The 56810-nt window shown below is 74.2% G+C and carries 53 protein-coding genes and 1 rRNA gene (1 of these 54 running past the window's edge); 22 read left to right on the top strand and 32 right to left on the bottom strand.

Translation table 11 applies throughout. The annotated features are described in order from the left end of the window. Positions 1–195, top strand: the 3' portion of a protein-coding gene (locus FXF65_RS41405) for an MFS transporter (RefSeq protein ID WP_148355957.1). The gene continues 1050 nt to the left of window position 1, outside the view; only the last 195 of its 1245 coding nucleotides appear in the window; its start codon lies off the left edge, out of view; its stop codon occupies positions 193–195. Between the two features lie 6 nt (positions 196–201). On the opposite strand, the gene kynU is transcribed toward FXF65_RS41405, so the two are convergent. From kynU to FXF65_RS41360, 9 genes are all read right to left on the bottom strand, one after another. Beyond that, positions 202–1461 (bottom strand): kynureninase, encoded by a 1260-nt coding sequence (kynU, locus tag FXF65_RS41400; protein WP_148355956.1) that lies wholly within the window; start codon positions 1459–1461, stop codon positions 202–204. Beyond that, positions 1458–2507 carry an amidohydrolase family protein gene (locus FXF65_RS41395; protein WP_246199451.1) on the bottom strand — a complete coding sequence of 350 codons (1050 nt, stop codon included), beginning with the start codon at positions 2505–2507 and terminating at the stop codon, positions 1458–1460. The genes kynU and FXF65_RS41395 overlap by 4 nt, the downstream gene beginning before the upstream one ends. Before the next feature lie 4 nt (positions 2508–2511). Beyond that, entirely contained in the window at positions 2512–3084 is a 573-nt protein-coding gene (locus FXF65_RS41390; protein WP_148355955.1) for a 3-hydroxyanthranilate 3,4-dioxygenase, read from the bottom strand. Next, positions 3081–3536: a RidA family protein gene (locus tag FXF65_RS41385; RefSeq protein ID WP_246199449.1), complete on the bottom strand. Its 456-nt coding sequence runs from the start codon at positions 3534–3536 to the stop codon at positions 3081–3083. Before FXF65_RS41385 ends, FXF65_RS41390 begins: the two co-directional genes overlap by 4 nt. Continuing rightward, positions 3533–4276 (bottom strand): 2-keto-4-pentenoate hydratase, encoded by a 744-nt coding sequence (locus FXF65_RS41380; protein WP_148355954.1) that lies wholly within the window; start codon positions 4274–4276, stop codon positions 3533–3535. Before FXF65_RS41380 ends, FXF65_RS41385 begins: the two co-directional genes overlap by 4 nt. Before the next feature lie 73 nt (positions 4277–4349). Further along, the gene (locus FXF65_RS41375) at positions 4350–5138 is read right to left on the bottom strand and encodes a 2-keto-4-pentenoate hydratase (protein ID WP_148355953.1); all 789 of its coding nucleotides are present in this window, start codon (positions 5136–5138) and stop codon (positions 4350–4352) included. 11 nt (positions 5139–5149) lie between these two features. Beyond that, positions 5150–6589 carry a 2-hydroxymuconic semialdehyde dehydrogenase gene (locus tag FXF65_RS41370; RefSeq protein WP_148355952.1) on the bottom strand — a complete coding sequence of 480 codons (1440 nt, stop codon included), beginning with the start codon at positions 6587–6589 and terminating at the stop codon, positions 5150–5152. Between the two features lie 142 nt (positions 6590–6731). Next, a complete protein-coding gene (locus tag FXF65_RS41365) occupies positions 6732–7595 on the bottom strand; it encodes an alpha/beta hydrolase (protein WP_187412802.1) in 864 nt (287 codons plus the stop codon). A 51-nt stretch (positions 7596–7646) separates the two neighbouring features. Next, positions 7647–9233 (bottom strand): ABC-F family ATP-binding cassette domain-containing protein, encoded by a 1587-nt coding sequence (locus FXF65_RS41360; protein WP_148355951.1) that lies wholly within the window; start codon positions 9231–9233, stop codon positions 7647–7649. Between the two features lie 74 nt (positions 9234–9307). Between FXF65_RS41360 and FXF65_RS41355 the strand changes: the two genes are divergently transcribed. Next, on the top strand, positions 9308–9961 hold the full coding sequence (locus FXF65_RS41355) for a TetR/AcrR family transcriptional regulator (RefSeq protein ID WP_148355950.1): 654 nt from the start codon (positions 9308–9310) through the stop codon (positions 9959–9961). 32 nt (positions 9962–9993) lie between these two features. Here the strand turns inward: FXF65_RS41355 and FXF65_RS41350 are convergent, their stop codons facing one another. The 3 genes from FXF65_RS41350 to FXF65_RS41340 are packed head-to-tail and all read right to left on the bottom strand — an operon-like array spanning position 9994 to position 12325. Further along, complete coding sequence (locus FXF65_RS41350) at positions 9994–10461, bottom strand: NUDIX hydrolase (protein WP_148355949.1); 468 nt, start codon at positions 10459–10461, stop codon at positions 9994–9996. Next, complete coding sequence (locus FXF65_RS41345; RefSeq protein WP_148355948.1) at positions 10458–11096, bottom strand: response regulator transcription factor; 639 nt, start codon at positions 11094–11096, stop codon at positions 10458–10460. The genes FXF65_RS41350 and FXF65_RS41345 overlap by 4 nt, the downstream gene beginning before the upstream one ends. Beyond that, the gene (locus tag FXF65_RS41340; RefSeq protein WP_222869021.1) at positions 11084–12325 is read right to left on the bottom strand and encodes a sensor histidine kinase; all 1242 of its coding nucleotides are present in this window, start codon (positions 12323–12325) and stop codon (positions 11084–11086) included. The genes FXF65_RS41345 and FXF65_RS41340 overlap by 13 nt, the downstream gene beginning before the upstream one ends. Before the next feature lie 172 nt (positions 12326–12497). Between FXF65_RS41340 and FXF65_RS41335 the strand changes: the two genes are divergently transcribed. From FXF65_RS41335 to FXF65_RS41290, 11 genes are all read left to right on the top strand, one after another. After that, positions 12498–13247, top strand: coding sequence for an ABC transporter ATP-binding protein (locus tag FXF65_RS41335; RefSeq protein WP_148355947.1), 750 nt, complete (start codon positions 12498–12500; stop codon positions 13245–13247). Further along, positions 13244–15679 (top strand): FtsX-like permease family protein, encoded by a 2436-nt coding sequence (locus FXF65_RS41330; RefSeq protein WP_148355946.1) that lies wholly within the window; start codon positions 13244–13246, stop codon positions 15677–15679. Before FXF65_RS41335 ends, FXF65_RS41330 begins: the two co-directional genes overlap by 4 nt. A 26-nt stretch (positions 15680–15705) precedes the next feature. Next, positions 15706–15876 (top strand): hypothetical protein, encoded by a 171-nt coding sequence (locus FXF65_RS44300; RefSeq protein WP_187412801.1) that lies wholly within the window; start codon positions 15706–15708, stop codon positions 15874–15876. Between the two features lie 85 nt (positions 15877–15961). Then, positions 15962–16834, top strand: a complete 873-nt coding sequence (locus FXF65_RS41325) for a DUF4253 domain-containing protein (RefSeq protein ID WP_148355945.1) — start codon at positions 15962–15964, stop codon at positions 16832–16834. 235 nt (positions 16835–17069) lie between these two features. Next, entirely contained in the window at positions 17070–17903 is an 834-nt protein-coding gene (locus tag FXF65_RS41320) for an STAS domain-containing protein (RefSeq protein WP_148355944.1), read from the top strand. Further along, the gene (locus FXF65_RS41315; RefSeq protein ID WP_148355943.1) at positions 17903–18322 is read left to right on the top strand and encodes an STAS domain-containing protein; all 420 of its coding nucleotides are present in this window, start codon (positions 17903–17905) and stop codon (positions 18320–18322) included. Before FXF65_RS41320 ends, FXF65_RS41315 begins: the two co-directional genes overlap by 1 nt. Beyond that, positions 18319–18729 carry an ATP-binding protein gene (locus FXF65_RS41310; protein ID WP_378233246.1) on the top strand — a complete coding sequence of 137 codons (411 nt, stop codon included), beginning with the start codon at positions 18319–18321 and terminating at the stop codon, positions 18727–18729. Before FXF65_RS41315 ends, FXF65_RS41310 begins: the two co-directional genes overlap by 4 nt. Then, the gene (locus FXF65_RS41305) at positions 18717–19799 is read left to right on the top strand and encodes an anti-sigma regulatory factor (protein WP_148355942.1); all 1083 of its coding nucleotides are present in this window, start codon (positions 18717–18719) and stop codon (positions 19797–19799) included. The genes FXF65_RS41310 and FXF65_RS41305 overlap by 13 nt, the downstream gene beginning before the upstream one ends. After that, a complete protein-coding gene (locus tag FXF65_RS41300) occupies positions 19796–21541 on the top strand; it encodes an ATP-binding response regulator (RefSeq protein WP_148355941.1) in 1746 nt (581 codons plus the stop codon). Before FXF65_RS41305 ends, FXF65_RS41300 begins: the two co-directional genes overlap by 4 nt. Beyond that, on the top strand, positions 21538–23103 hold the full coding sequence (locus tag FXF65_RS41295) for a fused response regulator/phosphatase (RefSeq protein ID WP_148355940.1): 1566 nt from the start codon (positions 21538–21540) through the stop codon (positions 23101–23103). Before FXF65_RS41300 ends, FXF65_RS41295 begins: the two co-directional genes overlap by 4 nt. Before the next feature lie 84 nt (positions 23104–23187). Beyond that, positions 23188–24333, top strand: coding sequence for a VldE C-terminal domain-containing protein (locus tag FXF65_RS41290; protein ID WP_148355939.1), 1146 nt, complete (start codon positions 23188–23190; stop codon positions 24331–24333). Between the two features lie 26 nt (positions 24334–24359). On the opposite strand, the gene FXF65_RS41285 is transcribed toward FXF65_RS41290, so the two are convergent. The 7 genes from FXF65_RS41285 to FXF65_RS41255 form a co-directional block, all read right to left on the bottom strand. Beyond that, positions 24360–26363 carry an ATP-binding SpoIIE family protein phosphatase gene (locus FXF65_RS41285; RefSeq protein WP_148355938.1) on the bottom strand — a complete coding sequence of 668 codons (2004 nt, stop codon included), beginning with the start codon at positions 26361–26363 and terminating at the stop codon, positions 24360–24362. Between the two features lie 161 nt (positions 26364–26524). After that, entirely contained in the window at positions 26525–27385 is an 861-nt protein-coding gene (locus FXF65_RS41280) for a spermidine synthase (RefSeq protein WP_148355937.1), read from the bottom strand. A gap of 36 nt (positions 27386–27421) precedes the next feature. After that, the gene (locus FXF65_RS41275; protein WP_148355936.1) at positions 27422–28441 is read right to left on the bottom strand and encodes an ABC transporter ATP-binding protein; all 1020 of its coding nucleotides are present in this window, start codon (positions 28439–28441) and stop codon (positions 27422–27424) included. Then, a complete protein-coding gene (locus tag FXF65_RS41270) occupies positions 28425–29465 on the bottom strand; it encodes an ABC transporter ATP-binding protein (RefSeq protein ID WP_148355935.1) in 1041 nt (346 codons plus the stop codon). The genes FXF65_RS41275 and FXF65_RS41270 overlap by 17 nt, the downstream gene beginning before the upstream one ends. Before the next feature lie 5 nt (positions 29466–29470). Beyond that, entirely contained in the window at positions 29471–30391 is a 921-nt protein-coding gene (locus FXF65_RS41265; RefSeq protein ID WP_148355934.1) for an ABC transporter permease, read from the bottom strand. Continuing rightward, the gene (locus FXF65_RS41260) at positions 30384–31310 is read right to left on the bottom strand and encodes an ABC transporter permease (protein WP_148355933.1); all 927 of its coding nucleotides are present in this window, start codon (positions 31308–31310) and stop codon (positions 30384–30386) included. Before FXF65_RS41260 ends, FXF65_RS41265 begins: the two co-directional genes overlap by 8 nt. Before the next feature lie 6 nt (positions 31311–31316). Beyond that, positions 31317–32936 carry a peptide ABC transporter substrate-binding protein gene (locus FXF65_RS41255; protein ID WP_148355932.1) on the bottom strand — a complete coding sequence of 540 codons (1620 nt, stop codon included), beginning with the start codon at positions 32934–32936 and terminating at the stop codon, positions 31317–31319. A 204-nt stretch (positions 32937–33140) separates the two neighbouring features. On the opposite strand from FXF65_RS41255, the gene FXF65_RS41250 reads away from it, so the two are divergent. Further along, positions 33141–34478 carry a M20/M25/M40 family metallo-hydrolase gene (locus FXF65_RS41250; protein ID WP_246199448.1) on the top strand — a complete coding sequence of 446 codons (1338 nt, stop codon included), beginning with the start codon at positions 33141–33143 and terminating at the stop codon, positions 34476–34478. 1 nt (position 34479) lies between these two features. Here FXF65_RS41250 and FXF65_RS41245 read toward each other — a convergent pair whose 3' ends face one another. The 3 genes from FXF65_RS41245 to FXF65_RS41235 form a co-directional block, all read right to left on the bottom strand. Further along, positions 34480–35256: an ABC transporter permease gene (locus FXF65_RS41245; RefSeq protein ID WP_148355931.1), complete on the bottom strand. Its 777-nt coding sequence runs from the start codon at positions 35254–35256 to the stop codon at positions 34480–34482. After that, positions 35253–36248 carry an ATP-binding cassette domain-containing protein gene (locus FXF65_RS41240; RefSeq protein ID WP_148355930.1) on the bottom strand — a complete coding sequence of 332 codons (996 nt, stop codon included), beginning with the start codon at positions 36246–36248 and terminating at the stop codon, positions 35253–35255. The genes FXF65_RS41245 and FXF65_RS41240 overlap by 4 nt, the downstream gene beginning before the upstream one ends. Positions 36249–36405: 157 nt before the next feature. Then, the gene (locus FXF65_RS41235) at positions 36406–37050 is read right to left on the bottom strand and encodes a PadR family transcriptional regulator (RefSeq protein ID WP_148355929.1); all 645 of its coding nucleotides are present in this window, start codon (positions 37048–37050) and stop codon (positions 36406–36408) included. Positions 37051–37152: 102 nt separating this feature from the next. Here FXF65_RS41235 and FXF65_RS41230 point away from each other — a divergent pair, with 102 nt between their 5' ends. From FXF65_RS41230 to FXF65_RS41220, 3 genes are all read left to right on the top strand, one after another. Continuing rightward, entirely contained in the window at positions 37153–38031 is an 879-nt protein-coding gene (locus FXF65_RS41230; RefSeq protein WP_148355928.1) for a hypothetical protein, read from the top strand. 106 nt (positions 38032–38137) lie between these two features. Continuing rightward, positions 38138–39175, top strand: coding sequence for an MBL fold metallo-hydrolase (locus FXF65_RS41225; protein ID WP_148355927.1), 1038 nt, complete (start codon positions 38138–38140; stop codon positions 39173–39175). Between the two features lie 124 nt (positions 39176–39299). Beyond that, complete coding sequence (locus FXF65_RS41220) at positions 39300–40046, top strand: DUF899 domain-containing protein (RefSeq protein ID WP_148355926.1); 747 nt, start codon at positions 39300–39302, stop codon at positions 40044–40046. Positions 40047–40194: 148 nt separating this feature from the next. Here the strand turns inward: FXF65_RS41220 and FXF65_RS41215 are convergent, their stop codons facing one another. Further along, positions 40195–41784, bottom strand: a complete 1590-nt coding sequence (locus FXF65_RS41215) for a substrate-binding domain-containing protein (protein ID WP_148355925.1) — start codon at positions 41782–41784, stop codon at positions 40195–40197. Positions 41785–42044: 260 nt separating this feature from the next. On the opposite strand from FXF65_RS41215, the gene FXF65_RS41210 reads away from it, so the two are divergent. Next, a complete protein-coding gene (locus FXF65_RS41210; protein WP_148355924.1) occupies positions 42045–42683 on the top strand; it encodes a pyridoxamine 5'-phosphate oxidase family protein in 639 nt (212 codons plus the stop codon). 106 nt (positions 42684–42789) lie between these two features. On the opposite strand, the gene FXF65_RS41205 is transcribed toward FXF65_RS41210, so the two are convergent. Continuing rightward, positions 42790–42987, bottom strand: coding sequence for a DUF5302 domain-containing protein (locus tag FXF65_RS41205; protein ID WP_148355923.1), 198 nt, complete (start codon positions 42985–42987; stop codon positions 42790–42792). Positions 42988–43135: 148 nt separating this feature from the next. Here FXF65_RS41205 and FXF65_RS41200 point away from each other — a divergent pair, with 148 nt between their 5' ends. Together FXF65_RS41200 and FXF65_RS41195 are read left to right on the top strand one after the other, a co-directional pair. Continuing rightward, positions 43136–44539, top strand: coding sequence for a cytochrome P450 family protein (locus tag FXF65_RS41200; protein ID WP_222869020.1), 1404 nt, complete (start codon positions 43136–43138; stop codon positions 44537–44539). Positions 44540–44629: 90 nt separating this feature from the next. Continuing rightward, positions 44630–45037 (top strand): DUF2795 domain-containing protein, encoded by a 408-nt coding sequence (locus FXF65_RS41195; protein WP_148355922.1) that lies wholly within the window; start codon positions 44630–44632, stop codon positions 45035–45037. On the opposite strand, the gene FXF65_RS41190 is transcribed toward FXF65_RS41195, so the two are convergent. From FXF65_RS41190 to FXF65_RS41160, 7 genes are all read right to left on the bottom strand, one after another. Then, a complete protein-coding gene (locus FXF65_RS41190; protein WP_148355921.1) occupies positions 45031–47037 on the bottom strand; it encodes an aconitate hydratase in 2007 nt (668 codons plus the stop codon). The genes FXF65_RS41195 and FXF65_RS41190 overlap by 7 nt on opposite strands. Continuing rightward, positions 47034–48617: an FAD-dependent monooxygenase gene (locus FXF65_RS41185; protein WP_148355920.1), complete on the bottom strand. Its 1584-nt coding sequence runs from the start codon at positions 48615–48617 to the stop codon at positions 47034–47036. Before FXF65_RS41185 ends, FXF65_RS41190 begins: the two co-directional genes overlap by 4 nt. A 133-nt stretch (positions 48618–48750) precedes the next feature. After that, a complete protein-coding gene (locus FXF65_RS41180) occupies positions 48751–50352 on the bottom strand; it encodes an acyl--CoA ligase family protein (RefSeq protein ID WP_148355919.1) in 1602 nt (533 codons plus the stop codon). A gap of 119 nt (positions 50353–50471) precedes the next feature. Beyond that, a complete protein-coding gene (locus tag FXF65_RS41175) occupies positions 50472–51326 on the bottom strand; it encodes a hypothetical protein (RefSeq protein ID WP_148355918.1) in 855 nt (284 codons plus the stop codon). 101 nt (positions 51327–51427) lie between these two features. After that, positions 51428–52735 (bottom strand): UDP-N-acetylglucosamine 1-carboxyvinyltransferase, encoded by a 1308-nt coding sequence (gene murA, locus FXF65_RS41170; RefSeq protein WP_148355917.1) that lies wholly within the window; start codon positions 52733–52735, stop codon positions 51428–51430. 51 nt (positions 52736–52786) lie between these two features. Beyond that, entirely contained in the window at positions 52787–53761 is a 975-nt protein-coding gene (locus FXF65_RS41165; RefSeq protein WP_148355916.1) for a hypothetical protein, read from the bottom strand. A 281-nt stretch (positions 53762–54042) separates the two neighbouring features. Beyond that, positions 54043–54633: a TetR/AcrR family transcriptional regulator gene (locus FXF65_RS41160; RefSeq protein ID WP_148355915.1), complete on the bottom strand. Its 591-nt coding sequence runs from the start codon at positions 54631–54633 to the stop codon at positions 54043–54045. Positions 54634–54698: 65 nt separating this feature from the next. Here FXF65_RS41160 and FXF65_RS41155 point away from each other — a divergent pair, with 65 nt between their 5' ends. Further along, complete coding sequence (locus FXF65_RS41155) at positions 54699–55925, top strand: MFS transporter (protein ID WP_148355914.1); 1227 nt, start codon at positions 54699–54701, stop codon at positions 55923–55925. Between the two features lie 229 nt (positions 55926–56154). Then, on the top strand, positions 56155–56649 hold the full coding sequence (locus FXF65_RS41150) for a tetratricopeptide repeat protein (RefSeq protein WP_148355913.1): 495 nt from the start codon (positions 56155–56157) through the stop codon (positions 56647–56649). A gap of 58 nt (positions 56650–56707) precedes the next feature. Here FXF65_RS41150 and rrf read toward each other — a convergent pair. Then, positions 56708–56810 (bottom strand): 5S ribosomal RNA (gene rrf / locus FXF65_RS41145); the annotation flags it as partial.

Raw genomic sequence — 56810 nt, 5'->3', positions numbered from 1 at the left:
ACCGCGCCCGCCGTCACCGGCTGGACGGCGGGCACCCTCTCCTACCCGGCCGCCTTCGCCATGATCACCTGCATCGTCGCGGTGATGACGGTCTCGGCGGGCGCGCTCCGCGCCCGTCCGTCCGGCGGGGCCGCCGCGCCGGACGCCCGGCCCGAACCGAGCGAGAGCCCCGCGCTGACCACGCGGGAATGCTGACCGCGCCTACCGCTTGAGGAGGTCGGCGAGGGCCTCGGCGGCGCGGTGGCAGTCGTGGAACGTGCAGTACAGCGGGACGGGCGCCAGGCGCACGATGTCGGGTTCGCGGGCGTCCGCGATCACGCCGTGCGCCTCCGCGAGCCGCCGCGTCAGTCCGCCCGCGTCCGGGACCCGCAGCGAGAGCTGGGCGCCGCGCGCGGCCGGGTCGGACGGGGTGACGATCTCGACTCCGGCGACGGGCGCGAGGCGGGACGCCAGGTAGCCGGTGAGGCGCTCGCTCTTGGCGCGCAGCGCGTCCATCCCGACCCGGTCGAAGATCTCCAGCGACGCCAGCACCGGGGCGAGCGCCAGGATCGGCGGGTTGGAGAGCTGCCAGGCGTCGGCGGACGCGGGCGGCGCGATGTCCGGGTCCATGCGGAACCGGACGGACGGGTCCGTCCCCCACCAGCCCGAGAGCTTCGGCACGGACGCGTCCCGGACGTGCCGCTCATGGACGAAGCATCCGGCAACCGCGCCCGGCCCGCCGTTCAGGTACTTGTAGGTGCACCAGGCGGCGAAGTCGACGTCCCAGTCGTGCAGGCGCAGCGGCACGTTCCCGGCCGCGTGCGCGAGGTCCCAGCCGACCACGGCCCCGGCGGCGCGGCCCGCCTTGGTGATCGCCGGGATGTCCATGAGCTGGCCGGTCAGGTAGTTGACGCCGCCGAGCAGGACGAGCGCGACCGTGCCGCCCTCGCGTTCGAGGTAGGCGAGGACGTCCTCCGTCCGCAGGACGTCCTCGCCGGGGCGGGGACGCAGCCGGACGACCGTCCCGGCCGGGTCGAGCCCGTGGTGGACGGCCTGGCTCGCGACCGCGTACGAGTCGGACGGGAACGCCGCGTCCTCGATCACGATCCGGGTCCGTGACCCGGCGGGCCGGTAGAAGCTCGCCATCAGCAGGTGCAGGTTCACCGTCAGCGAGTTCATCGCGACGACCTCGTGCGGCAGCGCGCCGACGAGCCGGGCGGCGGGCTCGCGGAGCGGCTCGTGATAGGCCACCCACGGGCGCCGTCCCCGCGTGTGCGCCTCGACGGCGAGCCGCGCCCAGTCGTCCAGCTCCTCGCGGAGCAGGTCGGCGGCGCGGCGCGGCTGGAGGCCGAGGGAGTTCCCGGCGAAGTACGCCGCCTCCGCGTGCGGGCCGCCCGGCGCGGGCGGGACGTGGAACTCGCCGCGCAGCGTCGGCAGCGGGTCGGCCGCGTCGAGCCGCCGCGCCTCCTCTTCGAGACTCACTGCACCGATCCTTCGGTCGTCACGAGGGCGTGGGCCGGGGCGAAGAACGCGTCGGCGTTGCCGCCGAGCAGGAGGGCGCGTTCGGCGTCGTCCAGGCCGGGGCAGGCGCGGATCGTCGCGCCCGGGTCCTGCTCGCCGAGCGGGAACGGGTAGTCGGTGCCGAGCATGACGCGCTCGGGGCCCATGACGTCCACGAGCAGGCGGAGGGCGCGCGGGTCGAACACGGCGGAGTCGACGGAGAACCGGTCCACGTACTCCGACGGCGGGCGCGGCGAGTCCGCGCGGACGAGGTCGCGCCGCCGCCAGGCGTTGTCGGCGCGTCCGAGCAGGAACGCGAAGCTGCCGCCGCCGTGGCAGAAGCACAGCCGCAGCGACTCCGGGATCCGCTCGAACGCGCCGGACAGCATCAGCCCGAGGATGCTGAGCTGCGTCTCGGCGGGCATCCCGCACAGCCACGGCAGCATGTGGCCGCGCATCCGGGACGCGCCGAGCATGTCCCACGGGTGGGCGAGGACGGGCAGCCCGAGCCCCGCGCAGTGCGCGAGGAACGCGACGATCCCGTCGTCGTCGAGGTTGCGCTCGCCGACGTGGTTTCCGATGTGGACGCCGCGGTGCCCGTCCGCCGCCGCCCGCGTCGCGACCTCGCAGGCGAGCGCCGGGTCCTGGAGCGGGACCTGGCAGAGCGGCAGCAGCCGGTCGGGGTCGGCGGCGCAGAACGCGAGGATGCGGTCGTTGACGAGGTCGCACCAGTCGGCGGCGCGGGACGGCTCCGCCGCGTACCCGAACATCAGCGGCGTGGACGACACGGCCTGCGCGTCGACGCCCGCCGCGTCCATGTCGGCGATGCGGCGCGCCGGGTCCCAGAGCGCCTCGCCGACGGGGCGGTACTCGTCGTCGCCGCTCATCATCATCCCGGCGCCGCCGCCGTCGACGCGCAGCCACGGCTCGTCCGCCCCGGCCAGCACGCGCGCCTCGTCCCGGCCGATGGGCGGGAAGACGTGCGCGTGGACGTCGAAGACCCGCCCGCCGGTCACGCCGTCGGTCACGCCGTCAGTCACGGGGCGCCGTCGCCGGGACCATCGCCTGCGGCCACTGCTTCCCCGGGTGGACGGCCCCGCAGTTCGGGCACTTGCGGTCGCCGTCGTAGAAGCCCTGGAACACGGGCGGCAGGTCGTCCACGATCGAGCGGACCTGGAGTTCGGCGCGGTGGACGAGGTGGTGGCACTCGGTGCAGTACCACTCGAACGCCTCGGTCATGCCCTCCGGGCGCGGGACCTCCACGACGAGGCCGATGGAGCCGATCTCGGGACGCTGCGGGGAGTGCCGGACGTGCGGCGGCAGCAGGAACACGTCGCCCTCGTTGATCTGGAGGTCGACGGGCGGGCGGCCGACGTCCTCCATGACGCGGAGGACCATGTTGCCCTTGAGCTGGTAGAAGAACTCCTCCTTCGGGTCGTCGTGGAAGTCGGTCCGCTGGTTCGGGCCGCCGACCACCATGACGATCAGCCCGGCGTCGTCGAACACCTGGACGTTGCCGACCGGCGGCTTCAGCAGGTCGCGGTGCTCGTCGATCCAGGACTCGAAGTTGAACGGCCGTCCGAAGGACAACTGCGGCAGGGTCATGATCCGGCCTCCTTACCAGGGCGGTCAGCGGGGACGTGCGCGACGCACGCGATCTCGATCAGCAGGTGCGGGTGCGGGAGCTGGTGGACGGCGACCGTCGTGCGGGCCGGGCCCGTCTCGTCGAAGTACTCGCCGTAGACCTCGTTGTATCCGCCGAAGTCGTTCATGCTCACCAGGTAGGTCGTCACGTTGACGACGTCGGACAGCCCGCCGCCCGCCGCCTCCAGCAGGTCGCGGACGTTCTCGATGACGGCGCGGGTCTGCGCCCGGATGTCGAGGTCGGTGACGCCCATCGGGTCGGCGGACGCTCCGGCGAACGTGCCGTCCGGGCGGCGGGAGCTGGTGCCGGACACGTACAGGAAGTCTCCGGCGCGCTTGACGTGCGGGAACCGTCCGCGCGGGCGGGCCTTGCCGTCGACGAGGATCGCGTCGCCGGTCACATTGCCGGTCACGTGGTCACCTCCACGGAGCCGAGCCCGGCGCCGGTGACGCGGACGTGCGCGTCCTTCGGCAGCGGGACGGCCGCCGTGGCCGCCCCCGCGAGGACGACCCAACCGGGTTCGAGCGCGATGCCCGCGCCGAGCGCGAGCCGCGCCGCCGCGCGCAGCGACCGCGCCGGGTCCCCGAGGATCGCCGCCGACGACCCCGCCTGCACCACGCGTCCGTCGATCTCCAGGAGCAGCCCGACGTTCGACACGTCGCGCGGCGGGTGCCAGGCGCCGAACCCGAACCGGGCGGCGGACGCGTTGTCCGCGATCACGTCCGGGAGGGTGAACTTGAAGTCGCGGTAGCGGGAGTCGAGAACCTCGAAGCCGACCGCGACCCCGGCGACGGCCGACTCGACCTCGGCGGGCGAGCGGACCTCGCGTCCGATCAGGTAGGCGATCTCCGGCTCGACGCGCGGGTGGATGAGCCGGGACACGTCCACGGACGACTCGGCGACCATCGCGTCGGTGAGGAGGCCCCAGATGACGTCGTCCACGCCCATCTGCGCCATCTTCGCGCGGCTGGTGAAGCCCATCTTCACCCCGGCGAGCCGCTCCCCCGCGCCGCGGCGCCGCTCGATCCCGGCCCGCTGCACCGCATACGCGCCCGGGACGTCGAGCGGTGCGGTGTCGGTGAGCTTCGGGATGGCGGTGAGGTCGCGAGCGGCCTCGTCCAGCCGGGCGGCGAGCCCTTCGACGTCCACCATCAGCCCCTGCCTTTCTGGGGGACGACCCCCAGGCCCCCGAAGAAGAGGCCCGACGATCCTCGCTTCGCTGCGGTCATCGGGCCTCCTTGCCGAAAGCGACGCGGACGTCGCCGAGGCCGTCGACGCGGGCCTCGAAGACGTCGCCTGGCGCGGCCGGGACGACCGGGCCGAGCGCGCCGGTCAGCACCGTGTCGCCCGCGCGCAGCGGGCGCCCGACGCGGACGAGGGTGTCCGCGAGCCACAGCGCCGCGTTCAGCGGGTGGCCGAGGCAGGCCGCGCCGTTGCCGGTGGAGACCTGCTCGCCGCGCCGCTCCATGACCATCCCGCACAGGCGCAGGTCGACGTCCTTGAGGAGCACGGGACGGTTGCCCAGCACGTACATCCCGGACGAGGCGTTGTCGGCGACGGTGTCGGCGAGCGTGATGTCCCAGTCGCGGACGCGGCTGCCGACCACCTCGATGGCGGGCAGCGCGAACGCGGTCGCGCGGATCAGGTCGGCGGCGGTGTGCCGCTCGTGCGTCAGGTCGTGCTCCAGGACGAGCGCGACCTCCGCCTCGGCGCGCGGCTGGAGCACCGCGCCCACGGGGATCTCCGCGCCGTCCGGGACGGCCATGTCGGCGAACAGCATCCCGAAGTCGGGGCTGTCCACGCCGAGCTGCTCCTGCACGGCCCTGGACGTCAGGCCGATCTTGCGTCCGGCGAGGCGGCGGCCCTCGGCCAGCCAGCGCTCGGTCAGCCGGTCCTGGACGGCGTACGCCTCGTCCGCCGTCGCGATCAGGTCGCGGACGGGCGCGCACGGGATGCCGCCGGAGTGGGCGCCGAGGATGCGCTCGGCGGCGGCGTCGATGTTCGTCGTGGTCACGGGGCTCGCTCTCAGATCTGGACGCACACGTTGACGGGCTCGGAGAAGAAGTCCAGGGAGTATTCCCCGCCCTCGCGTCCGATGCCGGACGCCTTCACACCGCCGAACGGGGTGCGCAGGTCGCGGAGGTTCCAGCAGTTCACCCAGACGATCCCGGTCTCGACGCGCGGCGCGACCCGGTGGGCGCGGGACAGGTTCTGCGTCCACACCGTGGCGGCGAGGCCGTAGGGGCTGTCGTTGGCGAGCCGGAGCGCCTCGTCCTCGGTGTCGAACGGCGCGACGTGGCAGACCGGTCCGAAGATCTCCTCGCGGACGGCGCGGGCCGTCTCCGGCAGGCCGGTGAGGACGGTCGGCTCGACGTGGAAGCCGCCGTCGCGGGCGTCGCCGAACTCCGGAACGCCGCCGCCCGCGACGACCGTCGCGCCCTCCTCGCGGGCGAGGGCGTAGTAGGACAGGACCTTGTCGCGGTGCTCGGCGGAGATCATCGGGCCGTAGCCGTCGAGCGCGCGGGCGCGGCCCGCGAGCCGGGCGACGAACTCCTCGAAGACCGGGCGCTCGACGTAGACGCGCTCGGTGCAGAGGCAGATCTGGCCGGAGTGGGTGAAGCAGGAGCGGACCGTCCCGTCCACGGCGGCGTCGAGGTCGGCGTCGGCGAAGACCAGCGCCGGGTTCTTGCCGCCCAGCTCGAACGAGACGGGCGTGACGTGGTCGGCGGCGTTCCGCATGATCGCGGCGCCGGTGGCGGACTCGCCGGTGAACGCGATCGCGTCCACGCCCTGGTGGCCGGTGAGGAACTCGCCCGCCGCGCCCGCGCCGTGCCCGTGGACGACGTTGAACACCCCGTCCGGGAGCCCCGCGTCGGCGATCACGTGGGCGAGCAGCGTCGCGGTGGACGGCGTCTCCTCCGACGGCTTGTGCACGACGGCGTTCCCGCAGGCGAGCGCCGGGGCGATCTTCCAGGTGGACAGCAGCAGCGGCAGGTTCCACGGCGAGACGACCGCGACGACGCCGAGCGGGCGGCGCACCGTGTAGTTGAGCGCCTGGCCCGTCCCGACGCTCCAGCCGGGGACCGGAGTCGTGTACGACCGCTCGGGACGCCCGTAGAGCAGGTCGGCGTAGGCGCGGAAGTTGCCCGCGGCGCGCGGGACGTCGACCGTCTCCGCGAACTCGCGGGGCCTGCCCGTGTCCGCGACCTCGGCGTCGACGAATTCCGCGAAGCGGGCGTCGATCCCGTCCGCGACGCGGCGCAGCGCGGCGGCCCGCTCCGGCTCTCCGCCCGGCGCGCCCCACGTCCCGGTGAGCGCGGCCCGCGCGGCGGTGACGGCGTCGTCGACGACCTCGCGCGTCGCCTCGGGGACGGTGCCGAGCTCCGTCCCGTCGACGGGCGAGACCAGCGGGAACGCCGGTCCGTCCGACCGGAGCACCCCGCCGACGTAGTGCTCAGCCTTCATCCGTCCTCCCGGGGAGCCGTCGTGCGATGACCTGATCCTCCGCCGCGGAAGCTATGCCTGGCAAATACCAATCGGCCGTGGAGATATGACGGGATTGCGATAGTAAGGCGGCGTGCGCGATCGACCTGCTCAACGGCGCGGGTCAGACAGAGCGGACCAGGTCGACGAGGGCGCCGCCGAGCGCGGAGCGCGCGTCGCCGACGTCGAGCACGACGTCGAAGTGGTCGCGGTCCGGGACGATCATCAGGTCGCCCGCGTCCCACCGCGCGTGGAATCTCCTGGACTGGTCGAGGAACCCGGCGCCGTCGTGCTCGGCGGCGGCGAACACGGCCGGGCAGCGGCGGCCCGCGGGCAGCAGGGCGGGGCTCAGCACGGCGGCCCGCGCCTCGTCCAGTCCGACGTGCTCGTTCACGTAGACGCGGGTGATCGGCCGGATGTCGAACAGGCCGGAGATCGGCAGCGCCGCCTTGACGACGTCGCCGGGCAGGCCGAGCGGCTCCTGCCAGCCGCCGACCATCGTCATGCCGGTGAGGTGGCCGCCCGCCGAGCTGCCGCCGACGACGATCCGGGCGGGGTCGAGCCCGTGCTCGCGGCCGTGCCGGTAGACCCAGGCGACCGCCGCCCGCACCTGCCGGACGATCTCCTCCAGCGTCGCCTTGGGCGCGAGCGTGTAGTCGGGTACGACGGTCGCGATGCCCTGCTCGTGGAGCGCCCGCGCCATGAAGGTCGAGTCGGCGCGCGACAGCGCCATCCAGTAGCCGCCGTGCAGGAACATGAACACGGGCCGGGGTTCGTCGCCGCCGGTTCCCCAGACGTCGAGGCGTTCGCCGCTCGCGTCGTCGTAGACGATCCCGGGGGTGCCGGGGAGGCCGTCGACGGCCCGCGCCGACCGGTCGCGGTACTGCTCCATGTGCCGCGCGAACAGCTCCTCGCCCGCCTTGCGCCGCACGTTGTAGGCGACGTCCAGTTCCTCGTCGGTCAGTTCGCTGCCCGGCCACCCGCCCATGTCGAACTCCCTCCGGCCTCGGGCACAGCCTCCCGCCCCGGAGTGGTTTGATCAACCGTCGGCGGTCCAGACGGGCGCGTCCGACTCGCGGACGCCGCCGTCCGCGCCGAAGACGAGGTAGCGGTCGAAGTCGGCGGCGAACCACCGGTCGTGGGTGACGGCGAGGACCGTCCCCGAGTAGGACGCCAGCCCCTCCTGGAGGGCCTCGGCGCTGGCCAGGTCGAGGTTGTCGGTGGGCTCGTCCAGCAGCAGGAGCGTCGCGCCGGACAGTTCGAGCAGCAGGATCTGGAGCCTCGCCTGCTGCCCGCCGGACAGCGTCTCGAACGGCCGGGCGCCCGCCGGGGCCAGCTCGTAGCGGGCGAGCGCGGCCATGGCGTCGTTGCGGGTCAGCGCGTTCTCCGCCATGACGATCTCGGCGGGTGCGCGGCCGTGCAGGTCGGGCCGCGCGTGCGTCTGGACGAAGTGCCCCGGCACGACCCGCGCGCCCAGCCGGAACGCGCCGCCGTGCGGGACGCCCTCACCGGCGAGCAGGCGCAGGAACGTCGACTTCCCTGAGCCGTTCGACCCCAGCACCGCGACGCGCTCCCCGTACCAGACCTCGGTGTCGAACGGGCGTGTCAGGCCCGTCAGCCCCAGGGACTCGCAGATGAGGGCGCGCTTGCCGGTGCGGCCGCCGCGCAGGCGCATCCGGACGTTCTGCTCCTTCGGCGCGCTCTGCGGCGGCCCCGCCTCCTCGAACCGCCGCAACCGCGTCCGCGCCGCCTGGTAGGACGAGGCGACCGCGTCGTTGTTCGTCGCGCGCTGGCGCAGCGTGTGGACGAGCCCTTTCAGGCGGGCGTGCTCGTCGTCCCAGCGGCGGCGCAGCTCGTGGAGGCGCTCGGTCCGGTCGCGGCGGGCCTGCGCGTATCCGGCGAAGCCGCCGCCGTGCACCCAGACGTCACGGGACTCGACGGTGACGATGCGGTCGGCCGCGTCCGCGAGGAGTTGCCGGTCGTGCGACACCAGCAGGACGGTCTTGCCCGTGGCCCGGATCTTCTCCGCGAGCCATTCCTTGGCGGGGACGTCCAGGTAGTTGTCGGGCTCGTCCAGGAGGAGGACCTCGTCCGGGCCGCGTAGGAGCGCCTCCAGGACGAGCCGCTTCTGCTCGCCGCCCGAGAGGGTCGTGACGCCCCGGCGCTTCGCTTCGTCGTAAGGGAGGCCGAGCGCGGCCGTCGTGCAGGCGTCCCAGACGACCTCGCTGTCGTAGCCCCCCGCATCGGTGTAGTCGGTGATGGCCTGCGCGTAGGCGAGCTGCGTCGGCGCGGTGTCGTCGAGCACCTCCTCCGCCTCGCGCAGGGCGTCGGCCGCCTTCCGCACGCGGCCGGGCGCGACCGACAGCAGCAGGTCGTGGACGGTCCTGCCGTCCCGGATGCCGCCGATGAACTGGCGCATGACGCCGAGGCCGCCGGAGCTCGTCACGACGCCGTCCGACGGCCGGACGTCGCCCGCGACCAGTCGCAGGAGGGTCGTCTTGCCCGCGCCGTTCGGACCGACCAGCGCGGCCTTGGCCCCGGCGCCGACGCGGAACGAGACGTCGTCCAGCAGGATCCGGCCGTCCGGCAGCGCGTAGGTCAGGCGGCTCACCTCGATGTGCCCCACACAACTCCCTTGAACACTGTCCAGGAAACCAGATCGTTGATCCGGTACCCGCTCAATGTACTAGCGTGGGGCGCATGACGGACAGCGTGTGGCTGCGGGAGGACCGGCCGCGCCGGGAGGCGCCGCCCCTCACCCGCGAGCGGATCGTCGCCGAGGCGGTGGCGCTGCTCGACGCGGAGGGCGCCGGACGGCTGACGATGCGCCGCCTCGCCGAGCGCCTCGGCACCGGGTCCACCACCCTGTACTGGCACGTCACGACGAAGGACGACGTGCTGGAGCTGGCCTTGGACGCGATCTTCGGGGACGTGCCGGCGCCGTCCCCCGGCCCGGACTGGCGCGCCGACGTGATCGCGCTCGTGACGGGCTGGCGGGACGCCATGCTGCGGCATCCGTGGTCGGCGGCCGTCCTCGGCGGGCGTCCGCTGCTCGGCCCCAACGTGCTCGCGCGCACCGACTTCCTCTACGCCGCGCTGGAGCGGGCGAGGCCGGGCGGGCCGTCCCCGGCCGTGGCCGCGTACGCGGTGGCGAACTACACGATCGGCTCGGCGCTGATGCAGGTCGGAGCCCAGGGCGGCGGGCCGGACGCGCGCCGCGCCACCGACGAGCACCTCGCCCGCGAGCGCGACCGGTACCCGTCCCTCGCCGCCCACGGCCACCTGCCGGACGGCGGCTGGGACGCCGCCTTCGCCGAGGGCCTCGGCTACGTCCTGGACGGCATGACCCGCTAGCGGACCAGGCAGTGCTAGTGGACCAGACTCTGTTAGCGGACCAGGCCGGGCAGGTCGCCCGCGTGGTCGCGCAGGTAGGCGCCGAGCAGCTCCGGGATCAGGTCGATGGACGCCAGCGCCGCCGCCGTGCACGGGACGAGGTCGGGGTCGTAGCGCCCGTTGGCGGGGTCGGCGAACTCGGGGCCATGCCTTCGGGACAGGTCCATCGACGTCAGGCGGCACACGTAGAACGTGTTGAGCCGGTGCACTTCGGGCGACTGCTCGGCGCACGCGAACACCTGCCGGACGGGACCGGCGGTCGCGCCGAGCTCCTCGTCCAGCTCGCGGCGGAGCGCGGCCTCCGGCGAGGCGTCGGTCGGCTCGATCTTGCCGCCGGGGGTCGTCCAGTAGACGGGGCGGCCGGGGCGGGTCCGGCGCAGCAGGACGAGGGCGTCGCCGTCCAGCAGCAGCGCGCGGACGGCCCGCCGCACCCGCGGGGTCACCGGTTCGGGCTGGGTCACGAGTTCAGGTAGGCCAGGACGGCGAGGACCCGGCGGTGCCCGCTGTCGGTCGGCGGCAGCCCGAGCTTGGCGAACACGGCGCCGATGTGCTTGCTGACCGACCGCTCCGTGATGACCAGCGTGGCGGCGATCGTGGCGTTGTCGAACCCCTGCGCCATCAGGCCGAGCACCTCGCGCTCGCGCGGCGTCAGCGCCTGGAGGGGGTCGCGGCGGGTCGTCATGAGCTGCGAGACGACCTCAGGGTCGAGCGCGGTGCCGCCCGCCGCGACGCGGGACAGCGCGTCCAGGAACTCGTCGACCCGGCTCACCCGGTCTTTCAGCAGGTAGCCGACGCCCTCCGCGCCGCCCGCGAGCAGCTCGGCGGCGTAGGTCTCCTCGACGTACTGGGAGAGCACGAGGACGGGTAGGCCCGGCAGCCGCTTGCGGGCCTCGACGGCGGCGCGCAGCCCCTCGTCGCGGAACCCGGGCGGCAGCCGGACGTCGAGGACGGCCGCGTCCGGCCGGTGCTCCAGCAGCGCGGGCAGCACGTCGGGCCCGGCGCCGGCGACCGCGACGACCTCGTGGCCGTCGGAGGTGAGCAGCATGACGAGGCCCTCGCGGAGGAGCACGTTGTCCTCGGCGATCACGATCCGCACGGCAGCCCCACGTCGAGCGTCGTCCCTCCACCGTCGGGGCTGTCGATGCGGGTCGTCCCGTCGAGCGCGGCGACCCGGCGGCGGATGCCGGCGAGGCCGCTGCCCCGGGCGGGATCGGCCCCGCCCTTGCCATCATCCCGCACGCCGACGGTGAGGCGGCCCGGTTCGCGGCGGACCGTGACCCAGCCGTGCCGGGCGCCGCTGTGCCGCGCGATGTTGGTGAGGGCCTCCGCGACGACGAAGTACGCGGCGGCCTCGACGGCGGCGGGCGCGCGCGCCGCCGCGTCGCCGTCGCCGAGGTCCAGGTCGATGGGGATCGGCTGGCCCGCGGCGAGCGCGCGGAGCGCCCCGCCGAGGCCCCGGTCGGACAGGATCGGCGGGTAGATCCCGCGGATCACCGTGCGGAGCTGGGTCAGCGCCTCCTCGACGCCCTCCCTGGCCTCCAGGAACAGGGTGCGGGCCGCGTCCGGGTCGGCGTCGAAGCGGCGGTCGGCGAGGCCGAGCCGCAGCGCGGCGGCGACGAGCTGGGCCTGCGTCCCGTCGTGCAGGTCGCGCTCGATGCGGCGCAGCTCGGCGCCGTGCGCCTCCAGCGCCTCGGCGCGGGTCTCGGTCAGCTCCTCGACCCGCTCGGCGAGGCTGCGGTGGGTGGGGCCGAGCAGCGCCTCGGCCAGCCGCGCCTGCCAGCGGGCGAGCCTCGGCACCAGCCACAGCAGGAGCAGCACGTCGAGGGCGGCCTGCAGGAACGGCATCGTCAGCGCCCGCGACCAGCTGTCCAGCGTGACGAACGCGGACGTCGACCCGTCGGGCGCGGCCCACCACCACAGCGGCAGCGACAGCGAGTACGGGATCTGCGGCCACAGCCCCACCGCGAGCACGGCCGCGACCAAGCCGGTGAAGCCGTGCACGGCCATCCAGGCGATGTCGCGCCAGGTGTCCGGGGAGCGGACGAGCCGTACCGCCTCGCCGAGCCCGTCGCCGCGCGGCGGCCGGTAGGGGGCCGGGATCTCGCGGCCGAGCACCCGCCCGGCCCGGCGGCGCTCGGCGTTCGCGAGCGCCCGCAGCGGCCGCACCACCGCCGGGAGCCACGGCAGCAGGACGACCATCAGCACCAGTCCGGCCAGCAGCGGGGCGAGCCCCGCCATCGCGGGCAGCGCCGTGCGCAGCGCGCCGACCAACTGCCGGGTCGCGCCCGCGCTGCGCCTTACCGCCCTGCCCACACCGCTGTTCATGTCACCTCCCCGCCACCGTATGCGGCGCCGCCGCGCCGCGCACCCGGGTCGGCACCCGTGCCGGTGGTGTAGCCCGCTACACCACCGATTCGGGAGCGCGCGCCCATGTGCCGCACCCCCTCCGAAACCTAGGTTCGACCAGGTGAGAGGCGGCATTCCACGGAGGGAACCCATGACGACCTTGACGGCCGAGACCACCCCGGCGACCGGGACGGCCGCCGCGGCGGTGGCGCTCGAAGCGGTCACCAAGGACTACGGCGATGTGCGGGCGCTGGACGGCGTCACCTGGACGTTCCCGCGCGGCGCGGTCACCGCCGTGATGGGCCCCTCCGGGTCGGGCAAGAGCACGTTCCTGCACTGCGCGTCGGGGCTGGACCGTCCGAGCGGGGGCACGGTCCGGATCGGCGGCGTCGACCTCGGACGGCTCGGCGAGGCGAAGCTGACCCGGCTGCGGCGCGAGCGGATCGGGTTCGTGTTCCAGGCGTTCAACCTCGTCCCGTCCATGGACGTGGCGGCGAACATCACGCTGCCGCTCCACCTCGGCGGCACCGCGCCCGACCCGGCCTGGCTGGACGAGGTCGTCCGCCGGGTCGGGCTCGCGGACCGGCTGCGGCACCGCCCGTCCGAGCTGTCGGGCGGGCAGCAGCAGCGCGCCGCGCTCGCCCGCGCGCTGATCACCCGCCCGGAGGTCGTGTTCGCGGACGAGCCGACCGGCGCGCTCGACCCCCGCACCGCGCGGGACGTCCTGCGCCTGCTGCGCGAGGCCGCCGACCTGACCGGGCAGACGGTCGTGCTGGTCACCCACGACCCGGTGGCCGCCGCGTGGGCCGACTCCGTCGTGTTCCTCAGCCGCGGCCGCATCGTCGACGAGCTGGTCGCCCCGACGGTCTCCGCCGTCATGAGCCGCTGGGAGACGCTGTGAGGATCAGGGGAGCCCTCGCCGGGATCTTCGTCGCGCTGGCGTTCGCGGCGACGCTCGTCGGGGCGTGCGGGGTGCTGCTGGAGTCGGCGCTGCGCGCGCACGCCCCGGTCGAGCGGTATGGCGCGGCGGCCGCGGTCGTGACGGGGCCGGACGAGGTCGAGCAGTGGATGAAGCAGCTCGGGTCGGAGCCGGAGCGGCAGAGCCGCCCGCTGACCGACCGCGCGCCGGTGCCGGTCGCGGCGGCGGCGAAGCTGCGGGCGGTGCCGGGCGTCCGGGACGTGGTCGCGGACGTGTCGTTCCCCGTCCTGCTCGGCTCGGGGCGGGCGGTCACCGGCCATGGCTGGGAGTCGGCCCCGCTCCGCCCGTACCGGCTGGCCACGGGCCACGCGCCGCAGGCGCCGGACGAGGTCGTGCTGAGCAAGTCGTCCGGTGTCCGGCCGGGCGTGACCGTCCAGGTCCAGGTGAACGGGGCGCCGCGGCCGTTCCGGGTGGCTGGCCTCGTCGCGGACGGCCCGGGCGCCGCGTTCTTCTCGACGGCGACGGCCGCGTCCCTTTACGGGCGTCCAGGCCACGCCGACGCGCTCGCCGTGATCGCCGACCAGAAGGTGAAGGACGGCGCGCTCCGCGCGGCGGCGCCCGGCCTGACCGTCGCGACGGGCGCGGCGCGCGGCGACGCCGAGGACCGGGCGGTCGCGGCGGCGCGTCCCGACATCGTGGAGATCGCCGGGTCGCTCGGCGGCATCGCGATCATGACGGCGCTGGTCGTGGTCGGCGGGCTGATCGTGCTGTCGGTGCGGGAGCGGGCGCGCGAGCTGGCGCTGCTCCGCGCGGTCGGCGCGACGCCCTGGCAGGTGCGGGCGCGGATCGTCCGGGAGATCGCGCGGATCGGCGCGCCCGCCGCGCTCGCGGGCGGCGTCCTGTCGCTCGGGCTCGGCGCGGCGATGCACGCCGCGATGGTCCGCAAGGGCGTCCTGCCGGACGGCTTCGGCCTGTCGCTGAGCCCGCTGCCCGCGCTCGCCGGGTTCGCGGTGACGCTGCTCGCCGCCGTCGCGGCCGCGTTCCTCGCCTCGCTCCGGGTGTCGCGGATCCGGCCGGTGCGGGCGCTCGGCGAGACGGCCGCCGAGTCCGCGCGGCTGCCCCGCTGGCGGTTGGTCACCGGCGTCGGGTTCCTCGTCCTCGGGGTGAACGCGCTGGGGTTCTCGGCGACCACGACCGGTCCGGCCGCGAGCGCGTCGGTCGGCGGGCTGGTCATGGCCCTCATCGTCGCGACGGCGCTGCTCGGCCCGCTGGTCGCGCGGGCCGGGAACCGGGTGCTCGGCCGCGCCGCGCGCGCCGTCTCGCCGGTGGCCGGACGGCTCGCGCAGCACTCCGCCGGGGCCGCCGCGCTGCGCGCGGGATCGATCATCACGCCGGTCGCGCTGGCGGTGGCGTTCGCGGGCGTCCAGCTGTTCGCCCAGTCCACGGTCGCGCACGCGACGCGGGTGCAGGCCGAGGCCGGGGACCGCGCCGACCGGATCATCGTCTCGGCGGGCCCGGGGCTCCCCCGGGACGTCGCCGACGCCGCGCGCCGCGTCCCCGGCGTGACCGCCGCGACGCCCGTCAAGCGGACAAGCGTGATCATGTCGGTCAAGGAGCTCGGGGACCGGAACCTCCGCTCGCTGAACGCGCTCGGCGTCGGCCCGGACGCCGCCGCCACCATGGACCCCGACGTCTCGTCCGGTCGCCTCGCCGACCTTCGCGGCGACGCCGCGGTGGCGCTCAGCCGCGACGTGGCGAGCGGCCTGCGCGTCGGGTCGAAGGCGCGGCTGTGGCTCGGCGACGGGACGAGGATCGACGCCCGCGTCGTCGCCGTCTACGACCGGGGGCTCGGCTTCGGCGACGTGCTGCTCCCCCGCGACCTGGTCGCGGCGCACTCGTCCGTCCCGCTGGACGACCACGTCCTCGTCCGCGGGAACGCCGACCTGAGCGCCGTCACCGCCGCCTACGCCGGGACCCGCGTGGTCTCCCCCGGCGACTTCCGGGCGGGCCTGTCGCAGGAGATCAAGCTCCAGGGCTTCATCAGCTACATCGTCGTCGCCGCGATCGCCGGGTTCATCCTCATCGGCGTCGTCACGACGCTGGCGCTGGCGACGGCGGCCAGGCGCCGCGAGTTCGCCCTGCTGCGGCTGGTCGGCGCGACCCGCCGCCAGGTGCTGCGCATGCTCCGCCTGGAGGCGGCGATCGTGCTCGGCACCGGCGTCGCGGCCGGGACGCTCATCGCCGCCGTCACGCTCCTGGTGTTCGCGACGGCCGTCACGGGGCTGCCGCTGCCCTCCGTCCCGCCGCTGACCGGCGCGGCGATCCTCGGCGGCGTGGCCGGTACCGGCGCCGCCGCGATCATGCTCCCGGCGCGGGCCCTGCTGCGCCGCCGCACGTCCCCGAACCTCAGCTGAGAATCCATCGCAGAAAGGCATGAGCCATGAGCAACTCCACCCGCTGGACCGTGATCGGCATCCTCATCGCCGTCAACGCCGTCGCGAACGTGATCCTCGGCAACACGTGGTTCGCGATCGTCGTCAGCTCCGTCACGGGCGTCGGCGTCGTCGCCGTGCTGATCGACTACCTGGCCCGGGGCAGGCGGGAACCCTGAGACCGGCCGCGAGAGCGGGCCCCGCGCCGTTACCATCTCCAGAGCCAAGATCCTGTTGGCCTGCTCTGTACCGGAACGGCGTGAAATGGATGATGTGGAGGTCCGGCCCCTGCCGGGCGACCTGGCGCGGCTGTTCGACCCGCGGCCCGCGGGCCCGGGCGACGCCCCCGGCGACGGCCCGCGCGGCGGGTCCGCCGAGCGGACGCTGGCCGCGCCGCTGCCCGAGGGGGACCTGGTCTGGCCGGACCCCGGCTACCCGCAGCGGCGGCTGCTGATGCGCCCCGCGTTCTGGCTGAGCGAGGAGCCCGTCCACGGCGAGCTGTGGTGCAGGCTCCGCGCCGAGCACGCCGGGTCGGGCCTCTGGCCGCTGCTGATGGACGAGACCGACCAGCCCTGGGCGTCCGGCCAGATCGCGCCCGAGCCGCTGGACGAGATCGAGAACTACCTCCCGCACGCGTTCATGTCCGAGGTGTGGGCCGACTGGGCGGAGCAGGCGTCCGCGGAGGACCTCGACGACCTCGCCCCCTACGGGCGGCACTGCCCGGGGCTCGCCCCGGCGGGCGTCCCGCTGGACGACCCCGACGCCATGGCCGACCGGTACGCCCGCGCCCTCGCCGGGCGCGGGCTGTCGCTCGGCCTCGCCGCCGTCGAGCGGGGCGCGGACGCGATCGCCGCCGTCGGCTGGCAGGGCGCCCTCAACCACAACGAGTGGACGGCGCCGCTCGCCGCCGTCCTGCGCGGCTGGGAGGACAGGTTCGGCGCCCGGGTCGTCGCGCTCGGCTTCAACACGCTGGAGCTGAGCGTCGCGGCGCCGCCGGTCACCGTCCGGCACGCGGTGCACGTCGCGGCCGAGCACTGGACGTTCTGCCCCGACATCCTCTTCCAGGGCCCGGGCACCCTCGCCGGGTACGCCGAGGAGATCCGCGGCAAGACCAACTGGTCGTTCTGGTGGGACTGACCGACCTCCCCAAAAACTGGTCATAAGGCGTAAACGTCCAGGTCATTCGCGGTGGTGCGGGGCTTTTCCACGGTTACGGTGGGTCGGGACGAGCACCGGGTGGCGCGCGTGGCACGGACGCCCCGGAGCGGGCACCCGGCGACCCGCCGCGGGCGCCGCCCCGTCGCGCGACCCCCGGCAGCACGGACGACGCGGACCGGCGGCGGGGACGGGGGGCATCGATGGGACCGCGGGCATGACCGGCGGCGCGGACGACACTCCGATCGCGGAGCTGCTGCGCTCCTGGCGCGAGCCGGTCCTCGGCCGGTGGATCGAGCTGGTCGGCGAGACCGTCCACGGGCGGCTCTCCGAGGCGGAGGTCCGGTCGGAGCTGACGGAGCTGTACGGGCTCGTCGAACGCGCGCTGGAGGGCGACACCGCCGCCGGGGACGAGCTGCGGGCCGCGCTCGCGGAGATCTCCCGGGGCCGGGCCCGGCACGGGTTCAGCCCGACCGAGACGGCGGTCGGCGTGTTCGCGCTGAAGCAGTCGCTGTACGAGCAGATCCGGATGACCCGCGACCAGCGGGCCTACTCCGAGCTGATCGACTTCTCGTCCTACGTCGACGAGCTGGGCCTCGCGACGTTCGAGACGTACGCGGCGGCGCGCGAGCAGGTGATCGCCGACCAGGCCGACCAGCTGCTGGAGCTGTCGACGCCCGTGGTGCGGCTGTGGGACCGCGTCCTCGGCGTCCCGCTCGTCGGCACCCTCGACTCCGCCCGCGCGCAGATCGCGATGGAGACGCTGCTCCAGGCGCTGGTCACCACCGGCGCCCGGTACGCGGTGATCGACATCACCGGGGTGCCCGCCGTGGACACCGAGGTCGCGCAGCACCTGATGAAGACGGTGATGGCGGCCCGGCTGATGGGCACGCACTGCGTCGTGTCCGGGATCCGCCCGCAGATCGCGCAGACGATCGTGGCGCTCGGCATCGAGTTCGGCGACATCGTGACGAAGGCGACCCTCGCGGACGCGCTGGCATACGTGCTGGAACGTTCCGGCCTGCGCGTCGTCGGCGAGCCGGAGGGCTGATGGACCGGGTGCCGATTCTCAAGATCGGGGACGTCCTGCTCGTGTCGATCCAGACCGACCTCCAGGACCAGACGGTCCTGGCGCTGCAGGAGGACCTCTCCGAGCGGATCGTCGCCACCGGCGCGCACGGCGTGATCATCGACATCACGGCGGTGGACGTCGTCGACTCGTTCATCGGCCGGATGTTCGCGACGATCGCGTCCATGTCCCGGCTGATGGACGCCGAGACGGTGGTGGTGGGGATGCGCCCGGCGGTGGCGATCACGCTGGTGGAGCTCGGGCTGTCGCTCGGCGGCGTGCGCACCGCGCTGGACCTGGAGGAGGGCATGCGGCTGCTCGGCGCCGGGCTGCCGCACGCGGGCCCGGCGGGCTCCGCGCGGCCCGCCCGCCCCGGGCCCGCCCTGGCGGACGGGCCGTGACGACGCCGTCCGGCGAGGAGATGCCCATCGCGTCGAGCGACGACGTCGTCCGCGTCCGGCAGGTGGTGCGGGCCGCCGCGGCGGCGGCCGGGCTGTCGCTGGTCGACCAGACCAAGCTGGTCACGGCGGCCAGCGAGCTGGCGCGCAACACCTACGCGCACGGCGGGGGCGGCGCCATGCGGGTGGAACGGGCGACCGGCGAGGACGGCAGGAAGGGCGTCCGGCTCGTCTTCACCGACGAGGGCCCCGGCATCGCGGACGTGGACCGGGCGCTCAGCGAGGGCTGGTCGAGCGGCACGGGCCTCGGCCTCGGCCTGCCCGGCGCCCGGCAGCTCTGCGACGAGTTCGGGCTGCGGAGCGAGGCGGGCGGCGGCACCACGGTGACGGTGGCCAAATGGACCCGCTGAGCGGCCCCGGCTGGACGACCAGCCCGCCCGCGGGCGACTCGCTGCTGGTCCGGGTGGAGGAGCGCAGCGCCGCGGCGGGCGTCCGGCGGCGGATCACCGCGCTCGCCGAGCGGCTCGGGTTCGCCGGGGAGCGGCTCGAGCGGGTGCGGATCGCGGCGACGGAGGCGGCGACGAACCTCGCCGAGCACGCGCGGCAGGGCGAGATGCTGCTGCGCATCGTCCGGAACGGCGGGGCGGCCGCGCTGGAGTTCGTGTGCGTCGACCGGGGGCCGGGCATCGCCGACGTCCCGGTGTCGCGGGCGGACGGTTTCTCGACGCGCGGCACCCTCGGGGTCGGGCTGGGGTCGATCGAGCGGCTCGCCGACCACAGCGGGCTGTATTCGCGTCCGGACGCGGGCACGGTGCTGTTCGCGCGGTTCCAGCCGCCCGGCGAGTCGCCCGGCGGGTCGCTCGGCGCGGCGGCCGGGGCGCCGTTCGCGGGGCTGAACCTGCCGATCGACGGCGAGGAGGAGTGCGGCGACGCCTACACCGCCCGCGTCGTGGACGGCGTCCTCTACGCCCTGCTCTGCGACGGCCTCGGGCACGGCCCGCTCGCCGCGCGGGCGGCGCGGGCGGCGGTCCGCGCCGCGCACGACACGTCCGCCCTGGAGCGTCCGGCGGACGTGCTGCGGCGGGTCCACCGGGAGATGGCGGAGACGCGGGGCGGCGCGGTCGCGGTCGCCGCCGTCGACCCGGCCGCCGGACGGGTCGGGTTCGCCGGGATCGGGAACGTCGCCGCGTGGATCGTCGGGCCGGACAGGCGGCAGGGGATGGTCTCCGTGCCCGGGATCGCGGGCGGGCGCGGCGCGCGCGGCGGGCGGATCCGCGAGCACGGCTACGCGCTGCCGCCGGGGGCGGCGGTGGTGCTGCACTCCGACGGCCTCACCGGCCGCTGGCGGCTCGCCGACCATCCGGGCCTGCTCGGCTGCGACCCGCTGCTGATCGCCGCGACGCTGCTGCGCGACGCCGGGGTGCGGCACGACGACCGGTCCGTGCTCGCCGTCGCGACGTCCGGCGGGGGCGCGCCGTGAGCGGACCCGACGCGACCGCCGAGCTGCTCCGCATCGAGATCACCGACGAGGCGGGCGTGTTCGCCGTCCGGCGCGCGGGCCGGACGGTCGCCGCCGAGGTCGGCCTGGACCACCAGGACCAGGTGCGCGTCGCGACCGCGCTGAGCGAGGCCGGGCGGGAGCTGCAGTCGTGCGCCGAGACCGTGGCGGTCGCGTTCCGCCTGGACCGGGGGCGGCGGCCCGGCCTCGTCGTCGAGCTGGACCTCGTGCCGCGCACGTCGATGGCGGGCGCGGACGCCTGCCAGGCCGCGGTGGCGCGGCTGATGAGCGCCGTCGAGCGGGAGGACCGGCCGGGCGGCGGCGTCCGCGTCCGGCTCCGCAAGAACCTCCCGGCGGGCGCGGCGCCCCCGGCCGAGGCGGACCTGGACGGGCTGCGCGCCCGGCTGCGCCGGCTGGAGCCCGTCCCGGCGCTGGAGGAGCTGCGGACGCAGAACGCCGACCTGATGGCCGCGCTGGAGGACCTCCAGCGGCAGAAGGACGAGCTGCGCGACCTCAACTCCGAGCTGGAGCAGACGAACCGGGGCGTGATGGCCCTCTACGGCGAGATCTCCGAGGAGCTGGCGGAGACCAACCGGGGCGTCGTGGCGCTGTACGCGGACCTGGAGGAGAAGTCGGGGCAGCTCCGCGAGGCGGGCGAGGCGAAGAACCGGTTCTGGGCGAACGTCAGCCACGAGCTGCGGACCCCGGTGAACGGCGTCCTCGGGCTGACCCGGCTGCTGCTCGACCCGGCCGCCGACCCGCTCACCGGCGAGCAGCGCCACCAGATCACCCTGATCGGCGACGCCGGCGGCACCCTGCTCACGCTGGTCGACGAGCTGCTGGACATGGCGCGGGCGGAGCGCGGCGGGGTCGCGGCGCGGGCGGCGCCGGTGCCCGTCCCAGCGCTGCTGGACGAGCTGGCCGAACTGCTCCGCCCGATGGCCGAGGAGGCCGGGCTGGCGCTGGTCGTCGACGCGGACGCCGCGCCGCCGATCATCGTCACCGACGCGGAGATGCTGACCCGCATCCTGCGCAACCTCGTCGGCAACGGGCTGAAGTTCACCGCCGAGGGCGAGGTGCGGATCACCGCGCGGGCGGAGCCCCGGCACACCGAGTTCGCCGTGTCCGACACCGGCGCGGGCATCCCGGCCGCCGACCGGGAGCGGGTCTTCGAGGAGTTCTACCGCGTCCCCGGCAGCGCGGCGGGCGGGACGGGCCTCGGCCTGCCGTACGCGCTGCGGCTCGCCCGCGCGCTCGGCGGCGACCTGCTGCTGGACAGCACCCTCGGCGAAGGCACGACGGTCACTCTGCGGCTGCCGCCGTACCGGCGCCTCGCCGAGCTCGACCTCGGGCACGTCCTGGTCGCCGACGACGACGCGACGACGCGGCTCGTCCTGCGCGGCCTGGTCGAGGACGGCGGCGCCCGCGTCACCGAGGCGGCCGACGGGCGCGCGGCGCTGGACACGGTCGCGGCGGACCGGCCCGACCTCGTCCTGCTCGACCTGCGGATGCCGGTGCTGGACGGCTACGACGTCCTCGCCCGGCTGCCGTCCGGGATCCCGGTCGTGCTCGTCACCTCGGCGGACGTGTCGCCCGCCGGCGACCCGCGGCTGGCCCGCGCGGGCGCGCTGCTCGGCAAGGACCGGATCCACCCGGAGACGCTCGCCGACGCGATCCGCAGGGCCAAGGAAGGCGGCGCGGGCGCCGGGGGCGACGGACGATGACGCAGACGCTGGTGGTCGACGACAACCACACCAAGCGGTACATCATCGGCAGCTGGCTGCGCCGCGCCGGGCACACCGTGGTGGAGGCGGCGTCGGCGGCGGAGGCGTGGCGGCGGCTCACCGACCACGCCATCGACCTGGTGGTGCTGGACGTCCGGCTGCCCGACATGAGCGGCATCGACGTCTGCGAGCAGATCAAGACCGCGCCGGACACGAGGTCGCTGCCCGTCATCCACATCTCGGCGCAGGCCGTCGACGTCGAGGACCGCACGCAGGGCCTGCGGCGCGGCGCCGACGCCTACATGACGGACCCGATCGACCCGGGCGAGTTCATCGCGACCGTGGAGGCGGTGCTGCGCTACTACCAGGCGCGCCGCGCCGCCGAGCGGATGGCGGCCCGGATGGCCGAGCTGACCCGGACGTCCCTCGCCATCAACGCGGCCACCTCGTTCGAGGACATGGCGGCGGTGGCGGCCCGCGGCGCGTTCGCGATCTTCGGGGTGCCGGTCGGGGTGTTCGTGCTGCCGCCGGACGACCGGGGCCGCCGGACCATCGACTTCGGCGTCGGGCCGTGGCACCGGGGCTGCCCGCCGGAGACGACCGCGCGCCTGGCGGAGGTCGCGAGCCTCGGCGACGAACCGGGCACGGAGGTCGCGGTGGTTCCCGAGGACGAGTGGCTGAAGCTGCTGCCCGACAGCATGTCGCAGGGCGACATCACGCTCGTGGTGTCCCGGCTCAAGCACGACCGCCCGCCGATCGCCGTCGGCGTCACCGCGCGCGGGGCGCGGACGGAGGACGACGTCAACCTGCTCCGCCAGCTCGGGCAGGCGGTGGCGCTGGCGATGGAGGCGCTCCGCTCCTACACCGAGGAGCACTCGATCTCCCTGACGCTGCAGCGCAGCCTGCTCCCGGCGTCGCTGCCGGCGATCCCCGGCTGGTCGCTCGCCGTCCGGTACGAGCCCGCCGGGGACCAGGCCGAGGTGGGCGGCGACTTCTACGAGGTGCTCGACTGCGGCGAGCGGGTCCTCGTCGCGATCGGGGACGTGCAGGGCCACTCGCTGCACGCCGCGACCGTGATGGCGGAGATCCGGCACGCGCTGCGCGCCTTCGCCGTCGAGGGCCACGACTCCGTCACGATCCTGCGGCTGCTGAACGACGTCATGGAGCGGTACCACGACGAGCAGACCGCCACGATGTGCCTGATGACGCTCGACCCGCGCAGCGGCGCCGCGCACGTCGCGAACGCCGGGCACCTCCCGCCGCTGCACGTGCACGGCGGGCGCGCCCGGTACGGGGGCGGCGGCGGGGTGCTGCTCGGCTTCCCGGCGGGCGGAGTGGCGGTCGAGGAGATGCTCGTGCCGCCGGGCGGCGTGGTCGTCCTGCTCACCGACGGGCTGATCGAGGACCGGGGCATCCCGCTCACCGACAACATGGAGCGGCTCCGCCTCGTCGCCGCCGACGTGGAGGACGAGCTGGAGCGCTTCGGCGACCGCGTCATCGCCGAGTTCGGGCCCCGCGAGGACGACGTCGCCCTCGTCGTCCTGCGCCGCGACACGGGCTGATGCCGCCGCGCCCCGCCTCGCCTACTATGCGGCAGACGGCGGCAGGGCGGACGGCGGCGGACGGCGGCGACGGATCGGGGCGCGATGCGACGGACCGGAAGGGCCCTCTCCACGGGCATCGCGGCGGGGATCGTCCTCACGCTCGCGGTGGACGGCGCGGTCGCGGTCTCGTGGCGGGCGTCCGGCCGTCCCGAGCGCCGCGACGGCCTCGTGTCGGTGGACCGGGCCGCCGCGCCGCGCGTCCCCGCCGTCGCGCCGCTGACCCGCCGGTACACGCCGCACCTGCTCGTCGCCGGGGCGTCCTCGCTGCCGCCCCGCGCCGTCGAGCGGGCGCGCGGGCTGAAGGGCGTCGCGGGCGTCGCCGTCGTGGACGCCGCCCGCGCCATGGTCGGCGGGCAGCGGATGGGGCTGCTCGGCGTCGACCCGTCCGGGTTCCGGGCGTTCGCGCCGGAGCCGACCGCCGAGTCCGACCGGCTCTGGCAGACGATCGCGGCGGGCGGCCTCGCCGTCTCGTTCGAGCAGGGCCGCGACGGCGCGTTCCCGCTCGGCACGGTCGTCGAGGCGGGCCGCAGCACCGGACCGGGACGCGTCCGCGTCGGCGCCTACGCGGCGCTCGGCATCGGCGACGTGGACGCCGTCGTGTCCCGCGAGCAGGCCCGCGCGCTCGGCATGCCGGACGGCAACGCCCTCGTCATCAGCGCCCCGAGGACCGATACCCGCGCGCTCGCGGCCCGGCTGAAGAAGATCCTTCCGCGCGGGACGAGGGTCGCCGCGCTCGCCCCGGCGCGGACGTCGCCGAAGACCGCGAAATGCGCCGGGCCTGAGCTGACCGGGCGCCCCGACGGCGTGGCCGGCGGCCGCTCCCCCATCACCGGCAACATGATGACCCCCACCATGCGGACCGCGCTGCTGGAGATCGCCGGGATGTTCGGCCCGTTCCCGACGATCGGCTGCCACCGCTCCACCGGCGACCCGCAGGACCACGGCGACGGCCGCGCCTGCGACTTCATGGAGAGCACCGGCGGCCGCGCGCCGACCGAGGCCGCCCGCCGGCACGGCGACCAGGTGGCCGCGTACGCGGTCGCGAACGCGCGCCGCCTCGGGATCTCCTACGTCATCTGGCGGCAGCGCATCTGGAACGTGCGGGGCGGCGGCTGGCGGCCCATGGAGGACCGCGGGAGCATCACGCAGAACCACTACGACCACGTGCACGTCTCGGTCCTCCACTGACCGTCGCGCGCCCGACGTGGGGAGGGTCAGCGCGGGAGGCCCTGCTCGCACCAGACGACCTTGCCGTCCGGGGTGCGGCGGACGCCCCAGCGCTGCGCGAGGCGCCCGACGACGTGCAGGCCGCGGCCCGACTCGGTCATCTCCTCGGCGTCGTCGTGGTGCCGGACCCGGGGCCGCCCGTCCGAGGAGTCGAAGACCTCGCAGACGAGCCCGCCCTCCCGGACGAGCCGCAGCCTGATCCGCCCGCCCGCGTGCCGGATCGCGTTCGTGACCAGCTCGGACGCCAGCAGCATCGTCGGGTGGACGAGGTCGTCCAGGCCCCAGCGGGCGAGCCGGTCGCGGATCAGGCCGCGCGCCCGGCGGACGGCGGCCGGGTCGGCGGGCAGCTCCCAGGTGGCGTGCCGGTCCTCCGGGATGCGCGCGAGCCGCGCCACGAGCATCGCGATGTCGTCGCGGTGCTGGTCGTCGTAGACGCCGTCGAGCGCGGCCTGGCAGAGGTCCTCCAGCGGACGCGCGGCCGCGCCGTTCCCGAACGTGTGGCGCAGCCTGTCCAGCCCGTCGTCGATGTCGCGGGCCCGGTTCTCGACGAGGCCGTCGGTGTAGAGGAAGAGGAGCGTGCCATCCTCGACGGCGAACTCGCGGCTGACGATCGGGCCGTCGCCGCCGACGCCGAGCGGCGGCGCGGGCGGCACCGGCAGGTACTCCGGCTCCGCGCCGGGCGGGACGAGCAGCGGCGGCAGGTGCCCGGCGCTCGCCACCTCGCAGCGCCCGCTGACCGCGTCGTACACGACGTAGGCGCAGGTGGCGAAGTGCGGCTCCCGCTCGCCGAGGGTGCGCATCAGCGAGTCGAGCCGCTCCAGCGCCTCGGCGGGCGGCAGTTCGAGGCCGGCCAGGGTGTGGATGGCGGTGCGGAGCCGCCCCATGGTGACGGCGGCCTTCACGCCGTGCCCGGCGACGTCGCCGACGACGAGCGCGACGCGGGCGCCGGGCAGCGCGATCGACTCGTACCAGTCGCCGCCGACCTCGATGAGGCGGCTGCCCGGCAGGTACCGGTGGTGCACCTCGACCGGGGACGGCGCCGACAGCCCGGTCGGCAGCAGGCTGCGCTGCAGGGTGAGCGCGGTCGCGCGCTCCCGCGAGTACTGCCGGGCGCTCTCCACGAAGATCGACGCGCGGTTGGCGAACTCCACCCCGATCTCGACGTCGTAGGCGTCGAACGGGCGGTGCGCGGCGTTGCGGGTGCAGGCGAGGAAGCCGAGGACGCCCGCCGCCGACGTGACCGGCAGCAGCAGCTTCGAGGAGCCCTTCAGCATGTTCCCGACCGGCGGCCGGCCCCAGGCGGCGGCGAGCTCGGCCGACCCGTCGCCGTGCGGCGGGCACAGCACCGCCTCGCCCGTCTCCAGGCACCGCGCGTGCGGCGTGCCCGGCGGGTAGACGAGCGACTCGCCGGTGGGGAACAGCGCGTCCCAGGACGGGTCGTCGTCGTCGAACCCGATCGCCATCCGGCGGAGCTGCGGGCCGTCCGGGCCCTCCGGCGGCTCGTCGGCGTCGAGGTGGCTCTCCAGCAGGAGCAGCGCGCCGGAGTTGCAGAAGTGCGGGACGAGCACGTCCATCAGGCCGCGCGCCAGGATCTCCAGGTCGAGCGTCGAGCCGATGCGCGGGAGGGCGTCGTCCAGCAGGGCGCGGCGGATGACGGCGGGGTCGACGAACCGGTCGGCGAGCGGCACCGGCACCTTGACGACGGCGAGCGCCGCGACGTCCGGCGCGCTCCCGCTCATCGGGTGGACGGTGACGACCGCGTCCAGCGTCACGCCGGACCGGGTCTCCACGGGGAGCATGGCGGTGCGCTCCCGCCCGGCCTTGACCGCCTCCAGGAGCGGCTCCCGCGCGCCGGGGATGACCTCGTCGAGCAGGGCGCCGTCCAGCTCGACGCCATTTCTGGCCAGAACTGCGACGGCGTTACGGTCGAACTGGAGTATTTTCCCCGACGAATCCGTGCCGAGAATCAGAATTCGGGTGGACGACTCCATCGCTCGATTATGGGACATGGCGGGGTCGCGTGCGGCCGATACGCGACGGTAAACCGGACGGCCGCAATCCGGTGCCTCTCGCGGCCCACCCGTCCCTCGGGCGGGTTCACGGCATTCGTCCAGGTACCGCCGCCGGGTAGGGGCTTTCGGCGGGTTTCGGGTCAGGGCTTGCCGAACACCTGAGGCGGCGGGACGGGCGCGACGATCTCCTCGCCGTCCATGATCGGCGCGGCGCCCGCGCAGAACGCGGCGAGGTCGCCGCCGTCCAGCAGCCGGGCCCGGACGATCCCGCCCGCCGCGCGGCGGGTCAGCTCGGCGACCGGCAGCGGCTCGCGCGACCCGGCCGCGATGAGGTTGCCGAACCGGCGCCCGCGCAGCACGCCGGGGTCGCCCATCAGCAGCGTGTGCCGGAACACCGACCGGACCGTGGCGGCGACGCGGCGCGCGAACGGCAGCCGGAACCCGTCCGCGACGTTGACGAGGTAGACGCCGCCGGGGCGCAGCACGCGGGCCGCGTCGAGGACGAACTCGCGGGTGGCCAGTTCGAGCGGCATCGACGCCTCGGCGAACGCGTCCATGACGACGAGGTCGTCGGCCTCGTCGGCGAGCGCCGCGACGCCGCTGCGCCCGTCGGTGACCCGGATCCGCAGGCCCGGCACGTTCTTGACGGGCAGCTGCTCCCGGACGAGCCGCACCAGCCCCGCGTCCGGCTCCAGGACGACCTGCCGCGACCCCGGCCGGGTGGCGGCGATGTACCGGGCCAGCGTGCACCCGGCGCCGCCGACGTGGACGGCGTCGAACGCCCGCCCGTCGACGCCGAGCGCGTCGACGACGTCGCCCATCAGCCGCATGTACTCGAAGTCGAGGTAGGTGGGGTCGGACAGGTCCACGTAGGACTGCGGCACGCCGCCGATCAGCAGCATCCAGCCGCCGTCGCGGTCGGCGTCGCGGAGCAGCTCGGCCTCCCCGGCGTCGATCCCGTAGAGGTTCGCGCTCGGACCCTGCCTGCCCTTGCGTGCCATGGCCCCACCCTACGGAACCCCCATGGGGCCGGGCCGTCAGGTCGGCTCCGGGACGGCGTCTTCGGCGGCGAAGTGGCAGGCGCTCGGGTGGGCGGAGCCGTCCCGCTCCGCGAGGGCGGGCTCGTCGTCCGCGCAGACCCGCTCGGCCTTCCAGCAGCGGGTGCGGAAGCGGCAGCCGGACGGCGGGTCCAGCGGCGACGGCGGCTCCCCTTCGAGCTGGATCCGCCTCGTCCAGCCGGGCGCGTCCGGGTCGGGCACGGGGACGGCCGACAGCAGCGCCTGCGTGTACGGGTGGGTCGGGTGCTCGTAGATCTGCTCCTCGTCGCCCGTCTCGATGACCTTGCCGAGGTACATGACGGCGATCCGGTCGGAGATGTGCCGGACGGCCGCCAGATCGTGCGCGATGAACACGTACGCGAGCCCGAGTTCGCGTTGGAGCTCGGCGAGCAGGTTCATCACCTGCGCCTGGACGGACACGTCCAGCGCGGACACCGGCTCGTCGCACACGACGACGTCGGGCCGCAGCGCGAGGGCGCGGGCGATCCCGACGCGCTGCCGCTGCCCGCCCGAGAACTGGTGCGGGTATCGGCTCACATGCCCCGGGTCGAGCCCGACCAGCTCCAGCAACTCCTGGACACGTTTCCGCCGCTCCCCCTTCGGCGCGACCTCCGGATGGACGGCGAACGGCTCCCCCACGATGTCCCCGACCGTCATGCGCGGGTTGAGGGACGAGTACGGGTCCTGCAGCACCATCTGGATGCGGCGGCGCAGCGCCCGAAGCTCCGGTCGGCGCATGGCGAAGACGTCGCGTCCGTCGAAGCGCACCGTCCCGGCGGTCGGGCGCTCGGCCGCGAGCAGCAGCCGCGCCAGCGTCGACTTCCCGCAGCCGGACTCGCCGACGACGCCGAGCGTCTCGCCGCGACGCAGTTCGAGGTCGACGCCGTCCACGGCCCTGACCTGCCCGACCGCGCGTTTCAGCACGACGCCGCGGGTCACCGGGTAGTGCTTGGCGAGGCCCTCCGCCCGCAGGATCGGGTCGTCACTCGGGTTCGGCACCGTGCACCTCCGCGGCGAAGTGGCAGGCGGCGTCGTGTCCGGGCGCGACCGCGACGAGCGGCGGCCGCTCCGCCGCGCACACCGCCTCGGCGCGCGGGCAGCGCGGGTGGAACGGGCACCCGGACGGCAGCGCGGCCGGGTCCGGCGGCGCGCCCCCGATCGGCAGCAGCGGCCCGCCGCGCCGGTCGAGCCGCGGCACCGACGCCAGCAGCCCCCGCGTGTACGGGTGGGCGGGACGCGCGTACAGCGCGCGGGCGGGCGCCTGCTCCGCGACCGACCCGGCGTACATGACGACGATCCGGTCCGCGACCCCGGCGACGACGCCGAGGTCGTGGGTGATCAGCACCATGCCCATCCGCAGCTCGTCCTGGAGGTCGGCGAGCAGCCGCATGATCTGCGCCTGGACGGTCACGTCGAGCGCGGTGGTCGGCTCGTCCGCGATGAGGACGTCCGGCTCCAGCGCCAGCGCCATCGCGATCATGATGCGCTGCCGCATGCCGCCGGAGAACTGGTGCGGATGGTCGCCGAGCCGCCGCGCGGCGGACGGGATCCGCACCCGCTCCATCAGCTCGACCGCCCTGGCCTTCGACTCCTTGCGGCCGAGCCCGCGCCGCACCCGGTACAGCTCGCGGATCTGGTCCCCGACGGTGAAGACCGGGTTGAGGGCGGTCAGCGCGTCCTGGAAGACCATCGCGACGCGGTCGCCCCGGTATTCGCGTCGCCGCCGCTCCGGCAGGCCGAGCAGTTCGGTGCCGCGCAGCTTCACCGAGCCGCGCTCGATCCGCGCGGGCGGGACGTCGAGGATGCCCATCACGGCCTGCGCCGCGACGCTCTTGCCCGACCCCGACTCCCCCAGGATCGCGACCGTCTCGCCCTCGTCGAGGGTGTAGGAGAGGCCGTTCACGGCGTGGACGTCCTGCCCGCGCACCCGGAACCGGACGTGCAGGTCGTCGACCTCCAGGAGCGGGGCGTCCGGGCGCGGCGCCGGAACCGTGGAGCCTTTCGCGCCGGTCGCTTCGGTCATTGGCGTCACCGCAGTTTCGGGTCGAGGGCGTCGCGGACGGCGTCGCCGAGCATCAGGAAGCTGAGGACCGTCGCCGACAGGAACACCCCGGGGAAGATCAGCAGGTGCGGGTGGTCGACGACGAAGTCCTTGGCCTGGCCGAGTTGGAGGCCCCAGGACACCTCCGGGTACTGGAGGCCGACGCCGAGGAAGTCGAGCGTCGCCTCCCCCACGATCACGTGGCCGACGTTGAGCGTCGCGACGACGATCACCGGGGCGATCGCGTTCGGCAGCACGTGCCGGGCCATGATCCGCCGATCGGACGCGCCGAGCAGCCGCGCCGCCTGCACGTAGTCGGCGTCCCGCACGGAGATGACCTGGCCGCGCATGATGCGGATCATCGTCGTCCAGCCGAGCAGGACGAGCACGAGCGTCATCGCCCACATGCCGTGCCCGGGGAACGCGACGAGGATCACCGTGGCGCCGAGCACGAACGGCAGCCCGAAGAACACGTCGGTGAGCCGGGCGATCAGCGCGTCCGCGACGCCGCCGTAGTACCCGGCGAGCGTCCCGAACACCACGGCGATCAGCAGCGCGACCAGCGTGACGGCGACGCCGATCAGCAGCGTCGGACGGGCGCCGTGCACGACCTGCACGTAGTAGTCGCAGCCCGCGAGGTCGGTGCCGAACCAGTGCGCGCCGGACGGCCCGAGCTTGGACACGTTCGGGTCGCAGCCCTCGTTCGGGCCCTTCCCGGTGAACAGCCGGGGCACGGCCGCCATCAGCGTCACCAGCGCGAGGACCGCCGCCGACCCCCAGAACACCCAGCGGCGGCGCAGGTCGCGCCAGGCGTCGTCCCACAGCGAGGCGCGGCCGATCTCGCCGCCCGCGACCGCGACCGCCGCCGCGCCGTCCGGCTCCAGCGCCGTCACCGGGCCCTCACTCATAGCGGATCCTCGGGTCGAGGACGCCGTACAGCAGGTCCACGACCAGGTTGACCAGCAGGAAGATCAGGACCAGCACGGTGACCGCGCCGACCACCACCGGCCCCTCCTTGAGCTGGATGGACGTGAACACCTGCTGCCCGATGCCGGGCAGGTTGAAGATCCCCTCGGTCACGATCGCGCCGCCCATCAGGTTCCCGAAGTCGACGCCGAGGTAGGTGACGACCGGGATCAGCGAGTTGCGCAGCGCGTGCCGCCCGACGACCCGCGTCCGCGAGAGCCCCTTGGCGTTCGCGGTGCGGACGTAGTCGGCGCGCAGGTTCTCGGCGAGGCTCGTCCGGGTCAGCCGCGCAACGTACGACAGGCCGAGCGAGCCGAGGACGATCCCGGGCAGGATGTAGCTCATCGGCCAGCCGTCGTCCGTTCCGGCGGTGGGGAAGATCTTCCAGTGCAGCCCGAACAGGAGCTGCGCCGTGTACCCGAGGACGAACACCGGCACCGCGATGACCAGCGTCGTCCCGCCGAGGACGAGGGTGTCGGCGAGCCTTCCCCGGCGCAGCCCCGCCCAGGCGCCGAGCGCGATCCCGACGACCATCTCGAAGATCCACGCGGTGAGCGCGAGCCGCGCGGTGACCGTCCAGCGGCCGCCGAGCATCTCCGACACGCTCTGGCCGGTGTAGTTCTCGCCGAGGTCGCCGTGGACGAGCCCCCACATGTACTTGCCGTACTGGATGAGCAGCGGGTCGTTCAGGTTGTACCGCTCGCGGAGCGTCTGCAGGACGTTCTCCGGGACGGGCTTGTCCCCGGCGAGCGCCTGGATCGGGTCGCCGGGCAGCGCGAACACCATCGCGTAGATCAGCAGCGTGGTGCCGATGAACACCGGGACCGCCTGGAGGAGCCGCCGGAGGGCGTAGCGCCACATCGCCGGCTACTTCACCGTCACTTCGTTGACGACCAGTCCGGTCGCCCACGGGGTGATGGTCACGTGGTCGACCCGGTCGGAGCGTCCGCCCTGGCCCGCCCACGTCCACAGCGGGATCATCGGCAGCTCGCGGACGGCGACGTCCTCGGCCCGCTGGTAGAGGCCGAGCGCCGCACTCCGGTCAGGCGTCCGGTTGGCCTGGGCGATGAGGTCGTCGAACTCCTTGCTCTTCCAGCCCATGCGGTTGCTCCCGGAGGTCCACATGTTCTCCAGGTAGTTCTGGGCGCTCGGGTAGTCGGCCTCCCAGTTCTGCCGGTAGGGGCCCTTCTCCTCGTGCTTGTTCAGCATGGAGAAGTAGTCGGACGCGGGCACCTGCCGGAACTGGATGTCCTTGATTCCGAGGTTCTGCCGCAGCGAGTTGGCGACGATCTGCATCCACTGGGCGTAGGTCGGCTGGGCGTTGGAGAAGTACAGTTCCAGCGTCCCGCGGAACCCTCCGGCCTTCTGGAACAATTGCTTGGCCTTCGCCGGGTCGAAGGTGCACGCCTCGCCGCAGGCGTTCGGCCGGTGCCCCTCGATGATGGCGGGGAGCAGCGAGTCGGCGGGGAGGTAGTCGCCGTTGTAGACGGCCTTGTTGATGCCCTGCCTGTCGATCACCATCGAAATGGCCCTGCGCAGGTCGGGGCTCGCGAACCGGGCGTCCCAGAGCGGGAATCCGAGGTAGTCGATCGTGCCCATCTTGCGGGGCAGGTACTGCTCGCCGAGCAGCCGCTTCGCCTCGGGCACCTTCGCGGCCGGGATCGTCTGCAGCACGTCGATGCGCCCGGCGCGAAGGTCGGTGTAGGCGGTGTCGGCGCTGGAATAGCTCTTCCAGACAACGCCCTTGTTCTTCGGCTTGCGCGGCCCGGTATAGCCGTCGAACGGGACGAGCCGCACCTGCCTGTTGCGTTCCCAGTTCCCGTCCATCTTGTACGGGCCGTTGCCGATCGGGTGGACGTCGAACGTCTTGAGGTCTTTCAGCCCGGCCTGCGGCATCGGCGCGAAAGCCGGATACGTCAGCAGGAGCGGGAACTGGTTGAACGGGTCGGTCAGCGTGACCTTGAGCGTGTCCTGGTCGACGACCTTCACGCCGGACAGCGTGTCGGCCTTCGGCTTCGCCTTCTCGTCCTCGGGGTTCATGTCGGCGTACCCCTGGAAATGCGAGAAGTAGTCGTTGGCGCCGTAGGCGTTCGGACCGTAGGCGGCGTTGTTCCAGCCGTCCGCGAAGCTCCGCGCGGTCACCGGCTCGCCGTCGTGGAACTTCTGGCCCTGCTTGATCTTGATCGTCCAGACCTTCTGGTCGTCGCTGATCACCGACTCGGCGGCGAGGTTGTAGGACGTCCCGTCGGGCCTCAGCCCCACCAGGTTGTCGAACAGGCCGCTGAGCACGTCGAACGAGTAGCTGCTCGTGGTGTTGCCCGGCACCAGGTGGTCGGGCTCGGGATGGCCCACCGTGAACGTGCCGTCGCTCGCGCCCGCGTCGCCCCCGCCGCACGCCGACAGGCCGAGCGACGCGGCGAGCGCCACCGCGGCGAGCCCGGCGGCCGTCCGGCGCGGCCCCCTTCCGGCACCCCTCTGGCTGGTCATGCTCCTCCTCGGCCCGTCGCACCGTCGCGCCGCGGGCGCTTGGCCGCCCGCCGCACCTAGATTGCTGGCAGCGTCGTACTCGCGGTGACCGTTTGGATACGCCGCTGACGGAGTCGAAACCGGATCGATACGTTCTTGATCATTCGTTGACACAGGTCAGCGGCGGAGGAAAATGAAGGTTTGTTACGGAAGGGGTGATTGGGGGTGGACGTGCGCGACGATTCGCCGGACGCCGGGCGGGCGGCCTCCGAAGCGGCCGCCGAAGCGGTCGGGATCTGCGCCGACCTGATCCGCTTCGACACGACGAACCGGGGCGAGGGCGCGGCGCGGCCGGAGCGCCCGGCCGCCGAGCACGTCGCCGGGCTGCTGGACGAGGTCGGCGCCGCCCCGGTCGTCGTCGAGTCCGCGCCCGGCCGCGCGAGCGTGCTGGCCCGGCTGCCGGGCGCCGACCCGTCGCATCCGGCGTTCCTCGTCCACGGGCACCTGGACGTGGTGCCCGCCGACCCGGCCGAGTGGACCGTTCCGCCGTTCTCCGGCGAGGTCCGCGACGGCTGCGTGTGGGGACGCGGCGCCATCGACATGAAGGGCGCCCTCGCGATGACGCTGGCGACCGTCCGGCGGCGGCTGCGCGAGGGGCGGCGCACGCGCGGCGACCTGGTGCTCGCGTTCCTCGCCGACGAGGAGTGCACCGGCGAGTACGGCTCCCGGTACGTCGTCCGCGAGCACCGCGAGTTCTTCGCGGGCTGCACGGAGGCGATCAGCGAGTCGGGCGGGTTCAGCGTCGACGCGGGCGGCGCGCGGATCTACCCGATCGCGACCGGCGAGCGCGGCACCGCCTGGATGAGGCTGACGGCGCGCGGGACGGCCGGGCACGGGTCGAAGCCCGCGCCCGACAACCCGGTCGCCGAACTGGCGCACGCCGTGTCGCGGCTGGCCGCGCACGAGTGGCCGGTGCGGCTGACGCCGGGCGTCCGCGCCCTGCTGGACGGCCTGGCCGACGCCCTCGGCACGACCATCGACCACGACCGGCTTGACGCGGAGGCCGCGCGGCTCGGCGCCGTCGGACGCCTGTTCGCCGGAACCGTCCGCAACTCCGCCAACCCGACCCGGCTGGACGCCGGATACAAGATCAACGTGGTGCCCGGCACGGCGTCCGCGCAGGTCGACGGCCGTTTCCTGCCCGGCACCGGCGAGGAGTTCCTCGCCACCGTCGACCGGCTCCTCGGCCCGAGGGTCACCCGCGAGTTCGTCAACCGCGAGGAGGCCCCGGCGGCCGACCCGGAGGGCCCGACGTTCGCCGCGCTGGCCGCCGCGCTCCGCGCCGAGGACCCGGCAGCCCGCCCCGTCCCGTACGTGATGGCGGGCGGCACGGACGCGAAGTCGTTCCACCGGATCGGCGTCACGAGCTTCGGCTTCACCCCGCTGGCCCTCGGCGCGGACCTCGACTACTTCGGCATGTTCCACGGCGTGGACGAGCGCGTCCCGCTGGACGGGCTCGCGTTCGGCGTCCGCGTCCTCGACCGCTTCCTCGACACCCGCTGAGTCACTGCGACCGCTGGTAGCTGCGGAACGAGAAGATCGCCAGGCTCACGGCCGCGACGGTCAGGACGAGCAGCCACGACCCGTGCAGCGCGGCCGAGCCCCAGTCGGGGTCGGCGGAGAGCGCCGCGCGGGCCGCGTCCAGCGCCCAGCTCACCGGGTTCGCCGCCGACACGTGCCGGATCCACGGCGGCATCAGGCCCTTCGCCATGAACGCCGACGACAGGAACGTGAGCGGCAGCAGCAGCATCACGTTCAGGCCGATGATCGTGTTCCGGTCCCGCACCAGCAGGGCGAGGGTGTTGGACAGCGCGGCGAGGACGACCCCGACCAGCACGGCCGCCGCGACGAGCGCGGGCAGCCCGGCCGCCCCGCCCGGGTAGTGCGCGCCCGCCGCCCACCCCAGCAGGACGATCACCAGCGACTGGAACGCCGTGCTGATCGCCTGCTCGACGACGCCCGCGTTGGCGATCGCGCTGCGCCGCACCGGCGTGACGAGGAACCGGTTCAGGGTGCCGCGCTCGATCTCGTCCATGGTCGCCATTCCGGCGAACGAGTTCAGCGAAACCGCGTTCATGATCACGACGCCGGGGACGATGTAGTCGATGTACGACTGCGTCCCGAACCCGGGCAGCTCGACGACCTTCTTGAACAGCTCCCCGAAGAGGAACAGCCAGATCATCGGCTGCGCCAGCGTCAGCACGAGGACGGCGGGGTTGCGCAGCAGCGCGGTCAGCCGCCGGTGCGTCATCCACCAGGTTCCGGTCACCAGCGCGGTCATCGCGCACCTCCCGCCGCAGCGGCCTCGGGGGTCTGGGCGGCGTCGGCGTGCGCGAAGCGGCGTCCGGCGTAGCGGAGGTAGACGTCGTCCAGGGACGGCCGCGCGACGGTCGCCGCCGCCGCCGGGACGCCCGCCTGGTCGAGCGCGGCGAGCACGGCAGGCACGGCCGCCGCGCCGTCGTCGGCGCGGGCGCTGAGCCGGGGTCCGTCCACGACGACCTCCCGGACGCCGGGCAGGCGGCCGAGCGCCTCGCGCAGCAGCGGCTCGGGCGGCGCCTCCGCCCACTCCACGTGGACGGCGTCGCCGCGCAGCTCGCCCTTGAGCCCGTCGGGCGTGCCCTCCGCGACGACGCGCCCCCGATCGACGATCGCGAGCCGCTGCGCCAGCCGGTCGGCCTCCTCCAGGTAGTGGGTGGTGAGCAGGATCGCGAGGGCGTCGTCCCCGGCGAGCCGCGCGATCTCGGCCCACATCGACGCGCGGGCCTCCGGGTCCAGGCCGGTGGTGGGCTCGTCCAGGAACAGCACCTGCGGCCGGTGGACGAGCCCGAGCGCGACGTCGAGCCGCCTGCGCATCCCGCCCGAGTAGGTTTTCACCGGCCGGGACCCGGCGTCCTCCAGCCCGAACCGGGCGAGCAGCTCGGCGGCGCGCCGCCGTGCGTCTCCCCCGCCGAGCCCGTAGAGGCGGCCCTGCAGGACGAGGTTCGCGACGCCGCTCGCGTCCGGGTCGGCCCCGGACCGCTGCGACACCACGCCGATGACCCGCCGCACCCGGTCCGGGCGGCGCAGCACGTCGTGCCCGGCGACGGCGGCGGCGCCCGCGTCCGGCCGGATCAGCGTGGTGAGGATCTTGACGGTGGTGGACTTGCCCGCCCCGTTCGGGCCGAGCAGGCCGAGGATCTCGCCCCGGCCGACGGTGACGGCGAGCCCGTCCAGGGCCCGGACGTCACCGGGATAGGTCTTCACGAGGCCCGCGGCCTCGATGGCGTGCGCCATGGTCGTCTCCGTGTTCGGAAGGCGTGCCGAACGGAGCGACCCGGATAGGCTCGACGTGCGTGCTCGCCGTCCGGGCCGCGCTCCGCGCGGATTCTCGGTGGTGGGTTCTCCGGCCCGGCGGACGGTGTTGCCGCACCGCCGCCGGGCCTCTCTCGCGCTAGTCCCCGGCCGCTCCCCTCTCCGCCAGCTCCTTGAGCTCCGGCGGGAGCGTCCCGGTCTCGTGGAAGGCCCGCCAGAGGTCGAGGTTCGGGAGGGTGCCGTCCTCGATCTCGGCGAGGAAGCCGCGCACCCACGCGACCTCGGCGCGCCTGATCGCGAGGTCGTACTCGGTCTCGATCAGGAAGAGCCGGGGGACGTCGGACGCGGCGGCGAGCCCGGCCTCGTCGTCGGCGATCCGCCGCTCCATCAGGTCGAGGCGACGGCGCAGCAGGGCGGCGGTCTCGTCCGGGCCGAGCGCGCCGAGCACCGACAGCCCCGCCTCGAACCGGGGCCGCTCCCGGACGGGCTCCCCGATCAGCTCCCGGACCCAGTCGGCCAGCTCGTCGCGGCCCGCGTCCGTGATGCGGTAGACGGTCCGCTCCGGGCGGGCGCCCTTCCGGTCGCTGCCCTCCACGGCGAGGAAGCCGTGCTTCTCCAGGTTGCCCACGACGGTGTAGAGCGAGCCCCACTTGATGTCCATGTCGTGCTCCTTGCCGCGAGCGCGCATGAGCGAGGCCATCTCGTACGGGTGCATCGGCCTGGCGGAGACCGTCGACAGCACGGCGAGCCCCAGCAGGTTGCCCACCTTGCGCCGCTTGGCCATCACCCCTCCTCGTGGACGATTACTCGCAGACGAGTATATGAGCGGCGCACCGGTTCCGTCCAGGCCGGTCGGGGACGGCGCGGGACGGGTAAAGATCGGAATGTGGACTTCACCAGCGCCGCCGGCGAGTTGTACGGCGTCCCGCCCGCCGAGTTCGTGGCCGCGCGGACGCGGCTCGCGGGCGAGGCGAAGGCGGCGGGCGACGGGCCGCTCGCCAAGCGGATCGGGGCGCTGCGCCGCCCGACCCTGTCGGCGTGGGCGGTGAACCTGCTCGCCCGGTCGGCCGCGGACGATCTCGCGGACCTCCTCCACGTCGGGGCGGAGCTGCGGTCCGCCTGGGGGACGGGCGGCGGCCTCGGCGACCTGGAGCAGCGCCGCGCCCGGCTGGTGCGGACGCTCGTCCGCGCGGCGGGCGATCTCGCGGCGGACGCGGGCAACCCGCTGCGCGAGCAGGCGCTCCGCGAGGTGGAGGACACGCTGCAGGCCGCCACCGTGGACGCGGACATCGCCGAGGAGGTCCGCGCGGGACGGCTGGTCCAGCCGCGCAGCCACTCGGGGTTCGTCCCGGCCGGGTTCCCGATGGCGCCGCCGGAGCGCGCCGAGCCGTCCGCCGAGGAGAAGCCGCCGAAGAAGGACAAGAAACAGGAGAAAGGGCGCGCCGCTTCCACCGTCACCCGCACGAGCACGGCCCGCGCCCGCCGGGCCGAGACGCTGGGCAGGCGCGCCGAGGAGGCGGAGCGCAAGCTCGCCGAGCGCGAGGCGCGGGCGGACGACGCGCGGCAGGAGGCCGACGACGCGTCCGCCAGGGTCGGGCGGCTCCGCCACGAACTGGACGAGGCCGTCGCCGCCCGGGACGCCGCGATCCGCCGGGCCGAGCGCGCCGAGCAGAACCGGACGCGGGCGGCGGAGGCGGCGCGCGAGGCCCGCGGCGCCGCCCGGGACGCCCGCCGCGCCGCCGACCGCGACGCGCGGCACGGCTGACCCGCCGGACCCGACCCCGCCGCCGGGCCGGATGGTCACGATGAAATAAAGTCGGGCCGAACGTCATTCCAGTTACGGAAGATCAGGCGGACGAGGGGAGCGCGCGGTGACGGCACCGGTCGTGGAGCAGCCGACGGACTGGACCGAACCGGGCGCCCATCCCGTGGCGGCGGGCGTGCACCGCGTCCCGCTGCCGCTGCCGATCCCCGCCCTGCACGCCGTCAACGTGTACGTGATCGAGGACGCCGCCGGCCTCGTCGTGATCGACTCCGGCTGGGCCATGCCGGACGCGCGGACGTCCCTTGCGGACGGCCTCCGCTCCCTCGGCCACCGCCTGGACGACGTGACGCAGTTCCTCGTCACCCATGCCCACTGGGACCACTACTCGCAGGCCCTCGCGCTGCGCGAGTCGTTCGGGACGCGGGTGCGCATCGGGCGGGGCGAGCGCCCGTCCATCGAGGCGTTCGACGCGCGCAAGGGCCTGCACCCGCGCCAGGTCGAGCTGCTGCGCTGCTGCGGCGCGGACGCGCTGGCAGCCGAGATCGCCGGGATGGCGGTCCAGCGGTCCGAGCAGGACGTCCCGCACACCCTCCCCGACGCCTGGCTGGACGACGGCGAGCGGGTCGCGCTGGGCGGGCGCGGCCTGGACGTGTTCGCCACGCCCGGCCACACACGCGGCCACGTCGTCCTGCGGGACGCGGCGGCCGGGCTGCTGTTCGCGGGCGACCACGTCCTGCCGCACATCACGCCGTCCATCGGGCTGGAGACCGAGCCGGAGCGCAAGCCGCTGCGCAGCTACCTGGACTCGCTGCGGCTGGTCCGCAACATGCCCGACACGCTGCTGCTGCCCGCGCACGGGCCGGTCGCGCCGAGCGTCCACACCCGCGTCGACCAGCTGCTGGAGCACCACGCCGAACGGTTGGACGCCGCCGCCGAGCGGGTCCGCGCCGGGCACCGGACGGCCTTCGAGGTCGCCGCCGCCATGCCCTGGACGCGCCGCCGCCGCGCCCTGTCCGACCTGGACGCCTTCAGCCGGATGCTGGCCGTCCTGGAGATCGACGCGCACCTGGACGTCCTCGCCGACCAGGGCGTCCTGGACGCGCACGAGGAATCGGGCGTCCGCCGCTACGCCCCCCGCGCCTGACCGGCGGAAAGCACCGGAAAGGGCCCGTCCGAGATCGGGGGGCGCGGGCCGATGAGTTTTCGCGCCGCCCGGAGTCTCCATCCACGACCGCACGCATGCGCCGTTCCGGATGGAGGTCTCGCATATGGCGCTGCCCGATGTCGTCTCCCGCGACGAGTGGCTGGAGGCCCGCAAGGCACTGCTCGCCAAGGAGAAGGAGCTCACCCGCGCCCGCGACGCGCTGAACGCCGAGCGCAGGCGGCTGCCCATGGTCCGGGTCGAGGAGGACTACCTCTTCGAGGGGCCGGACGGCCCCGCGAGCCTCCTCGACCTGTTCGAGGGGCGACGCCAGCTCATCGTCGGCCACGTGATGTGGGACCCGGACTGGCCGCGCGCCTGCCGGAGCTGCTCGTCCGGGCTCGCCGAGATCTCGGTCGGCCTGCTGCGGCACCTGCACGACCGCGATACCGCGTACGCGGCCGTGTCGCGCGCCCCGCAGTCCAAGATCGGACCGTTCCGGGCGGAGATGGGCTGGGTGTTCCCCTGGTACTCCTCGCACGGCAGCGGCTTCAACTACGACTACCACGTCACGCTCGACGAGTCCGTGGCGCCGGAGGTGTACAACTACCGGCCCTTGGAAATGGAGGGCGACCGTCCGATGGAGCTGCCCGGCTCCAGCTTCTTCCTGCGCGACGGCGACGCCGTCTACCACACGTACTCGATGTACGCGCGGGGCGCGGAGCAGGTCGGCGGCTCCTACTACTTCCTCGACCTGACCGCCCTCGGGCGGCAGGAGGAGTGGGAGGAGCCGAAGGGCCGCGGGTCGGGCGGCGTCCAGGCGGGCGGCGTCCTGCCGTACCCGGACGAGTACGACGACGAGTACTCCCGCTGAGCACTCGGCACGAGCCCACCCGGACGGCCGCCGCGCACTTCCCACGGGGGCACGCCACGCGCGTGCCGCCCGGCGCGGCGGTCCGGCGGCCGTGCTGTGGCCTCGACAGGGGAAGGCCACAGCACGGTCACCGACCGGCGGGCGGACGTCAGCAGTTAGGCGTGCAGACGCGCCGCGACATCGCCTCCAGGAGCAGCCGCCTGCTCTCCTGCGGCGTCCGCGCGACCTGGACGACCCCGTGGGTGGCCTCGGCGAGCCGCGTCAGCAGGTTCACGTCCACGTCCTCGCCGAAGCCCTGGAGGATCACCTGGACGGGCTGGGTCGGGTCGTACTCGGCGTCGAGGTCGGCGAGGGTCTGCGCGAAGCTCGGCCCGCCCTCGTCGTCGTTGCGGCCGTCGGTGAACACGAGGACGGTGTTCACCATCTCCGGCTTGTAGCCGCGCTTCATCTCCCGGAACGCGGCGAGCAGCGACTCGTACAGCCCGGTGTCGCCGTCGCGCCGCACCCGGAGCGCGCCGAGGTCGCTGAGGATGCGCTGCCGCTGCGTGACCGACCCGACGCGGTCGCCGAGCGGCGCGATCGGGACCCGCTCGGCCCAGTCCCGGGAGCCGCGGAGCCGGGTGGAGAACTCCCAGACGCCGAGCTCGCTGTCGTCGGCGAGCAGTTGCAGGCCGGCCTGCCCGACGTGGGCGGTCGCCTGGAGCCGGTCGAGGCCGGGCGCGACCCGCTCCGCCATCGAGCCGGACACGTCGAACAGGACGAGCAGGCGGGTCGGCAGGGCGAGCCGGGCGTACGCCTCCGCGACTCGGCGGACGTCCGCCGTCCCGGGCGGCCGCACGCCCTCCTGGTCGTCCGGGTCGAATCCCAGTCTCCGCACGTCCTCGCGGGTCTCGCGGGCGAGGAGCACACGTTCGAGCCGCTTCGCCGCCGACACCCGGCCGCGGTCGCGGGTGACGATCGCGAACGGGTAGTCGAGCGACAGCGTGCCCTCGTTCGGGACGTCGCCGTACGCGCGCGGGCCGAGGCCGCGGCGGTTGTGCTCGAACACCGCCTGCTCGGACGCGACCACGACCGCGCCTCCCTCGACGGCGTCCTTCGAGCCGAGCGCCTCGTCCACGGTCGGCGCGGTCGTCTCCCGGGCGGCGCGGACGAGCCCGGTGAACACGGCCCGCCCGTCCGGGACGACCGCGAGCAGCCGGTCGGCCATCAGCAGCGCCGCCAGCCCGACCGCGCTCCGCGTCGGGTCGGGGACCTGCGGGACCGGCCCGGCCGGGCCGGTCGGCGGGCGCTCGCTGACGGCGGCGGCGGCCGGTCCGAGCAGCAGCTTCCACGACGGGTCGGTCGGCGCGGCCGTCGCGAGGACGATCGGGCTGCGCGCCACCGACCCGCCCGTGTAGGAGGGTTTGGCGAAGGCGGTCCAGAACGTCGAGTCGGGGATCCAGACGTCCGGTCGCGCTTCCTCGTCCCTGCCGGACAGGGACGCGCTCACCGCCGCCGGGTCGACGCCCTGCAGCCTGACCCGCGCGCAGGTGCCGGTGGAGCGTTCGAAGCGGCGCGCGGCGCCGTCCAGTCCGGGGAGGAGCTCCGGGGCGACGGCGACGTCCAGGGTGATGCGGTCCTCGGACGCGCAGCCCGCGATCTCGGCGAACGCGTAGGCGCCGACCCCGGTGAGGACCAGCACGCCCGCGGCCGCGGCGAGGATCGGGACCAACCGCCGGCGCGGCGAGCGTCCGTTCATCGATGCCTCGTTTCACCCAGGGTCACCATTCACGGAGACGGTCCATTAGATGAAAACGGCGAGAAAGCTGTCAAGATTAGTCAAACTTCTCTTCTGTATCGCTTGAATAACCGCCGATCGCACGGGCGCCCGGTTTCGGCGCGAGCGGAATGACAATGGCGTACCGGGTGGAATGTCCGACGCGGGCCGGGCCCCGGGGCACGACGTCCGGAAGCTGCCCGGTTAGGCTGATCTTCCGATTCTCGGCGGAAGGAGGGGCGATGCCGGTCGCCTCCGAGTTCACTGCGATCACGTCCCCCGGCGAGCTGCGCGAACTGCTCGGCGCGCCGATGCCGCGGGCCGTCACGAAGGAGCGCACGGAGCTGCACGCGCGGGACCGCGAGTGGCTCGGGCAGTCGCCGTTCTGCCTGATCGCGACCGCCGACGCCGAGGGGAACTGCGACGTGTCCCCGAAGGGCGACCCGCCGGGGTTCGTCCATGTGCTCGACGACACGACGATCGTCGTCCCGGACCGGCCGGGCAACCGCCGGGCCGACGGCTTCCTCAACATCCTCGCCAACCCGCACGTCGGATTGATCTTCCTGATCCCGGGCCGCCGCGAGACGCTGCGGATCAACGGGCGGGCGACGCTCGTCCGGGACGCGCCGTTCTTCGACGACCTCGTCGTCAAGGGGCACCGGCCGTCGCTCGCGCTGGTCGTGGAGATCGAGCAGATCTTCTTCCACTGCGGGAAGGCCCTGATGCGCTCGAAGCTGTGGAAGCCGGAGACGTGGGATCCGGACGCGCTGCCGTCGCACGCGTGCCTCGTCAAGGAGATGCAGCCCGTCAACGAGACCGTCGAGGAGCTGGAGCGCTACTACTCCGAGGCGAACTACTCGAAGAAGCTGTACCGAACCTGAGCGGGAACGCCTCCGCGCGGCCGGGCGCCCGGCTCGGAAGAGGCGCCCGGACCCGGAGACGGGTGGACCCCCGCGCCGTCCTCGCGGGGGTCGGCGGCGGTCGGGATCAGCCGCTCTTGCGGCGGAACTGCCGCTGCCGGTCGGCGCGGTCGTGCGTCCCCCGCACCTTGGAGCCGCTCCGGCCGGAGCCGCCGGTGTTCTTGCCCTCTTCCCCGCGCTTGCGCTCCAGCGCCTCCCGGAACCTGCGCTTCACGTCGTCCTCGGCGTTCTCGCCGTTGTCGGGTTCTCCTGACGACTCGGCCATGCGGACCTCCAGCTCTCGGTCATAGGGGCGTCCCTAGCCTCACATACCCCGGGCGCCGAGGTCACCCGGGCCCCCGTACGCGCCCGACTTGCAGAGATTCCCGCAGAAACGGTCCGAATGTGAACGTTCTTCTCTAAAGTCTATGCTCGTGGAACCCCCGAACATGCGTGCGGAGTCCCAGGCAGGGACCGCATCCGCCCATCCTCCGCTGGAGTCGCTCGCCGTCCGACCGCTGCTGAACCGCGACTACGAGTCCCGTCCGGCGCTCTTCTACGAACGGCTGCGCCTGGAGTACGGGCCGGTCGCGCCCGTCGACGTCCTGGGCGTGCCGGTCTGGCTCGTCATCGGCTACGCGCAGACGCTCGACATCCTGCGCGACACCCGCGGCGTCTGGAGCCGCCGGCTGGACTCCTGGCGCGCCTACCGGGAGGGCTCGGTGCCGCCCGACTGGCCGATGCTGCCGCTGGTGGAGACCGGCCACTCGACGTTCATGGACGGCGCCGACTCCACCCGCCTGCGCAGCGCGTGGAGCGCCGGGCTGCGTCCCTTCCAGGACCGGACCCGCCCCGAGGCCAAGGACATGGAGCGGGACGTCCGGCGGCACGCCGACGAGCTGATCACCGTCCTCGCCGAGAACGGCCGGACCGGCTGGGCCGACCTGTCCGCCCAGTACGCGCGCCCGCTGCCGCTGCTCGTCATGGGGCGGCTGCTCGGCGAGACGCCCGGCTACGACGAGCTGATCATGGACCTGTGGCGGGCGATCGACGCGGGCCCGGACTCCGGCGAGGCGTGGGGGCGGGTGCACGCGAAGATGGCCGCCGTGTGCGCGGCCCGGAAGGTCTCCCCAGGCCGCGACCTGCCGTCGTTCATGCTGGCCGCCGTCCCCGACCTGACCGTCGAGGAGCTGACCCGCGAGATGGCGCTGATGGCGGGCGTCGTCGGCGACGTCACCGGCACGCTGATCTGCAACACCATCACCGAGGTGCTGATCGGCGAGACCGGCGCCCGGGACAGCCTGTCGGGCGGCATGATCCAGGAGGCGATCAACCGCGCCGCCGCGGCGCACCCGCCGTTCGCGAACCTGCTGCCCCGGTGGCCCAAGGTCGACGTGCGCGTCGGCCGGTTCCAGATCGCGGCCGGGGACGCGGTGATGGTGTCGCCCGCGGCCGCGCACCTCGACCCGGCCTTCTCCGGCGGCGCCGGGCCCGACTCGATCTACAGCTCCCGCGCGCACCTCGCGTGGAGCGCGGGCGGGCACGCCTGCCTCGGCCGCGACCTCGCGACGTCCATCACCACGATCGCGGTGGAGCGGCTGTTCGAGCGGTTCGCCGGGCTGCGGCTCGCGCTGCCGCCCGACCAGCTGCCGTGGCGGTCGTCGCCGATCATGCGGGGGCTGCGGTCGCTGCCGGTCACCTACGAGCTGGGCGCCGACCAGCCCGCGCCGCCCGCCGCGGAGGCGGAGCGGAACGAGCCCGCCGCCGACGGCGACGGGGCGCGGCAGGAGTCGCTCGTCCGGCGCGTCCTGCGGTTGATCCGCCTGTCCCAGTCCTGACGGCGCGCGCCCGGGCGGATGTTTGGCGGCGTCCGCCCGGGAATGGCCTGTCCCCTACGCGCCTCCCCTACGCGCCACGGAGGACGGACGATGCGAGAGCAGAGCGACAAGCACGGCCCGAGGCTGGACGACGAGATCGGCCGCGAGACGCAGGGCATGGTCAGCGGCGGCCACCCGACGCACGCCGAGGAGTTCAAGGAGACCGAGCCGTACTCCGACGACTACCCCGCCGACCCGGAGACGGCCTCCGCGTCCGACCGCGAGGGCTCCCCGCCCGGCATGAGCGGGCAGGACGTGGCGAGCCGCAGCGCCCTCGGCCGGATGCTCAGCGGCGTCCGGTACCCGGCGCGGCCGAACGAGCTCGTCCGGCACGCGGCCGAGGCGGGCGCCCCGGACGACGCCGTCGACGATCTGCGGGGGCTGCCGAAGCGGGAGTACGAGAACGTCGCCGACGTCGCCGAGGAACTCGGCTACGGCCGCGAGGAACGCCGCTACTGACGCCCTGACCGCTTCCTGGCGGCGCGTTCGCGCAGCAGCGGGATCTGGCCCCCGGCGACGACCAGCTCCCGCTGGCGGGGCGAGAGGCGGTGCCGCGCCCGGTACGTCTCGTCCTTGGTGACGTTGCGGACCTCGATCTCCGCCCCGGACTCCAGCGCGTCGCGGACGCCCGCCACGCGCAGCACGTCCCCCTGCTCGACCCGGTCGTAGTCGCCCTCGTCGGCGAACTCCAGCGGCAGGACGCCGAAGTTGACGAGGTTCTGCCAGTGGATCCGCGCGTACGCGCGGGCGAGGACGAGCCGCAGTCCAAGGTGGCGGGGCGCGATCGCGGCGTGCTCCCGCGACGACCCCTGCCCGTAGTTGCGTCCGCCGACGACGGCGTGCGCCCCGGCCTCCCGCGCCCGGCGCGGGTAGTCCTCGTCGAGCCTGGTGAACGCGAAGTCGGCGAGCCGCGCGATGTCGCTGCGGAAGGGCAGGGCGCGGGCGCCCGCCTGGAGGATCTCGTCGGTCGACACGTCGTCCCCGACCTTGATGACGACGGGGACCTCGAGGTCGGCGGGCAGCGGGTCCAGGTCGGGCAGGACGCCGATGCTCGGCGCCCGCTCCAGCTCGACGCGGCGCGCCTCGTCCTCCGGCGGCGGGGCCTCCAGCAGGTCGAGGCCGGGGCTCGACCGCTCCGGCAGGTCCACGGCGGGCGGGGCCGCCCCGAGGTCGCGGGGATCGGTGATCAGGCCGGTGAGCGCGGCGGCCGCGGCGGTCTCCGGCGAGCAGAGCCAGACCCGGTCGTCGGCGGTGCCGGAGCGTCCGGGGAAGTTGCGCGGGAACGTCCGCAGGCTGTTGCGGCCGATCGCGGGCGCCTGGCCCATGCCGATGCAGCCGAGGCAGCCGGCCTGGTGGATGCGGGCGCCCGCCTGGATCAGGTCGGCGGACGCGCCCATCCGGGTCAGGTCGAGCAGGATCTGCCGGGACGTCGGGTTCACGTCCAGCGACACCTCCGGGACCACCCGGCGGCCCCGGACGATCGCGGCGACGGCGGCGAAGTCGCGCAGCCCCGGGTTCGCCGACGACCCGACGACCACCTGGTGGACCTCCTCGCCCGCCGCGTCGCGGACCGGCACCACGTCGCCCGGCGAGCCGGGACGCGCGATCAGCGGCACCAGCTCCGACAGGTCGATCTCGTCCTCGACGTCGTAGGACGCGCCCGGATCGGCGGTTATCTCGGTGAAGTCGTCCGCGCGCCCCTCGCCGCGCAGGAATCCCAGCACCCGCCCGTCGGACGGGAACACCGACGTCGTCGCGCCGAGTTCGGCGCCCATGTTCGCGATGACGTGCCGGTCCATCGCGGTCAGCGACGCGAGCCCCGGCCCGTGGTACTCGATGATCCGGTTGACGCCGCCGCGCACGCCGTGCCGCCGCAGCATCTCCAGGATCACGTCCTTCGCGCTCAGCCATGGCGGCAGCTCCCCCGTCAGCCGGACGCCCCAGATGTCCGGCATGGTCAGGTGCAGCGGCTCCCCCGCCATCGCGAGCGCCGTCTCAAGGCCGCCGACGCCGATCGCGAGCATGCCGAGCGACCCGGCGGCGCAGGTGTGCGAGTCCGAGCCCGCGAGCGTCGCGCCCGGCACGCCGAACCGCTGCATGTGCGTCGGATGCGAGACGCCGTTGCCCGGCCGCGAGTACCAGAGCCCGTACCGGCGGCACGCCGACCGCAGGAAGATGTGGTCGGCCATGTTCCGCTCGTCGGCCTGCAGCAGGTTGTGGTCCACGTACTGGACGGACACGTCCGTGCGGACGCGGTCCAGGTCGAGCGCCTCCAACTCCAGCATCACCATCGTGCCGGTCGCGTCCTGGGTCAGGGTCTGGTCGACGCGCAGGCCGATCTCGGCCCCCGCCGTCATCTCGCCGCTCACCAGGTGCGCGGCGATCAGCTTCCGCGCGACGTTCTCCCCGCTGCCCCCGTCGGCCCGCGCGACGTTCCGGCCCCCCGTGCCGTCCGTCATGGCCGTGTCCTCCGCTCCTCCCGGGCCGCGGCGTCCGCGGGGACGCTCCCGAGGCGCTCCGGCCCCCGCACGGGCCGCTCGGTGGGACGCCCGCACCAGTGGCTCAGCGCGTCCCTGATCGCCGCGGCCCGCCGGTCGGGCGCGGTCTCGTCGGTCGCCCACGCGATGTGGCCGTCCGGGCGGACGAGCGCCGTCGTGCGGGTCGCGGCGCCCGCGAGCGCGCAGTGCACGCGCCCCGCCCACCGCTTGGTCGCGAGGTAGGTCACCGCCGGGTCGTTCGCCGCGACGACGAGCACGAACAGCCCGTCGCCGAGCAGCTCGTAGAGCCGTCCGGGGCTGCCCGCGAGGACGACGTCGGGCGCCCGCCGCCCGGCGAGGCGGTGCGCGCCGCGCGGCGCCGGGTAGGCGATGTCGATGCCGGAGACCGCGCCCGCCAGCCGCCGCGCCACCGGCGGGACGCGCACCGCGGCCCACACCCCGGCCGTCCGGGCGAGGCGCAGCCAGCGCGGCTCGACGAGCGCGGCGCTCAGCAGGGCGCCGCTGCCGCGCAGGACCTGCCGTCCGATCGGCCGCCGCTCCTCGTCGTAGCTGTCGAGCAGCCACGACGGCGCCCAGCCCCACAGCTCGGCGGCGAGCTTCCAGCCGAGGTTCGCGGCGTCCTGCAGCCCGGTGTTCATGCCCTGCCCGCCCGCCGGGGAGTGGACGTGCGCCGCGTCGCCCGCGAGGAACACCCGTCCCACCCGGTAGCGCGGGACCTGCCGCTCGTCGCTGTGGAACCGGGACGTCCAGCCCACGTCGTGGATGCCGTGGTCGGTGCCGAGCGCCCGGCGGACGGTGTCGCGCAGCTCGGCCACGTCGACGGGTTCGGAGTCGGGCGGCTGGTGGCGGCGGTTCCAGGCGATGACGCGGTGGCGGCCGTCCCCGAAGGAGGCGAGGAACGCGAACGCGTCCCCGACCGCGTTCCCGGACAGCGGGGCGGCGGGCGCGTCGCGGAGCCGGACGTCGGCGAGCATCACCGACCGGACGACCGCGCGCCCCGGGAACGGCAGCCCCAGCTCGCGGCGGACCGTGCTGTGCACGCCGTCCGCGCCCACGACGTAGGACGCGCGTCGCGTGGCGGTGCCGCCGTCCGCGGTCCGGACGTCGACGTCGACGCCCGCCGCGTCCTGGCGGAGCGCGACCGCCTCCGCGCCGTGCGCGATGTCCGCGCCCGCCGCGAGGGCGCGTTCGCGCAGCACCCGCTCCGTCTCGTACTGCGGTGTGACCAGCATGAACGGGAACCGTCCGGGGAGCCGCCGCAGGTCGAGGCCGGTCGTGCCGAGGACCCGCAGCACGTCGGCCCGCGCGCCGGTCGCGATCAGCGCGCGGGCGACGCCGCGCGTGTCGAGGAGTTCGAGCGTCCGGGCGTGGACGGCGAACGCCCGCGTCAGGTTCGACTCCGCCGCCTCGCGCCGCTCCAGCACCGTGCAGCGGATCCCGGCGGCGGCGAGGTCTCCGGCGAGGAGGAGCCCGCTGGGACCCGCCCCGACGATCAGCACGTCCCCGGTGGGCTTCCCGGTCGGCTTGCCGGTGGGCGGCATCGCGGTCCCCTCTCGGCCTCGGCGGCGGGTCCGGCCCCTGGCGGTGGGAACACTTCCCGAGAACCGCCGGTCCTCACATGCCGGAAGGCCCGCGCCGCAACGGGTTCGGCGGCCCCGCGCGCGGCGCCCCGCGTCAGCCCTGGACGCGGCGGTCGCGGCCGGCCCACTCCTTCTCGCGGAGCTGGAACTTCTGGATCTTCCCGGTGGACGTCTTCGGCAGCTCGGCCACGAACTCGACCCGGTCCGGCGCCTTGAACCGGGCGAGGCTCTCGCGGACGTGCCCGACCAGCTCCGCCGCCGTCGCCGCGTGCCCGTCGCGCAGCACGACGAACGCCTTCGGGCGCTCGCCCCACCTGTCGTCCGGGACGGCGACCACCGCCACCTCCAGCACGGCCGGATGCGAGTCGATGGCCCGCTCCACCTCCACGGTCGAGATGTTCTCGCCGCCGGAGACGATGATGTCCTTGGACCGGTCGCGCAGCTCGACGTAGCCGTCCGGGTGGCGGACGCCGAGGTCGCCGGAGTGGAACCAGCCGCCGCGGAACGCCTGCGCGGTGGCCTCCTCGTCCCGGTGGTAGCCCTTCATGACGTTGTTGCCGCGCATGACGATCTCGCCGAGCGTCTCGCCGTCGGCGGGGACGTCGCGCATGTCGTCGCCGACCACGCGCAGGCCGTCCGTCTGGACCATGCCGACGCCCTGCCGGGCGAGCAGCCGGGCGCGCTCGGCGCCGTCCAGGCCGGGCCAGCCGGGCTGCGGCTCGCACACCGAGTACGGCCCGTACGTCTCGGTCAGCCCGTACACGTGGACGATCTCCGCGCCGAGCTCCTCCATCCGCGCGATGATCTTCGGGCTGGGCGGCGCGGCCGCCGTCGTGACGGTCAGCGGCCGGGGCAGCGGATGCGCCTCGGGCGCGTTCGCGATCGTCACGAGGACGGTCGGCGCGCCGTTCAGGTGCGTGACGCCCTCGGCGTCGATCAGCCGCCACACCTCCCCGGCGTCGACGGCGCGCAGGCAGATCTGCGTCCCGCCGACGGCGGCGAGCGCCCACGGCGTGCACCAGCCGTTGCAGTGGAACATGGGGAGCGTCCACAGGTAGACGCTGCCGGGCGTGTGCCGGGAGTGGAGCACCTCGCCGAGGGCGTTCAGGTACGCGCCGCGGTGGGTGTAGACGACGCCCTTCGGGCGTCCCGTCGTACCGGACGTGTAATTGATGGAGATGGCGGCGTTCTCGTCTTGGACGCCCCAGTACGGCGGGTCGTCCGAGCCGCGCGCCAGCAGGTCCGCGTAGCCGATGCCGCCGACCGCCGGGTCGGGCTCGGCCCCGGCCGCCGGGATCGTGACGACCTCCGGCAGGCTCCCCGCGAGCGGCGCGACGGACGGGTGCAGCCCCGCGTCCACGACCAGCGCCTTCGCGCCCGAGTGGGCGACGATGTAGCGGATCTCGTCCGGGGCCAGCCGCGTGTTGATCGCGACGAGGACGGCCCCCGCCAGCGGGACGCCGAAGTGCGCCACCAGCAGCTCCGGCACGTTCGGCGCCAGGTAGGCCACCCGGTCGCCCGGCCCGATCCCGGACGCCCGCAGCGCGTTCGCGAGCCGGGTCGCCTCCGCCGCGAACTCTGCGTAGGTGGTGCGGCGGTCCCCGTGGACGAAGGCCGTCTTGCCAGGGAACACCTCCGCCGACCGTTCGAGGAACGCGAGCGGCGTGAGCGCCGTATAGCCCGGGCCGTTCTCCATCGGGAGCCTCCGTGCCGTCGGCCGGGACGCCCGCGCCTCGTGCGCCGGCGCCCTCGGCGCGGGTGTGGCATGCGTCCCAAGGATCGCACGGCACGCCGCCGCGCTCCGGGCGTCGCAGGTCAGTTGCGTGTCAGGAGCGAGACGGCCCGCACGGTCGCGTATCCGCTCCATTCCAGCTCGGCGGCGGGCGAATAGCTCGCGAAGTCGACGCGCCAGCCGCCGTCCTCGCCCTGCTGCCGGTCGAGGCGTTCGAGCTCGGCGGCGATGACGTCGTCCTTGAACAGGGACCTGGCCGGACGTCCCGGATACGGGGCGAAGTCGAGGGGGCGCATCATCTCGTCCTCGAGCCCGCCCTCGACGTGGACGAGCCCGTCCTCCGGCATGTGCGCGCCCAGCAGCTCGACGGTCTCGCTGTCCCCGGCGGCGTCGGCCAGCCAGAGCGCGAACGCCAATTCCAGGGCGTGCAGCTTCTCCTTCGTCCGGACGGTGTCGAGGCAGTAGCGCGTCGCGCGGTCGAGCCAGGGATGCGCTGCGACCGCCTCGTCGTGGACGGCGACGCGGTGCGCCGTCGCCGCGACGACAGCCGTGATCTGCAGCGAGGACGTCTCGGTGTCGGCGTTCGCCCAGAACGGCGCGCACCCGGCCGGGTCGGGAATGGGCAGCGCGAACGGAACGCCGCCGTCCGGCAGCGTCACCGACTCCAGCCAGTCGCAGAGCGCGACCGTCTCGGGGACGGTGACCGGCGCCAGTTCCGCGAACACCTCGAACGCGTGCAGCGCCGAACCGGGCTGGCTCGTCCTCGACCGGAGGTCGGGTTCGAGGCCGTTGCCGTAGCCGCCGTCGGGGTTGCGGTAGGCGTTCAGCGCGGCGCGCAGCGCGTCCCTGTCCCCCTCGCCGGTCAGCAGCTCGAACCGCCGCCGGTCGAGCATGCGGGCGTGCGTGGACATGAAGTCGATGGCTTTAGTGAGGTTCATTCCTCCAGCGTGGCCGCCGGAGCTTCGGCGGTCTTGTAGCTTTCGGCCATGGCCAGGTGAAATGCGGCCGCAGTTAGGCAGCTGCGCTCAGGCGGCGGCGCTCAGGCGGCGGACGCCCGCAGGGGCAGCCCGAGCGCGCGGAACTGCTCCACCGGACGGTGGTAGCCGCGCTCGATGTGGTGCACGCCGCGCAGCGTCGACGGCCCCTCCGCCACGGCCGCCGCCAGCACCGCCGAGAACCCGGCCCGGATGTCGGGCATCGTCACGTCGCCGCCGCGCAGCTTCGTCACGCCCCGGACGACCGCCGAGTGCAGCGCCGCCGTGTCGTGGTACCGGCACGCCGGACCGCCCAGGCACGTGTCGTAGACCTCGATCTCCGCGCCCATGCTCTGCAGCGCCGGGACGTAGGCGAGCCGGTTCTCGTACACGGTCTCGTGCAGCACCGACATGCCGTCGGCCTGCGTGAACAGCACCATCAGCGGCGTCTGCCAGTCCGTCGCGAACCCGGGGTGCGTGTCGGTCTGGACGGCGGCGGGACGCAGCCCGTCCGGCGCCGACGCCATGATCCAGTCATCGGTGATCTCGAACTCGGCGCCCATCCTGGCCAGCGTCGTGATCGCCGTGACGAGCCGGTCCTGCGGGCAGCCGTGCACCCGCACCTCGCCGCCCGTCACCAGGCCCGCGACCAGGTAGGAGAACGCCTCGATGCGGTCGCCGTCCAGCCGGGTCTGCGCGCCGCTCAGCCGCTCGACGCCCTCCACGACGATCCGCCGGTCCGGGGCGAAGGAGATCCGCGCGCCCATCCGCTGCAGGAACAGCGCCAGCTCGATGATCTCCGGCTCGGTGGCCGCGTTCCGGATGACGGTCTTGCCCGCCGCCCGGACGGCCGCGAGCAGCACCGTCTCCGTCGCGCCGACGCTCGGGTAGGGCAGCTCGATCTTCGTCCCGACCAGCCGGGACGCGCGGGCGTGGATGCCGTCCGCGGCGATCGTCACCTCGGCGCCGAACGCGCGGAGCGCGTCCACGTGGAAGTCGACCGGGCGCCGCCCGATCGGGTCGCCGCCGACCAGCGGGACGAACGCCTCCCCCGCCCGGTGCAGCAGCGGCCCGAGCATCAGGATCGGGATGCGGTTCAGGCCGGTGAACGCCTTGTCGATGCTCGGGTCGGACACCGTCTCCGGGACGACGACGACCTCCCCGTCGGACCGCTCGACCCCCATCCCGACGTGCTCCAGCATGCCCGCCGTGATGCCGACCTCGCCGACGTCCGGCGCGTTCCCGATCGTGCTCGGCCCCTCGCCGAGCATGGCCGCGACCATGTGCTTGCTGACCGCGTTCTTGGCGCCGCGGACGGTCACGTCCCCGCGCAGCGGCCCGGACGGCTCGATCTGCCACAACTTCTCAGCCACCCGAGCAGCCTACGGCGTCCCGCCCGAACTCACCGCGAACGAGCCGAACACTCATCGCGAACGGGACGAACTTCGCGCCTCCTGGATCGCCGGAGGGGTGTCGTCGTCGACGATCTCCTTCGCGGCGACCTTCTCGATGAATTCGGTGGCGGGGACCTGGTAGGGGGCGAGGGCGTCCAGGATGTCGCGGGTGTTCTGGATCCGGTCCTCGTTGATCGTGAAATGACCGGCGTCCGCGACCGCGTCCTCCTGGTCGTTTCCGGGAATGACGACGCCGACGATCCCGCCCTTGTCGGTGACGAGGGCGCGGTCGCTCGTCAGGCATTTCTGGTGCAGCGGCGGCACTGTTTCCGCGATGACCACGTGCAGGACGATTCCCGCGTCGAGCTGCTCGCGGAGAACGTCCACCATGGCCGCGTCGACCTCGGTTTCCGACAGCACCAGAATTCGGTTGAGCGCGAGGTCGTTCCGCGCGATCGCGGCGCGCTCGGTGGCGAGGTAGGTGGTGTCGCGGCCGGTCCACCAATAGTCGTTTCCGGTGGCGCTGAGCGCCGTCATCTCGATCAGCGCCGGCAGGATTCCGGGACGGAACTCCTGCCGCCGTCCGAGCGGCGACTGGCCGTTGGCGAGGTCGCGCATCTCCTCGGTGAACGCGCGCTGCCGCGCCTCGCGGAGCTTCAGCAGGATCGCGCTGTTGCGCCGGTCGATGAGCGTCCACTGCTCGGCGATCTCACGAATGAATGCGTGGCAGGCGGGCGGCGCGTCGGCCAGCGATTTCGTGATGGCGAGCGCGGCGGATATCTCTTCGAGGCTTTTCCGGTCCTGGTGGATGCTCTCCTCGCGCCGGAAGAAGGCGTCGATGACCAGGGTGAGATTGACGCTGGCGAGGGTGACGATGAGGGCGAGACGCCCATTGGTGCCGCCCGCTCCCGCGAGCAGCGTCACGGACCCGAGGACGATCGACAAAAGACCGCCGAACACGAGTCGACCGCGCTGCCACGGGACCGCCGTTTTCCGCTCCGCCATCGCTTCGACTCCTCGCGGTTCAGGCGTGCCCGTCCGGCGCCGTGGCGGCGGTCATCGACGCGCCGTTCCGCCGCGTCCCGCACCCCCGCGCCCGCGACAGTTTTTCAGCACCGCGTCCCGGCGTCTGTGCGCTTCGCCACATTGGGCCCTATACGGCCATTCCGCGAATCGGACGCCCCTCGCTTCTCCAGCGTCCGCCCTACGAACAGGGACAGACTCCGCACATCCCAACCCACGCGATCACGGGGGTGCTGTTACGCCCTTCGTCCGAGGCGGAGAGGTCAGGACGCTGGGGCGTGTTCCGTCCACGAGTCGGCGAGCGCGCACAGTTCGTCCAGCGCCGCCTCGACGCGCTCCCGGTCACCGGTGATGAGGAAATCGGTCTGCAATCCGGCGTACGCGCCGTTGAGGTAGGTGGCGTGGACGCGGGCCCGCTCGGAGTCGAGTCCCCTTGCGACCAGGACACCGGCGACGAACTCGGCCCGGTCGGTCAGGAACGCCGGGACCCGGTCGCCGAGCCGTCCGGCCGCCGCGAGCCCTTCGATCTCGCGGACGAGCCTGGTGTGCGCGATGTTCTCGGGCGCGAGATGGCGGTGCCACGAGTCGCGGACGATCGCGCCGATCCCCCGCGACGTGTCGTCCCAGCCCTCGGTCGCGCGCAACTGCTCGTGCTGGACCTCGTCCAGGCGTTTCAGCAGCGCGGCGAGGAGGTCGTCCTTGTCTGCGAAGTGGTGGGTCAGGACGCGCGTGCTCTGCCCCAGCGCCTGCGCGATGGGCCGCATCGACAGGCCGGACATCCCCTGCTCGGCGAGATGGTCGAGAACCGCGTCGAGGATCTCGGTGCGGCGGTTCGGGTCGCGCGGCCTGGCCACGGCTGGCGTCTCCTTCGGGTCCGGGACGACCATCCTATAGGGAAACGAGTGTTACCTTAATGGCCATGCGCCTCCTCACCCGATCTCCCACGGGCGGGCTCCGCCTCGCCGCGCTCGCGCTGACCGCCTTCACCCTCCAGACGGACGACTTCGTGATCGTCGGCGTGCTGCCGTCCATCGCGCGCGGCCTCTCGGTCGGCGAGGCGGCCGCCGGGCAGCTCGTCACCGTCTTCTCCGTGATCTGCGCCGTCGTCGCCCCGGTCGCTGCGGTCGCCACCGCGTCCTGGCCGCGCCGCCGCCTGCTCCTCGCCGGGATGGCGCTGTTCTGCGCGGCCAATCTCGCGGTGCCGCTCGCCTCGTCCTACGGCGCGCTGATGGGCCTGCGCGTGCTGGCGGCGCTGGCCGCGGCGGTCGTCCTTCCGGCGGTGTTCGCGACGACGGCCGCCCTCGCCCCGCCTGGACGGCAGGGCCGCGACCTCGCCACCGTAATGGCCGGACTGACCGGCGCGGTCGTCGCCGGAGTTCCGTCCGGGACGTGGATCGGCGCCGCGTTCGGCTGGCGCGCGCCGTTCGTCGCGGGCGGCCTGCTGGGCGTCGCCGCGCTGGTCTTCCTGCGGGTCGCGGTGCCGGACGTCCCGTCCCCGCCCGCAGCCGGGGTGGCGGAGCGGCTGCGTCCCCTCGCGCGTCCCGGCCTGCTGTTCGTGCTGCTCGCCGCCGTCGTCGCGGTGCTCGGAAACCTGCTGTTCCAGACGTACCTGGGCCCATTCCTCGCGGACGCGGCGGGCGTCGGCGCGACCGGGCTCGGCGGCCTCCTCCTGCTCGCTGGTGCCGCGGGCATCGCGGGAGCGCGGTTCAGCGGCACGCTCGTCGACCGCATCGGGCCCGCCCGGACATTCGCGCTCGCGATCTCCGCCTTCACCATCGCCATGGCGGGCCTCGCCCTGTTCTGGACGGTGCGTCCCGCGCACGTGGCGCTCGTCGTCATGCCGCTCGTGCTGTGGTCGGCCGCCGCGTGGGCGGTGCCGCCACCCGTGCAGGCACGCGCCCTCGCCTTCGCCGGGGACGAGGCGGCGCCGCAGGCCCTGGCGCTCGTCAGCAGCTCGGTCTATCTGGGCGCGGCGCTGGGAGCCGGTCTCGGCGGCTGGCTCCTCGACACGTTCGGCTCCGGGACGCTCCCCGTCGCGGCGGCGCTCTGCGCTTTCACTGCCCTGGCCTTCTCCGCCCTGGCCGGACGCGCTGTCCCCGATCCCGTCCATCGGCTGAGCACCGATGCTCGGAAGGCGAAGGTCTGAGCCTTCGTCGCGATGGTGGCCGCGCCGGTGCGAGGTGTGTGGGTTGGCACCGGCGCGACCATGCGCTCGATGTTTATCGAGCGGTCCAATTCTCCACCATCGCACGTTGCATGATCGTTGCACCCCCGCTTCAACGGAAAGCGCGCACGTCGGGGCCCCTGAGCGGAATCCCCTGCGCGGCACCGGCGCCAATGGACGCCGCTTCGCGCGGGGCGCCTATCCTGGTGCGATGATCAACGCGGTGCCGGACTGGGAACGTCGGATCGACGAGCTCTGGGCCACCTTCGACGAATACGAGCCCGAGGACTTCCTCGCCAAGGTCAAGGAACTGACCGGCGAACTCCCGGACGGGGACGCGACAGCCCAGTACGAACTGGCCTCGGCGCACGACTCGATCGGCAACGAGGCCGAGGCCGCCGTTCATTACCGGCAGGCGTTCGCCGCCGGACTGACCGGACCACGCCGACGCCAGGCGACCATCCAGTTCGCCAGCACCCTCCGCAATCTCGGCCAGGCCGAGGAAAGCGTCGCTCTCCTGACCGCGGAACGGGACGCCGCCTCCGACGAACTCGACGACGCGGTCACCGCGTTCCTGGCGTTGGCGCTCACCGATCTCGGACGCGACCGCGAGGCGGCTTCCCTTGCGCTCGGCGCGCTCTCCCGCCATCTGCCGCGCTATAACCGCTCACTCTCCAACTATGCGAAAGCACTGCTGGACGAGTAGCAGGTCCTAGAAATGAGGAAGGCCCCGCCGGTGACGGCGGGGCCTTCCTGCAATAAATGTCCGGCGGTGTCCTACTCTCCCACACAGTCTCCCATGCAGTACCATCGGCGCTGAAGGGCTTAACTTCCGGGTTCGGGATGGGACCGGGTGTTTCCCCTCCG

The organism is Actinomadura syzygii, assembly GCF_008085905.1.
GTDB classification, from domain to species: Bacteria; Actinomycetota; Actinomycetes; order Streptosporangiales; family Streptosporangiaceae; genus Spirillospora; species Spirillospora syzygii.
This window is presented reverse-complemented; position numbering and strand designations above follow the sequence as displayed.

Coding starts and splice junctions, on each gene's coding strand:
- FXF65_RS41215 (WP_148355925.1), bottom strand. CDS start 41,784: ATGAACGGACGCTCGCCGCGCCGGCGGTTGGTCCCGATCCTCGCCGCG.
- FXF65_RS41190 (WP_148355921.1), bottom strand. CDS start 47,037: ATGACGGACGGCACGGGGGGCCGGAACGTCGCGCGGGCCGACGGGGGC.
- FXF65_RS41210 (WP_148355924.1), top strand. CDS start 42,045: ATGCCGGTCGCCTCCGAGTTCACTGCGATCACGTCCCCCGGCGAGCTG.
- FXF65_RS41315 (WP_148355943.1), top strand. CDS start 17,903: ATGGACCGGGTGCCGATTCTCAAGATCGGGGACGTCCTGCTCGTGTCG.
- FXF65_RS41155 (WP_148355914.1), top strand. CDS start 54,699: ATGCGCCTCCTCACCCGATCTCCCACGGGCGGGCTCCGCCTCGCCGCG.
- FXF65_RS41305 (WP_148355942.1), top strand. CDS start 18,717: ATGGACCCGCTGAGCGGCCCCGGCTGGACGACCAGCCCGCCCGCGGGC.
- FXF65_RS41220 (WP_148355926.1), top strand. CDS start 39,300: ATGGCGCTGCCCGATGTCGTCTCCCGCGACGAGTGGCTGGAGGCCCGC.
- FXF65_RS41235 (WP_148355929.1), bottom strand. CDS start 37,050: ATGGCCAAGCGGCGCAAGGTGGGCAACCTGCTGGGGCTCGCCGTGCTG.
- FXF65_RS41290 (WP_148355939.1), top strand. CDS start 23,188: ATGCGACGGACCGGAAGGGCCCTCTCCACGGGCATCGCGGCGGGGATC.
- FXF65_RS41260 (WP_148355933.1), bottom strand. CDS start 31,310: ATGTGGCGCTACGCCCTCCGGCGGCTCCTCCAGGCGGTCCCGGTGTTC.
- FXF65_RS41370 (WP_148355952.1), bottom strand. CDS start 6,589: ATGAAGGCTGAGCACTACGTCGGCGGGGTGCTCCGGTCGGACGGACCG.
- FXF65_RS41205 (WP_148355923.1), bottom strand. CDS start 42,987: ATGGCCGAGTCGTCAGGAGAACCCGACAACGGCGAGAACGCCGAGGAC.
- FXF65_RS41245 (WP_148355931.1), bottom strand. CDS start 35,256: ATGACCGCGCTGGTGACCGGAACCTGGTGGATGACGCACCGGCGGCTG.
- FXF65_RS41195 (WP_148355922.1), top strand. CDS start 44,630: ATGCGAGAGCAGAGCGACAAGCACGGCCCGAGGCTGGACGACGAGATC.
- FXF65_RS44300 (WP_187412801.1), top strand. CDS start 15,706: ATGAGCAACTCCACCCGCTGGACCGTGATCGGCATCCTCATCGCCGTC.
- FXF65_RS41295 (WP_148355940.1), top strand. CDS start 21,538: ATGACGCAGACGCTGGTGGTCGACGACAACCACACCAAGCGGTACATC.
- FXF65_RS41320 (WP_148355944.1), top strand. CDS start 17,070: ATGACCGGCGGCGCGGACGACACTCCGATCGCGGAGCTGCTGCGCTCC.
- FXF65_RS41355 (WP_148355950.1), top strand. CDS start 9,308: ATGACGGACAGCGTGTGGCTGCGGGAGGACCGGCCGCGCCGGGAGGCG.
- FXF65_RS41240 (WP_148355930.1), bottom strand. CDS start 36,248: ATGGCGCACGCCATCGAGGCCGCGGGCCTCGTGAAGACCTATCCCGGT.
- FXF65_RS41325 (WP_148355945.1), top strand. CDS start 15,962: ATGGATGATGTGGAGGTCCGGCCCCTGCCGGGCGACCTGGCGCGGCTG.
- FXF65_RS41175 (WP_148355918.1), bottom strand. CDS start 51,326: ATGAACCTCACTAAAGCCATCGACTTCATGTCCACGCACGCCCGCATG.
- FXF65_RS41285 (WP_148355938.1), bottom strand. CDS start 26,363: ATGGAGTCGTCCACCCGAATTCTGATTCTCGGCACGGATTCGTCGGGG.
- FXF65_RS41390 (WP_148355955.1), bottom strand. CDS start 3,084: ATGACCCTGCCGCAGTTGTCCTTCGGACGGCCGTTCAACTTCGAGTCC.
- FXF65_RS41270 (WP_148355935.1), bottom strand. CDS start 29,465: ATGACCGAAGCGACCGGCGCGAAAGGCTCCACGGTTCCGGCGCCGCGC.
- FXF65_RS41380 (WP_148355954.1), bottom strand. CDS start 4,276: ATGGTGGACGTCGAAGGGCTCGCCGCCCGGCTGGACGAGGCCGCTCGC.
- FXF65_RS41340 (WP_222869021.1), bottom strand. CDS start 12,325: ATGAACAGCGGTGTGGGCAGGGCGGTAAGGCGCAGCGCGGGCGCGACC.
- FXF65_RS41185 (WP_148355920.1), bottom strand. CDS start 48,617: ATGCCGCCCACCGGCAAGCCGACCGGGAAGCCCACCGGGGACGTGCTG.
- FXF65_RS41280 (WP_148355937.1), bottom strand. CDS start 27,385: ATGGCACGCAAGGGCAGGCAGGGTCCGAGCGCGAACCTCTACGGGATC.
- FXF65_RS41335 (WP_148355947.1), top strand. CDS start 12,498: ATGACGACCTTGACGGCCGAGACCACCCCGGCGACCGGGACGGCCGCC.
- FXF65_RS41180 (WP_148355919.1), bottom strand. CDS start 50,352: ATGGAGAACGGCCCGGGCTATACGGCGCTCACGCCGCTCGCGTTCCTC.
- FXF65_RS41255 (WP_148355932.1), bottom strand. CDS start 32,936: ATGACCAGCCAGAGGGGTGCCGGAAGGGGGCCGCGCCGGACGGCCGCC.
- FXF65_RS41365 (WP_187412802.1), bottom strand. CDS start 7,595: ATGGGCGGGTGGCCGGGCAGCGAACTGACCGACGAGGAACTGGACGTC.
- FXF65_RS41150 (WP_148355913.1), top strand. CDS start 56,155: ATGATCAACGCGGTGCCGGACTGGGAACGTCGGATCGACGAGCTCTGG.
- FXF65_RS41265 (WP_148355934.1), bottom strand. CDS start 30,391: ATGAGTGAGGGCCCGGTGACGGCGCTGGAGCCGGACGGCGCGGCGGCG.
- FXF65_RS41165 (WP_148355916.1), bottom strand. CDS start 53,761: ATGGCGGAGCGGAAAACGGCGGTCCCGTGGCAGCGCGGTCGACTCGTG.